This window comes from Nocardia sienata NBRC 100364 (assembly GCF_001613205.1).
Lineage (GTDB): Bacteria > Actinomycetota > Actinomycetes > Mycobacteriales > Mycobacteriaceae > Nocardia > Nocardia sienata.
Genome location: NZ_BDBX01000054.1, coordinates 1 through 57671 on the forward strand (window position 1 = coordinate 1; position 57671 = coordinate 57671).

A 57671-nucleotide genomic window follows, 5' to 3' on the forward strand; every position below is an offset into this window, starting at 1 on the left:
CGAAGCGGTCGGCGGAGGCGGCCGAGGGCAGCCGGTCGGGCGGGTAGACCGGGCCGGCGACCGGCACGGTGTCCGGTTCGGGCAGGCGGATGACCCGGTCGGCATGGGCGAGGGTCGACTCACGATGGGCCAGGATGATGGTGGTGCGGGCGCCCTGATCGGGCAGTGCGCCGAAGATGGCGGCCTCGGTCACCGCGTCGACCGCGGAGGTGGCGTCGTCGAGCACCAGGATGCGCGGGCGGGCCAGCAAGGCCCGGGCCAGGGCGATGCGCTGCCGCTGACCGCCGGAGAGGGTGAGCCCGCGTTCTCCGACGACCGTGTCGTAGCCGTCCGGCAGCTGTTCGATGAACTCGTCGGCGGCGGCCTGCCGGGCGGCGGCCCGGATCTCGTCGGGCGTGGCGTCTGGCCTGGCGAGGGCGATATTGGCGGCCACGCTGGAACTGAACAGGAACGGGTCGTCGAAGACCACACCCACCGCGGCCCGCAGTTGCGTGGCGGACACCTCGGCGATATCCACCGGCTGCGCGCTACCGGTGCCCAGCAGCAGGATCCGGCCGGCATCGGGTGCGTAGAACCGGGGCAGCAACAGCGAGAGCGTGGTCTTGCCCGACCCCGCCGGACCGATGATCGCCACCGTCTCGCCCGGCCGGACCCGCAGGTTCAGGTCGCGCAGGACCGGTTGCGCGGGGTCGAAGCCGAAGCTCACCCCGTCGAGTTCGATACCCAGCGGGCCGTCGGGCACGGGGACCGGCTGCGGCGGATCGGCCACCGCCGGGCCGGCGTCGATCACCTGGTACACCCGTTCGGCCGCAGCCCGGGTGAGCTGGGCCAGGATGATCACCGACGCCATGGTGCGGGCGGTGGTGGTCATGGTGGTGACGTAGGCGCTGAACGCCAGGAAGGTGCCGAGACCGATCTGCCCGCGCAACGCGAGCCAGCCGCCGACGGCGATCACCACCACCAGGCCCGCCTGCGGAATCGCCGCGAGGGTGGGGGAGAAGCGGGCGTTGATCCGGGCCGCGCGCATCCGTTCGGCGAACAAGCGGCGGCCGTGCTGTTCGAGCACATCCACCATGCGGGCTTCCTGGCCGAACCCCTTCACCACCCGGACCCCGGTGACCGTCTCCTCGACATGCTGGGCGAGTTCGGCGGCCCGCTGCTGGGCCGACCAGGTCGCGGCGTGCAGCCGGGGCCGCATCCGGTACACCACCGCGATCACCAGCGGCACCATCAGCAGCGCCACCGCCGCCAGCGGCGGGGACAGCCACAGCATCACCGCGGCGGCGAGCACGAACTGCAGAAACGACATTCCCGAGAGCGGAGCCATCGCCAGCAGCGACTGCACCAGCTGGAGGTCGGTGATCGAACGGGAGACCACCTGGCCGGTGCGCAGCGCGTCCTGACCCGCGCCGTCGAGCCGCTGCAACGATCCGAGCAGCTGCACCCGCAGCCCGTGCTGGACGTCCAGTGACAATTTGCCGGCCAACATCCGCCGGCCGAAGGACGCGGCGAACCGGCCCGCCGCCAGCAGGGCCAGCAGGCCGGCGACGATACCGATCACCCGGGTGGCACCGCCGGTGGCCGAATCCACGGCCCATTTGGTGAGCAGCGGTGCGATGATCTCCGCCGTCGCGCCGGCCACCAATGCCACAGCGATACCGGCCAGCGTGCCGCGATAGCGCCGGCACTCCGACCACAGCCTACGAAGCCATCCCGGCCGCGCGCCGCTACTCATGAGCCCCCTTCACCTCGACCTGTCATCGACCATAACGACGCCGGGTGACAAGGGGTTGTTCCCGGCGGTCCGCCGGGAGGGGCTCAGCGGATCACAGTTCGGCCCGGCGCAGCGCCCACCAGCCGGCCGCGCCGACGCCGACGGACCACAACAGCAGCACCACGATCGCGGCCGGGGCGGGGGCCAGCAGATCGCTGTCGGTGAAGGAGCCGACCAGGACGGTGCTCAGCGTCGCTGAGCCGGGCAGCAGAGTCGCCGCGCCCGGCAGACCGATTCCGGCGGTCACCACCCAGAGCAGCGGCTCGGCGAGCAGGATCCAGACCAGCACCGCGCCGACCGCCGGCCCCGGCGAGCGCAGCAGCAGCCCGAGCCCGGTACCGATGACCGCCCAGCACGCCGCGGCGAGCAGACCGCCACCGAGTACCGCGAACAACGCGGCCGTGACCTCGAAGTCGCCGCGGCCGAACAGCAGCAGGCAGACCATCGCCACGACCTCGACCGCCAGTGCTGCCACCACCGCGGCGGCGGCGGTCACCAGGTATTTCGCCCCGGCCAGCCGGTCCCGGTCGGGTGTGAACAGCGCGGTGGTCACCAGCGTGTTGTGCTGATGTTCGCCCGCCGCGCCCGCGGCCCCGAAAACGCCCGCGGCCACGATTACCGCGAACAGCGCCAGATACAACCCGATGGTCGCCGCCCCGGTGACCGGTTCGCCGTCCGGGTCACGCGGCCCGGCCATGAGCGCGGTCACCGAAGCGGCCACGACGGTCAGGGCGACCAGGCTCCCGGCCAGCACCCGGGTGTAGCGCAGTGTCACCGCCTTGCGGTACTCGGACAGGACCGGCGGTATCAGTTCCGCGGGTACGACGTCGATCATCGGGCAACCCCGTACGGCAGAGAGGTGGGCGGTGGCATACCGGGTCCGACCGGCTGCGGCGCGGCCGCGTGGGTCAGGGAGGCGAGTACCCGGTCGGGATGGATCCGATCGGCGACTATACGGTCCAGCCGCACATCGGCGGCGCGGGCGGCGGCCACGATATCGTCCTCCGTCGCGTCCGCCACCGCCAGCTGATCGTCGGGCCGGATCACCGCGTCGGTGAAACCACGGGCGGCCAGGGCGGTGGCGACGGCGATGGACGAGGAGGAGGCCACCACCAGGCGGTCCGGGTTACGGCGCCGCAGCCGGGCCGGGCTGCCCTGATAGACCACCGACCCGCCGCTGAGCACCACCAGATGGTCCGCGATCGGCAGCGCCGTCACCAGGCTGGGCGTGGTGAACAGTACGGTGCCACCGCGCCGTGTGTGATCGCGCAGGAAGCCCTGCAACCAGGACAGTTCGCTCAGCTGCATACCGGCGGCGGGATCATCGAGCACCAGCAATCGGGGATCGGGCAGCAGGGCCGTCGCCAGCGCCGCGCGGGTCTGCTCACCGGGGCTCAGATCCTCGGCGACGGCGCGGGCCCGCTCGGTGAGGCCGGTGATCTCCAGAACGGCGCGCACCCGGCGGTCCGGGCAACCGGCCGCGGCGGCGTAGACCCGCAGATGGTCGCGGACCGTGCGGCGCGGATGCAGACCGCGCGGTGCGAGGACGGCGCCCACCGTCGAACTGCCGCGGCCACCGGCCACCGTGGCCGACCCGGCCGTCGGCGGGAGCAGACCCAGCAGGATCCCGGCCACCGTCGACTTCCCGGAACCGGGCGGACCCACCAGTGCCGCGCAGGTACCCGCGGCGACATCGAAGGAGATGTCCTGGGCGCCGATACCGAAATCCTCGTACCGCTTGGTCAGACCCCGGACGGTGATCGCCGGGCGCGCCGAGGGCGTCACCGCGGCCCGGCCGGTGGCTGGGTCCCACGCCGGCGCACACCGACCTCATCGCGCGCCGGCTCGCTCACAGCGCCCTGTGGCAGCGATTTCTCCGGCTGCTCCAGCCCGGGCGGCACCTTGGCGTCGATCACCATCTCGTCGGGGAAGTACGCCGGCGCCGGGCCGAATGCCTTGCGCGCGTTTTTTACAGTCGCCTTGCCCAGCGCCCGGTTACCGACGCCGCCGATCACCGCGCCGATCCCGGCGGGCACCACCTTGCCCGCCATCAGCGCGGCACGCTTGGTGATGAAGCGGACGATGAACCGCTTGAGCAGCGAATCGTTCATCCCGGACAGACCCGGGATCTTGTCGGCGAACACGGTGCCCCAGTTCTTGGCCGAGGTACCGACGCTCTTCTGCACGATCTCCATCCCGCTGTCACCGAGTACCACCGCGAGCACCAGCGCCCGCCGCTGCTCGGTGTGCTCCGGCCGCACTCCGTGCACCGAGGCCACCGCCAGCGTGAACAACGCCGACGCCTCCATGAAGAACGTGGTCTCCGCGCTCACCGCCGCCAGCGCGGCGATGGTCCCCACCCCGGGGATCGCGGCCGACGCCCCGACCGCGCTACCGCTACCGGTCACCGCCAGCAGATACTGGCGTTCCAGTCGCTCCACGAGCTGCGCGGGCGACTCGTCGGGATGTGCGCGCCGCAAGCGCGCGACATACTTGGCGACGGCGGGTGCTTGTAGCCGGGAACCGTGGTCCAGCGCCTCGACCACGGCCTTTTCCAATGCCCCGTTACGCACGGCGTCATCCCTCCTCTTCGGCCTCTGTGCACTGTAGGGCACGGAGGCCGTACGTTCGCTCTGACTGGTAACGGACTACCCGTCTCACGGGTTCCAATTCGCGAGATGCGGCACCGAGGGGTTACGTCGGCATTCGATGTCCGGGGCCGATGCTGAGCCGTGCGTGGTGTGGACCTCGGGTCCGGGGTGCCGATCAGCGGGCGCCGTGCTCCTCCGGGACCACTTCGGCCGGGACCGGGGGTGGTGGGGGCGTGCCGTCGCCGAAGGGGCGGCCGCCGAGGGATTCGCGACCGTGGGGGGTGAGCCAGTTGGCGAGGTTCGGGCCCTTGGGGACGATCCGGGTCGGGTTGATGTCGGTGTGGACCTTGTAGTAGTGGTCCTTGATCTGCGTGAAGTCGATGGTGTCGCCGAAACCGGGAGTTTGGAACAGGTCTCGGGCGTAGGCCCACAGGACCGGCATCTCGCTGAGTTTGCTGCGGTTGCACTTGAAGTGGCCGTGGTAGACGGGGTCGAACCGGGCCAGGGTGGTGAACAGCCGGATATCGGCTTCGGTGATGGTGTCGCCGACCAGATAGCGCTGCCCGGTCAGCCGGTCCGACAGCCAGTCCAGGGCGGTGAAGAGCCGGTCGTAGGCGGCGTCGTAGGCGTCCTGGGCGCCGGCGAATCCGCAGCGGTACACGCCGTTGTTCACTTCGCGGAACACGCGTGCGTTGACCTCGTCGATCTCGGCGCGCAGCGCTTCCGGGTAGAGCTGTGGCGCACCTTCGCGGTGGTACTCGGTCCATTCGAGGGAGAAGTCGAGGGTGATCTGCGCGTAGTCGTTGGTGACGACCTGGCCGGTCGGTACGTCGACGATCGCCGGCACTGTGATGCCGCGCGGATAGTCGGGGAAGCGGGCCAGGTAGGCGTCGCGCAGGCGCGGGATCTGCAGCACCGGGTCCACCCCGCCCGGATCCAGATCGAAGGTCCAGCTGAGTTTGTCGTGGGTGGGTCCGCACAGACCCAGCGAGATAGCCGATTCCAGGCCCAGCAGGCGGCGCGCGATCAGGGTGCGGTTGGCCCACGGGCAGGCGCGGGCGGCGACCAGCCGGTACCGGCCCGGTTCGACCGGGTAGCCGTCGCGGCCGTCGGCGGTGATCCGAGTGGTGATGTAGTTGGTGTCGCGCTTGAATTCGCCCGGTTCGACGTAGGTGCCCTGTCCGGTTTCCGAGTCGGTCATGGCACCAGTCTCGCAGGGCCGGCCAATAAGCTGACGGTATGAGCGGGTCGGGCCCGGAGGCGGTAGCGGAGCGTAACCATGTAGGGCCCTCGCTCATGCCCGATGGACACGGCGTGAGCGGGTCGGACCCGGAGGCGGTAGCGGAGCGTAACCACGGAGGGCCCTCGCTCATACCCGATAATCACGGTATGAGCGCTACCGAACCCACCCGGCTGGAACGCACGGTCACCACCGGCGGTGCCGAAGTCGCCACGTTGACGCTGGCGAGCCCACCGCTGAACCTGTTCGACCGAGCCATGTTCGACGCCCTGGTCGCCGATCTCGCCGAGCTGTCGGCGCGGCCGCCCCGCGCATTGCTGATCCGGGCCGAGGGCAAAGTGGTCTCGGGCGGGGTGGATGTGCACACCTTCGACGGTCTCACCGCCGCGCAGGGGGCACAGTTGTGGCAGGACCTGTTCGCGCGGATCAGCCACCCGATCGAGGCGCTGCCGTGCCCGGTGCTCTTCGCCGCGCACGGGCTCACCCTCACCGCGGCATTCGAGATCGCGCTGGCCTGCGATCTGATCCTGGCCGCGCCGAAGGCGAAGTTCGGGCTGGTGGAGATCGTGGTCGGGCTGACACCGTCGATGGGCGGTCCGCAGCGGCTGGCCGAACGGGCCGGGTCGGGCCGGGCCCGCGAACTGGTGATGACCGGCGATCTGTACGACGCGCAGACCATGCGCGAATGGGGTGTGGTGAACCAGATCCACGAGGATCTCGATATCGCGGCGGTCGCGCTGGCCCACCGGCTGGCGGAGGGGCCCACTCGCGCACACGCCGCCACGAAGCGGATCGTCGAAGCGTGGCGGTCGGGTGGGGTGGCGCACGCGGATTCGGTGACACCGCAGGTCTCCGGTGACCTGTTCGACACCGAGGACCTCCCGCGAGCGGTGCGCAGCTTCCTGGAGCAGGGGCCCGGGAAGGCGACCTACCGGGGGCGCTGACGCAGCGGATGACGATCTCGTCATCGATCCGGGCGATTCCCCGACTCTGCACCGAATTTGTGATCTGCATCATATAGTCACAGGGTCAGACTGTTCGACTCTGCGGAGGTCCGATGCAAAGCGGTACGACCACGATCATCGGGCCCGTGGCCGGTCCGTCCGACTCGGCGCAGCGGTCCGGTCCGCGGCCGGAGCCGGTGGAGTTCCACATCGTCGACGCCGGCGCTGCGGCGCCGCTGTCGCGGGGCGCGGACGGCATCCTGCGGTACGGCAACCTCAGTCCCGCCCTCACCGAACTCCTCGATCTGCAGGTGCACGCATTCTCGAACCGGGAGGCCGTGGTCGAGGTCGGCGGCGGCCGGCTCACCTATCGGGAACTGTGGCATTCGGCCTCCCGGGTGGCCGGTGGGCTGCAGGAACACGGGATCGGCTACGGGGACCGGGTCGCGGTGCACATGCCACCCGGGGTGCGCTGGGTGCAGGCGTTTCTCGGGGCGCTGCTCAGCGGGGCGGTACCGGTTCTGGTCCAGTACGGGCTGTCGCGCGAGGCGGCCGACAAGGTCATCGTCGACAGTGATGCCGATTTCGTGCTCGGTGCCCCCGACCGGGGATGCGGCGCCACCCGTAGCGACAGCCGCTGGGCGCCCGGCCTGCCCGATGGCGCCGCGTTCATCGACGACGGTGCGGCGCTCGGCGATCTGGCGCTGCTCTGCTATACCAGCGGGGCCGGGGCGGGTGCGGCGCCGACCGGGGTGGAACTGACCAACGAGAATCTGCTCTCCGCGATCCGCTCGATGGTCGCCGCCCTCGATCTGCCCACCGATGGGATGCGCAACCTCGTGCTACAGCCGCTGGCCCACGCCAGCGGCTGTGTCGATCAGCTGCTGCCCACCTTCGCTGTCGGCGGGACCGTGGTCTTGGCGCAGGGCGCGGATGCGGTGGCGGCGGCGATCGCCGAGGAAGGCGTGGATACGCTCGCCGCCAGTACCCGTATTCTCGGCGGCCTGCTGCCGGAGCTGGCCGCGGGCCGGGCCGACGGGCTGTGCACCGAGCGGGTGATCCGGATCAGTACGGCCGGTCATCGGGCCGATGCCGGGGAGTGCGGGTCGGCGACCGCCCGTGATCTCGGTGCGATCTTCCCTTCGGCCCGGCAGTGGTCTGTGTGGGGTGCGACCGAGACCAGCGGGATCGGGCTCGCGCTGGGTCCGACCGCCGGCCCGTCCTCCGACGCCGACGGTAGCGTGCTCGGGTTCCCTTTCGGCGGTACCGAGCTGGCGCTGTGCGGACCGGAGGCCGCGTCGGGGCGCGGCGAGTTGCTGTGCCGCGGGCCCAATGTGACCAGGCGCTACTGGAACGATCCGCAGCGCACGGCCGACCGCTTCACCGGCAGTTGGTTCCATACCGGCGACCACGTGTGCATCGGTGCCGACGGTCTGGTTCGGCGCAGCGCCTGAGCGTCAGGCGACGAGTCGTTCCCGCAGCCGCTCCCGCAGGTCGGGCGTGAGCCCCACGGCGCGCAGATACGCATCGAAATCACCGTGCAGTTCGATACCGGATTCGAGGCCCGCGCGCAGGTACTCCTCCCGTACCTCGAGCACGGCCTGCGGCAGGTCCGCGCCGAACTCGTCCTTCAGCGAGGTACGCAGTTCGGCGACCGCCTGGTTGCTCAGCAGGTAGTCGCCGAGGATCTCGGACTCGGTGACCCCGACCGCGCGCAGCAGTGTGGCGATGGTCCAGCCGGTGCGGTCCTTACCGGCGGCGCAGTGCACCAGGACGGCCCCGCGGTCGGCGACGATCGCCTCCGCCAGGGCCACGATGGCAGCGTGCGCCTCGGGCCGGGCGGGGAAGTTGCGATACACGTCCATCATGTAGGCGAGTGCGGCGCCGGGCGCGTCCTGCCGGCCGGCGCCCGCCTCATGCGGGGGCGCGGTGACCGTTCCGTCGTCGAAGGGGGTGATGTTCAGCCGGATCTCCGGGGGCAGGTGGTCGGCGCCGGCGCGTTCGATCTCCAGGTGGCCGCGCAGATCGTGGACCGCCCCCACACCCAGTTCCCGCAGGGTGGCGTGGCCGTCGTCGTCGAGCCGGCTGAGCTGGGCCGAACGGAGCAGGACTCCGGATCGTGTCGTCCCGCCGCCGTGTAGCCGCAATCCGCCGAGATCTCGAAAGTTGAATGTGCCGCTGATCCGGAGATGCCCGGCGAGGGGAGAGCTTGTCACCGCATCAGGCTAACTGCCGTCCGGCCGTGCGCGTTGTGTGATGCCGCACAGCTGTCGAAGATCACCGGGGCCCGGTCGTAGACTGACCGATAGTCTCTGTCATGAGGCGCTGTGGCGGTACGGTACGTCTTCCGGGGGTCGGTCCTGGGTGGGCCGGGCGTGCGCGTGCCGGGTTTCCGGGGTATGCGGCAACGGTCCCGAAGGGGCCGTAAAAACAGTCTTCGAGTATGGGTTTCCCGTCAGAACTGTTCTCAAACCCCGAAAACCTTCTAATATCGAGAAGACGGATTGGATAGGCTGCAACTTCCCGACCTATGCCTACCGATCCGGCCGGCCACTTCGGTCTGGAGTTTTCGGTCCGGAGTGTGTGAGTTGTTTGCCGAGGGAGCTTGCGTTGGGCGTACGTGGAGAAATAGCGGAGGTCCGGATCCGGTCGGCTGTGCGTGAAGCGGTCGATCGTGCAGACGCGGTAATGGATATCAGCGGATTACGGGCGTTGCGGGTGTTGCTGCACGCCGGGGCGAGCGCCTACTGGCAACTGATCAAAGCGAGGCCGGTGCAGCAGATCCACGCCTACTCCAAGACTGTGGAGATCCTGTGCCGGCACTGGGACTCCACCGCGGACTACGTGCCCGATCCGGTGGTTTCCGAGCGGCAGCGTGCCCAGCAGCGTGAAGTGATCGACTGGCTGGAGCTGTGTGCCGCGCGTTCGGGCACCCGCTGGATCGAACCGGTCGAATCGGTTGCCTCCTATGCGATGACGGTGGTCCAGGGCTCGGTACTGCGGTGGCTGGCCGATTGTGACGACGAGGTCGTCCTGGTCGCCTTCGACGACCTGGTCTCCAATCTGGTCACCCGGGCGATCGACGCCGGAAACTCCTCCCAATAAAGCTGGACGTTCGACCAGTACAGTGGTTGAGTGGTCCGGGTGAGCGCGACCTCGCCGACTGCCCCTCTGCACGCCGCCACCGCGGATCTCGATCCGCCCCTGGCCGCAGTGGACCTGACCGCCCTGCGCGCCAATGCCGCCGACCTGGTGCGCCGGGCCGCGGGCCGGCCCATCCGGGTGGCCAGTAAATCGGTGCGCTGCCGCGCGGTGCTCGAGGAAGTACTCGGTACCGGTCTGACCGCCGCGGGCGGCTTCGCCGGGCTCATGTCGTATTCGCTGACCGAGGCGATCTGGCTGGTCCGGCAGGGCGCGCGCGATGTACTGCTCGGGTACCCCAGTACCGACCGCGCGGCCCTGGCCGAACTGGGCGGCGATCCGATCCTGCTCGAGGCGATCACGCTGATGGTCGACGATGTGGCGCAGCTGGACCTCGCCCGTGCCGCGGTGGGCAGCGCGACCGTACACCCCCGCGTCTGCTTGGATGTGGACGCTTCACTCCGGATCGGTCCCGTACATCTCGGGGTCCGCCGCTCGCCGATCCGGACCCCGGAACAGGCCGCCGAACTGGCCGAGACGGCCATCGGCCGCGGGTTCCGGGTGGTCGGCCTGATGACCTACGAGGCGCAGATCGCCGGACTACCGGACACCTCGCTGCCGGTGCGCCTGGTGAAGAAGGCTTCCGCCCAGGAGATCGGCCGGCGCCGCGGCGCGGTACTGGACGCCGTGCGGGCGGTGACCGGTCCGCTCGAGATCGTCAACAGCGGCGGTACGGGTTCGATCGAATTGTCCGCCGCCGCACCGGGTGTCACCGAGATCACCGCGGGCTCGGGTCTGTACGCCCCGACACTGTTCGACGGTTATCGGTCGTTTCGGCCAAGGCCCGCAATGTATTTCGCGTTGCCGGTATTGCGCCGGCCCGCATCCGGAATGGTCACGGTATTTGCCGGAGGATATATCGCTTCCGGGCCGACGGGGGCAACTCGCGTACCTGAACCGGTGTGGCCGAAGGGATTACGGCTGCTCGGTACGGAAGGGGCGGGCGAGGTGCAGACGCCACTGGCCGGAGCCGCGGATACATCGATCGGGGACCGGGTGTGGTTCCGGCACGCAAAGGCCGGTGAGCTGTGTGAACGGTTCGACCGGTTGTATCTGGTGGACGGTGACGGCTCGCGCGTGGCGGTACCGACTTATCGTGGCGAGGGTAAATGTTTCGGATGAGCGCCGGCCGAATCCGATGCGGTGGGGACGCATCGATTCGGCGGTAATTCCCGCGGGTTCGAGTAATTCCGGGAAACTGCGCCGACTGTCCCAGCAGGCCGAAACGGCCCTAGAAAATCCAGCGATTATCCAGTCGTACGAATCGGGAAATATTCGCCAATTCGTCCAGGGTCTCCGGGAGGAATTCGGTGAGCAGTGGGGAGCGTACTATCACCGCCCGCCGGCGTGCCCGGCCCACCGCGTCGTGTACCAGTGCGGGCGACAACAACGCACCGACGGGAACCGGAGAATCTTCGGGACTCGAGGCCGCCAGGGAGAGCAGGACCACCGCGGCCTCCCGTCCGCGGAGCAGATCCGGGGTGCCCACCAGCACCTCCTCGAACCGCGCCCCGGCCAGCAGATTCCGGATCCGGCCCACCTGGGCGCGGTACGGGGACACCACGACGATGTCGTGGGGTTGCAGGAGCCGGGGCCCGGTGCCGTCGTCCCATCGTTGTCCCAGCAGATCTCGGATCTGGTGCAGGACCTCGCGGGCTTCGGCGTCGGAGGCCGTGCTGTTGCCGTGGTGATTCACCGCCACCGTAACGATTCCGGGTTCGACGGCATCGGCGAACGGCTCGGCGGGCGGCGGATACGCCCGCAGCCGGCCGTCGAAATAGAGAGGTGACAGTGCCTCGCTCAGCCGCGGATGCAGACGCCGGGTCCGGCCCAGGAAGTATCCGTGGGTGTCGGGCAGCGTCACGTGACCCGAACCCGGCCACATGAGGGCCGGTGTGTGCACCGGTTCCGGATGCGGCCCCGGATCGGGGTCGTACCGGGCGGCCGGATCACCGGTGAGCAACAGGTTGCGGGCACTCACCGAGACCGCGGCCGTGGTCGCCAGCGGGAAGGCGTTCGCGTCGGCGATCACCAGAAGATCCAACGCATCACGCGGGATGCGCAGGGGATCGGTGAAGTCGGCGGGCGTACCCCCTACGACGCAGCCGCGGATCGCATTCGCCAGGAAGCGGGGGTAGCGTTCGGCTTCGAGGATCAGCCATTCGGGAGCCACCGCCACCGACTCGTTCTTGGCGACCAGTTCGGGCAGCACACCCGCGCGCACCACCGCATCGAGCAGGTTCTCGACCGGCGCGGCGGTCGGCGCGACGACACCTATCCGCCAATTGTCCTCGGTGACCAGCGCGGCGAGCACATCGGCCAGGATGGCGGTCCGGCCGGTCCCGGTGGGTGCCTGCACGGCGAGATACGAGCGGTCCAGGTCGCGCAGCGCCGCGGTGATCGCGGTCCGCGGATCGTCTCCGGCGGGCGGTAGTTGCGGCCCACCGGATTCCACTGCCGTGGCGCCGAGGCGGGGCGGGCGGCGGGTCAGCAGGTCGAACAGCGGGGTGGCGGGGACCGCGGGCAGTGAGACGAGCAGGTGCCGGCCGATATCCTCCATCGCGTCCGCCGCTGTGACAGGCGGCTCCGGCAATGCCGGTGCCAGCGCGATCGGGAGTTCGTCGTGCGGTTCGGTCCCGGACGCCAATGTCTCCTCGAGGCGCACGATATCGGCGGAATCGGTGTCCACCGCACAGCCGAGGACGGTGGCGGTCCCGCAGCCGCGGACGGCCCGCGGCGCACGCCCCGCGGCTTCGTAGATCACACAGACCGTGGTGCCCGGCGCGAGGCCCGGACCCACGAGCCGGCCGGTGAGACGGAGAAAGCGGCGCACCGTATCGCCGGGACCGATATGCCATTTCGTATCGACCGCGGCGGAATCGGCCACCATGACCCCGGGTTCGGCGGCCCAGTCGGCGGGCGGATGGGTCAACCGGTCGATATGCGCCCACCAAGCGGTCTGCTGCTCCCGGCGGGGATAGCCGAGCAGCGCGGCGGTCAGCGCGGCTATCCGGTGGGGCTGCGCCGGGTTCCGCGGATCCGCGTCCGGGCGCCGGGCGGCGAATTCGGCCAGCGCGGCCTCGGTGGACGAGGGTTGCGCAGAGGGCGTTTCGCGCAGCAGACGATCCAGCGTCTGGACGGGCCCGGCCGGTGACCCGGCCGGCCGTTCGCCTACATGCTCGTGTAGCCGGTCCGCCAGTCGCAGAACGGTACGGGCCCCGGACTTCTCCGAGGTGCCGTCGAGCACCGCCGCGACCGCGGGCAGCGCGTAGCTCTGGGATCCGGCGACGAAAGCGCCCCGGAATATCGGATACAGGTCCACCAGGGTGCCCGCCCGCAGCAGTACATCGACGGTTTCCTCACCGAAGCCGAGCCGGGCACCGGTGTGGAACAGGAAGGTCCGGGCGGCGGCGGTGTAGTGATAGATGTGCAGTTCGGGATCGGCCAGTAGCGGTTCGGTGAGTGCGGCGAGAATATCGGTGAAGGCACGGCGACCGGCGGCGCGCACTTCGCGCCGCCGGTCGGGGCTCGGCGTGCCGTGGGGGGATTCGAGCGGGATCTCGCGAGTCAGGCGGACGCGATCGCGGGCGGCGACCTCGATTCGTAATCGGCCGGGGGCGACTTCGTCCACATGGAGTGCGAGGTCGCCGGGAGTGGCGGCCGGCAGCATATCCAGGGCGGAAGGTTCAGCGGTGACGTACTCGCCGCGGCCGGAATGCTCCTGGCGCAGTTGCACGACGGCCTGGGTGCGCAACCGGGTCAGCAGGCGCGGGGGTATTTCCGGTGCAGCGACGGTGCGGGTGGTGAGCCGGTCGACGGTGGTGACACCGGCCGCGCGCAGGGCCGCCCGCGTGGGCAGATCCATCCCGGCGACCAGCAGCAGATCCCGGGCCTCGGCGCGAGCGGCGCGACAGACCGCGCACCGGTGGCAGGCACGGAAGCGCGGATCGGCCCACTGCACCGGCAGCAGTTCGCTGGAATGCTCGGCGGCGATCTCGGTCATCCGTTGCCGCCGGGCCAGGTACACCGGCCGGGTGTCGCTGAGCGCGACGGAGTGGAGACCGGTCTGTGAGTGGACCGACAGCTGCGGGTCGACCCGGACCGACCGCTGCTCGAACAGTACGGCGGCGACGGTGAGCCGCAGTGCCACGGCGACCGGTCCGGCGCCGGCGGTATCGACACCGTGCAGCCGGATACCGTCGGCGGTGCGGGTCAGCAGGTCGGTGGTTGCGAACACCTCCCCGTCGAAGATCAGCGGGTTGCGCACCGCCGGTGCGCCCGCGCCGACGGCGGCCAGGGTCTCGGTATGCGCGGTGGACAGCGCGGCGAGCGAATCGGGGGGCGCTCCCGGACGGGAGATCTCGATCAGCGTGCTCGCGTACCGCTGCCGGATATCGCCGAGTATCCGGTCGAACGCCGTGACGTCGTGGACGTCACCGATGTGCTCCGCCGACGCGCACTCGCTGTCGTCACCGGGGAGCGGATCTACGGTCCCCAGTTCGGCGTCGAGTGCCCGCAGCAGTGCGAATTCGCAGCGGGCGGCGCGCACCAGATCCGTGGCGCTGTACACCACCCGATCACCGATGACGAACAACTACGGCCCTCCTGCGCCCAGTGCCACACCGGCCGGCGTTCGCGCGCGGGCCGGACGGGCCCCACTGTAGCCACCGGGGCCGACCTGGTGGAATGGGCCGTGCTTCAGGAACGCGGTTTCCGGCGATCCTGACGCCTGGGGCTGTCGCGGCGGGGGCCACGGCCGATCGAGCGATGTCCGGGCGGCCCCTGATCGAGCTGCAGCTGGATCAGCACACCGCTGATGCGAGTGCTGCGCAGTGCCTCCAGCGTTTCCGGCGGCAATTGGGCGGGCAGTTCTACGAGGCTGTGATCCGGCCGGATACTGATATGTCCGAAATCGCTGCGCCGCAGACCGCCCTCGTTGGCGATGGCGCCGACGATCGCGCCGGGCACCACCCGGTGCCGTTTACCCACGCTGATGCGGTAGGTCGCCAGCTCCGCGCCGGTCGCGCGATGCCGGGACGGACCGCGGCGCTCCTCGAAACCATCCTCCTCGAACCGGCGTGGCGCCCGTTCGCGGCGCGGCCGCTCCACCGGCTCCGGTTCGGGTTCGAGGAAGAAACTCTCACCGTCCTGCGCCGCCACCGCCAGCGCGGCCGCGATATCGGCCAGCGGGGTGTTGTGCTCCTGCTCGTAGTCCTCGATCAGTTTGCGGAACAGGGCGAGGTTGTCCGAGCTGAGGTTCTCGGTGATGGCGTCGCCGAACTTCGCGACCCGCTGGGCGTTCACATCGTCGACGCTGGGCAGCTGCATCTCGGTCAGCGGATGCCGGGTGGCGCGTTCGATGGATTTGAGCAGATGGCGTTCGCGCGGGGCCACGAACAGCAGGGCCTCGCCGCTGCGGCCCGCGCGACCGGTGCGGCCGATGCGGTGCACGTAGGACTCGGTGTCGTGCGGGATGTCGTAGTTCACGACATGCGAGATCCGGTCCACGTCGAGTCCGCGGGCGGCGACATCGGTGGCGACCAGGATGTCGAGGGTGCCCGCCTTCAGCTGGCCGATGGTCCGTTCCCGCTGGGCCTGGGCGATATCGCCGTTGATGGCCGCGGCGGAGAACCCACGGGCGCGCAGTTTCTCGGCCAGTTCCTCGGTGGCCTGTTTGGTGCGCACGAAAATGATCATGGCCTCGAAGGACTCCACCTCGAGGATGCGGGTGAGCGCGTCGAGTTTGCGCTGATGCGATACCAGCACCCAGCGCTGGGCGATATTGGTGGCGGTACTGGTCTTGGCCTTGACCGTGATCTCGACCGGCTCACGCAGGTACTGCTTGGAGATCTTGCGGATGGCCGCGGGCATGGTCGCGGAGAACAGCGCCACCTGCTTGTCGGCCGGGGTGTCGGCGAGGATGCGTTCCACGTCCTCCTGGAACCCCATCTTCAGCATCTCGTCGGCCTCGTCGAGCACCAGATAGCGCAGCTTCGACAGGTCCAGGGTGCCCTTCTCCAGGTGATCGATCACCCGGCCCGGCGTCCCCACCACGACCTGGGCGCCGCGCCGGAGACCGGACAGCTGGACCCCGTAGCTCTGGCCGCCGTAGATCGGCAGCACATGGGTGCCCGGCATATGCGTGGCGTAGCGGCCGAACGCCTCGGCGACCTGGATCGCCAGTTCCCGGGTGGGCGCGAGCACCAGCGCGGCCGGCTGTTTGCCGGTGGGATGCTCCTGCAGCAGGCCCATCAGGATGGGGATGGCGAAGGCCGCCGTCTTACCGGTACCGGTCTGCGCCAGACCGACCACATCGGTGCCCTCCAGCAGCGGCGGGATGGTCGCGGCCTGGATGGGGGAGGGCGATTCGTAGCCGACGTCGGCGATGGCCGAAAGGATGCGGTCATCGATGCCGAGATCTGCGAAGGACGGTCCGGCGGTTTCGGGTTCGGTCTCGCCTTGGTTGCCGCCGACGCTGTCTTCGCCCTCATTAATGCTCATTGACCAGAAGTTTACTGGTACGGCCTGGTAGTCCGGCCCACCGGCCCATACGGTGTCAGCATGAACGCCGCCCCCACCGAGCTCTCCGACCCCCCGCCCGACGGCGCGACGGTTCTCGCGGTCGTGCAGTTCGCACCGCATACCGATATCGATGCCAACCTCGGCGCCCTCACCGCGCGGGTGCGGGCCGCGGCCGAGCAGGGCGCCCGGATCGTGGTGGCTCCCGAGTACTCGATGTTCGCGCTCGGCCGGCTCGACGAGCGGGCCGTGGCCGCCGCGCAACCGCTGGACGGCCCGTATGTCACCGCATTGGCCGCACTGGCCGCCGAGACGGGGGTGTACCTGGTCGCCGGGGTGGTGGAGACGGCCCCGCCCGGTGACGAAAGGATCTACAACACCCTGGTCGTGCTCGCTCCGGACGGGTCGCTGCGGACGCGCTACCGCAAGGTGCACCTCTACGACGCGTTCGGTCAGCGCGAATCGGAGGTGGTGGCGCCCGGGCCGGTGGACGAACCGGCACTGTTCACCGCCGACGGTCTCACCTTCGGTCTGCAGACCTGTTTCGATCTCCGGTTCCCGGAGGGATTCCGGCGGCTGGCCGTGGCCGGTGCGCAGGTCCTGCTGCTGCCCGCGCAGTGGATTCCCGGACCGGGCAAGGTCGACCAGTGGACCACGCTGCTGCGTGCCCGGGCCATCGAGAACACGGTGTATGTGGCCGGGGCCGACCAGTGCGGACCGCGTGGCGCCGGCGCCTCGATGATCGTCGACCCCACGGGCCGGGTGCTGGCCGAGCTGGCCGACGCGCCCGGTATCGCCGTCGCGGAGCTGGAGTCCGGCCTGGTGGACCGGGTCCGGCGGACCAATCCGAGCCTTGCGCTGCGCAGATTCGTGGTAGCCGCGCCGGAAGCGAGTAGCGTCGAAAGGTAATGCTCTACGCCGACCGTCTCACCGCCGGGCGCGCACTGGGAAGCGAACTGACGCACCTGCGTGCGGAGCACCCACTGGTGCTCGGACTGCCCCGGGGCGGGGTTCCGGTGGCGGCGGCGGTCCGCGATATCGTCGGCGGCGACCTCGACATCCTGCTGGTCCGCAAACTCGGGGTGCCCTGGCAGCCGGAACTCGCGGCGGGTGCGATCGGCGAAGAGGGCGCGTGGGTGCTCAATGCCGATGTACTGCGACAGACCGGATTGGATCGGGCCCGGCTGGAGGCGATCGAGGCGGATGAGCGCGCCGAACTGGACCGCCGCCGCGTCCTGTGGCGCGGTGACATCCCGCCGATCCCGCTGCGGGACCGGACCGTGGTGATCGTCGACGACGGGGTCGCCACCGGGGCGACCATGGTGGTGGCCTGCCGGGTGGCCCGGGCCAGGCAGCCGCGGCGGATCGTGGTCGCGGTGCCGGTGTCGGCGCCGGAGGCGCTCGACCGGATCCGTGCCGAAGCCGACGAGGTGGTGTGCCCGCAGGCGCCGGCCGCGCTGGCCGGGGTGGGCGGGGCCTACCGCGATTTCCATCAGCTCGACGACGCCGAGGTGACCGATCTGCTCCGGCCGGACGCCCGGTGAGTGGTACCGGGCGTCCGGAGCCGGAAGTGGTGCGCCGGGTTACAGCTCCGGCTGGGCGTAGCCGGCGACCTGTGCGGTCAGCACCCGCAGATGCTCCAGCGAGCTACCGAGCGTGCGCTCGATGGCGGTGAGCCGGGCCACGTAGTGGCTCACCGGGTATTCGGACGTGACCCCGATCCCGCCGTGCATCTGCACCGATTCCTGGCCGATATGCTTCGCCGACCGGCTGACCTGCAGCCGCGCCCGGGACGCGATGACCGGGTCCGCGGCACCGTCGACCAGCGATGCGGTGAGGTAGTAGCTCATACTGCGGGCCAGTTCGAGCGAGACGTACATGTTCGCGGCGCGCTGGGTGAGGGTCTGGAACTTCGACAGCGTGACACCGAACTGTTTACGGGTCTTCAGATAGTCGGTGGTCAGCCGTAGCGACTCCTCCATCGCCCCGATCGATTCCGCGCACAACCCGGCCTGGGCCCGGGCGAGCACCTCGTCCACGGCGCTCGTGGCGTCGCCACCGGTGCCGAGCAGTTCGGCCGGTGCGCCGTCGAAAACGATCTGGGCACCGCGCAGGCCGTCCACCGTCGCGTAGGAGGTACGGGCCACTCCGGCGGCGTCGGCGGTGACCAGGAACAGGCCCAGGCCGCCGTCGGGCAGGGTCGCGCTGACCACCAGCTTGTCGGCGCAGTCGCCGTGCGGTACCGGGTTCTTGGTACCGCGCAGCGTGTAACCCTCGCCCTCGGCGGTGGCCGCGGTGGCGATCGCGTGGTCGGGCCAGCGGGTGCCGGGTTCACCGTGTGCGAAGGCGAGCAGTTTCGACCCGGCGGCGACCTCGGGCAGGATGCGCTGGCGCTGGTCGGGCGTGCCCACCGCGCTGATCAGCCCGCCCGGGACCAGGACCGCGTCGAGCAGCGGTTCCGGCGCCAGCCGCCGCCCGATCTCCTCGAGCACCAGCATGGTCTCCACCGGCCCGGCCTCCATGCCGCCGTCCTTCTCGGCGAAGCTGAGCCCGAGCACGCCCAGTTCGGCGAGCTGATTCCAGACCTGACGGCTCCAGCCGAGGTCGGTACCGATGACCTGCAGCCGGGATTCCGGGTTGTAATTGCGATTCAGCAGGTCACGCACCGTGTCGCGGAGCAGGGCCTGTTCATCGGTGAGATCGAAATCCATTACCTGACCTCACAATCCGAGGATCGAGGAGGCGATGATGGTGCGCTGCACCTCGCTGGAACCTCCGTAGATGGTTGTCTTGCGGTAGTTGAGATAGCTCGGACCCGAGCGCTGCGCCCATTCCGGCGAGGCGATATCCGCGGCGTGTACCGGCAGCGCGTCGGGGCCGGCGATATCGAGCAGCAGCTCGGTGGCGGCCTGCTGCAATTCCGAACCGCGCATCTTCAGCACCGACGACGCGGGGTTGGGTTTGCCCTCGGTCGAGTTCGACACCACCCGCAACTGGGTGAGTTCCAGAGCGAGCAGCTCGTTCTCCAGTTCGGCGATACGCGCCGCGAACAGCGGGTCTTCCAGCAGGGTCCCGGATCCCGACCTGGTGGCGGCCGCGTATTCCTTGGCCACGCCGATCCGCACCTTGGTACGGGCGACGGCGGTGATCCCGGTGCGCTCGTTGCCGAGCAGGAACTTGGCGTAGGTCCAGCCCATGTTCTCCTCGCCGACCAGCTGGTCGGCCGGGACTCGCACGTTCTCGAAGAAGACCTCGTTGACCTCGTAGCCGCCGTCGATGAGTTTGATCGGCCGGATGGTGACACCGGGCGATTTCACGTCGAAGAGCAGGAAGGAGATCCCGGCCTGTTTCTTCGGAGCGTTCGGGTCGGTGCGGACCAGGCAGAAGATCCAGTCGGCCCACTGGGCGAGGGTGGTCCAGATCTTCTGGCCGTTGACGATGTAGGAGTCACCGTCGCGTACGGCGGTGGTGCGCAGCGAGGCCAGGTCCGAACCGGCGTCGGGTTCGGAGAAGCCCTGGCACCACCAGATATCGAGGTTGGCGGTGGCCGGGAGGAAACGCTTCTTGAGTTCCTCGGAACCGAACTGCGCGATGACCGGGCCGACCATGGTGGCGTTGAAGGTCAGCGGGTCCGGCACGCTGGCGAGCTGCATCTCGTCCTGCCACAGGTGCCGCTGCATCGGGGTCCAATCCTTGCCACCCCATTCGACCGGCCAGTTCGGGACGGCCAGGCCGTGCTCGTTGAGGATCCGGTGGGATGTCACGACGTCCTCGCGGGACAGTTCGTGACCGTATTTCACGCGTTTCCGGATCTCGGCCGGGATCGCGGTGGTGTAGATCTTCCGCAGCTCGTCACGGAAGGCGACCTCGTCGGGAGACAGAGTTAATTTCATACACATCTCCAAATATGTCTCGATTGTCCCGCATAGAATTTACACCCCTCCCCGATCCTGCCGTGTCGAGTGCATCACATGTGCCGCCGAGCGCAGGGCCGATCCCGGGGGACGAGAGCGGAGTGTGACCGGGCGGCGACCTGACGTGCCTGGTACTTTGCTGCGGTGGGCGGGGTTCGCCGGCCGGATCCGGCACCGTCGCCCTGATCGGATGTAGGGAGTCAGCAGTGCACAACAAAATTGTCGCGCGCGCCGCGGCCACGGCGGCCGCCCTCGGTATCAGCGCAGCGCTCGCCGTCACCCCGGCGGCCGCGGCACCCGTGCCCACCCCGGCCGAAGCGGCGATGCAGGCGCTCACCGAGCAGACCGCCGACAAACCGGAAACCCACGCCGGTGTGGACGCACTCGACCGCTATGCCGACTACGTCGCGGCCAACCACATCAGCACCATCGGCCTGTACACCCCCTTCGTCTACGCGGCACCCACCTTCGGCTGCGGCAGCAACGGCCCGATCACGACCATCGTCGCGGCCGGCACCGCCAACGGACCCAGCGCCAATATCGGCGGCACCCCCGGCACCCTGACCTTCCACGCCACCCCCGGGCATCCCGGTATCCCGCAGGCCTCCGGCCTCGTGGTCGCCTGGATCAATATCAACAACGGGCGCAGCGGCCTGGACATGCTCGACGATCTGACCGAGTTCGGCACCCCGTCGCTGTCCCGGACCGTGGACAGCGGCCCGGGCACCGTCCTCGCGTCCATGTGGGGCACCATCGACTACCCGGGCGCGCTCTGTGTGATGACGCCCACGGTCGGCATGTTCCCGGTGCCCGAGGCGCCCGCCCCGGCCCCCGCGCCGGCGCCGCAGTCCGCGCCCGCGGAACCGGGCGCCCCGGCCCCTGCGCCTGCGCCGGAACAGGCGCCCGCGCCCGCCCCGGCCTGATCCGCCGGGACAGCGGATAGCGGTCCGCGACAGCCCGGACGAGACGACCGCGGCCGCCGATCGTGGCACCCCACCGACCGGCCGTTCTTTGTCACAATCCGACCATGGGTTTCTTCGACGGCATGCGCGGCCGCCTGCACTATCGGAACCGGCCGGTCGAGGAGGCCGCGGCGGGCCTGGTGTTGCTGCCGGGTACCGGCCAGCACAGCGGGCACTACCACGAGTTCGCCCGGCGGCTGAACACCGCGGGTATCACCGTCTGGACGCTGGACCCGCCGGGGCAGGGGCTCAGCGAAGGAGATCCCGGTGCCCGGCCGGTGCTGTCCGAACTGGTCGCGGACGCGGCCGCGTTCGTCACCCTGGTGCGCAAGCAGGCTCCGGAACTTCCGATCACCCTCATGGGGCATTCGCTCGGGGCGATCATCGCTCTCGCCGCGCTGGGCGCCACCCCGCCCGGCCTGGACCCCGCCGTCGCGGCGAACCCGGCGATACCGGCCGACCTGCCGGCCGGGCTGGTGCTGTGCGGTACTCCGGCGCGTGCCCTCGACGATCGCGCCGAGGCCGCCGGGCCGCGGCTGCCACCGGTCCTGGCCGTCCACGGGGTGGACGACCGCCGGGCGCCGATCGACCCGGTCCGGGCGTGGGCGCGCCGGCGCGGGACGGTGGAACTGCGCGAATATGCCGATGCCGGACACGATCTGCTGCACGAGCGCGTGCGCGCCCGGGTGACGGCGGATATCGTGCAGTGGACGCAGGAGATCGTCGCGGGGCCGGTGCGACGACCGTGAAACCCGCTGTGTGACAGCGGAGCAGGAAGGGGGACACGATGCAGCCGAATGCGATCAGCACGCTCGATTCCGCCGTCGAAGACGGGCAATTGTGGATCGACGGCGTCCTGGTGGCCGAGGGTGCGCCCGAACAGTGCGCCCTGCGCTACGAACAACTCGCCGACCAGGTGGACGCGCAGATCGACACGCTGTCGGCGGCGGTGTCGCTGCCCGGCTTCGGGGGCTTCGACTCGGGTGCGGCACTGCGCTGCGGATTCGAGGGCAAGGCCAGCGACGCGATCGCGGCCCTGCGCCGGTACTCCGCCGGCGCCCGGCAGCTCGCACACACCTTCCGGGTCGCCGCGGCGGCCTACCGGGAAGCCGATACCGGTACCGCCGCGGCGCTCGGGACCGCCGCCGAGCCGACGGGAGTCGCCGGTGCGTGAACTGCCCCGTGCCGGGGCGCGCGGTGTGCACTACCGCGTGGACCCCGAGTACGCCCCCACTGTAGAAGTATTCGACAACCTCACCCACCGGCAGATCCACGCCGGGGTGGCCGCCATGGACCCGTCGGTGCTGCAGACCGGTGGTCAGGCCTGGCAGGGCGCGGCTACCGGCCTCACCGACGCGGTGGCGCAGGCGCATACCGAGATCCGCGGCGCCATCGCCGACGGCTGGCGGGGTTCGGCGGCCGGTCTGGCCGCGGCCGCGGTCCGGGATTTCGAGGCCGCCGGGCGGCATCTCGCCGATGTGCTGGCCACCGTGGGGCAGCGGCTCGGCCGGGCGGGCGACGCCGCGGAAACACTGCGCGCCGCGGTCCCCGAACCCTCCGGCGCCGAACCGGATCTCACGGCGGCCCTGCTGGATCCGCATGCGGCCACCGACAATATCGCCGTCCAGCGCAGGACCGACGACGATCGCGCCGAGGTGGTCCGGGTGATGGACAGCGTCTACACCGGTGCCTTCATCCCGACCGGTGCGCAGGTCCCGGCGTTTCCGGACCTCCCGGACACGCTATCCGGTGCCGAGGCGCCCGACGGGGCGGCCCGGGCCGCGCACGCGGTCCCGAGCACGGAAGCCGTGCCGGGACAGCGGCCTTCCTCTGCACCAGCGGGGGCAACCGTGGCGGACCGGCAGCCGGCCCCCGCTCGGTCCGGAGCAGCGGCCCCGGTGGAGCCGGGTTCACCGGTGATCGCGGCCGCCGGCGCCCGGTCCGATACCCCGGATCTCGCTGCAGCCGGTTCCGCTCCCGAGAGCACGACCGCAGCGGCCGCCCAGCAGATCGCCGCCCCCGCCACCACTCCCGTGACAGCGCCGGTCGCTGCCGGTACCGCGTCGGCGAGCCCCACCGCGGCGACGGGTGTCCCACTGTTCGCCGCCGCGGTCCGCCCGGCGGGTTCGACCGGAGACCAGGAACGTTCCCGGGACGAACAGCAGCGGTCCGCGGGTGGTGAGGCCGTCACCGGGATGGGCGCGGGGGCGATAGGCGGTCTGATGGGCGGTGCCATGGCGGCCGATACGGTCCGGTCCGGCACCCCGGTGGCGCCGCGCACCGAGCGGACCCCGCCGGCCGAGGACGACCTCCACTTCGCCGACGAGGAGCTCACCTATCTGGAACCGGGCGAACCGGCCGGGCAGTTGATCGGCGCCCTGGATCCCACCACACCACCGGTACTGGGTGAGTGGACGGAAGAGGAGTGAACTGGATCCTCACCCCGGACCAGTTCGCGCTGGCATGGGAACGGACCGTCGGCGACCGTATCCCCTATCCGCTGGCGGTGCGCCTTTCGGCTCGCGATTCCGTCGAGCGCACAGCCCAGTTGCCCGCCCTGCGGCAGTGGTGTGACGGCACCCTCGACGCCGATCTGGAAGCGGCGCTACGGGTACTGGCCGGTCCCGAGGTGAGCGTGGAGACATTCGGACAGGACGGTGACCGGACCCCGACCGTGCGAATACTCGGCGCGTCGGCGGGCCGGATCGGGGTGGTGGTCACCCAGCGTCCGGGCGCGAGTCCGGATCGGGGTGGTGAACTGCGGATCACCGCCGGTACGGCCACCTCACTGCCGGTTCGGGTGATCGCGGCACTGCCGGCCGTGGCCGCTGGTACCGGAGCGCGGCTGCGCGCGGTGCGCAGCGAGGTCGTCGAGGACGGCCGGGACAGGGTCACCGTCCCCGTGTCCGGGCCCACCACGGCCACCCGGATCCGTAAGCGGCTCAAACTGCCCCGCGACGGTATCGGCCAGATCGTGGTGTCGGTGCACCATCGCACCGGGCCGTCCCCGTTCGGAGTGCTGTGCTGGGTCGATATCACCGACGACGGTCGCTACGCGGTCCACACCGGTAAGGATGTCGAAATAGTTCCGGTGGGCGCCGAAGGTTTCACCAATGCCCTACGGCCCATGGTCGCCGCCGCCCAGCGGTCGGTCGCCTACGCCGAACGCTGAATATCGAGGGGGGTAGTGGTCGAGAGCAAGCAGCGTGAACCGCACTCGCAGTGGTGAGATACGGACGCCGGCTCCGGCGCTCGTGGTCGTTCGGTGTGTCAGTTGACGGGTGCGACAGTGACGGTCGGGGTGGGAAGGGAAAGCGTTTCGGGGGAATCCGGGGTGGCCGGCTCGGTGGTCGTGGGTACCGCGACCCGGGGCACGACGGGGACCTGCGTGGGTGTCGACTCCGCGGGAACGCTGTCCGCCGTACCCGTTTCCGGGAGCCCCTGCTCGTCCACCGCGGCCGGAGGTTCGGCGGACGGCGGGGCCGGGGGGTCGCTGGGCGGTGCGGCCGGGGGTTCGGCGGGCGGCGGGTTCTCGGCCTCGGGCGGAACCGGAGCGATCACCACGGTCGTGTTCGAAGGCGGTGCGGGCAGCGGGGATTCGGTGTGGGCCGGTTCCACCGGCGGGCCGGGCACCGAGGCGGTGGTCCAGCCGGGTTCGGTCGGAGCGGTGGGGTCGGGAGTGGCGGACAGGGTGACCCGGCGAGTGGTCTCGCCCGCAGTGGGTGCGCCGCCGGGACCGGTGGATGCGGTGACCGAGATCTGGTACTCGGGCGGAAGGGTGCGCCGGGGCGGCGGCTCCGGGGCCATCCGCCACGACGGGGACGGCGGTATCAGCACTTTCGCGACACCGGCGGAGGGCTCGCCGGTGAACCCCGCCGGTTCCGCGGCCTGCGGGCCGGAGCGGATCGGGGGCGGCGGCACATAGGTGTCCTCTTGGCCGATTCCGCACGCGCCGATGAGCACCAGCCCGAGGGAAACCGCCCCGGCGGCCGCCAGGGGTCCGGCGACCTTCGTTTTGCTCTCCATCGGTGACGCTCCTGTGATATGTCAGTGGCCCAACCTTAATTCAGCGCGCCGAGGAGAACTAGACCCCCATCTGCCGACCCGCTGGTTACCGCGTGTAGAACGGCCGAGGAAGGGTACGGTTCAGGTATCGAATTGATATCAGCCGCGTGTCGCGGGCTTGTGTCGCGTAACAATCTTCGGGTTGTGGTCGTAGCGTATGTTGCTGAAGTGACGCATGAGGCGCCGGAGTTCTCGGTGACCGTGCACTGAAGTGGTAGGCGCGTAACGATTTCCGGATCGGCGCCATCGAGGAGTAGATGATGGGAGACCAGACCACCACCGACCTGCCGGGCGCGGCGGAGGAGTCCGCCGCGGCGCCGGCTCCGGAGCCGGCGGCGGATCCTGTATCGGGTGGCGCGGGTGCGACAGTGGGCAGAGTGCTGGGCTGGCTTGTCTTCGCCGGTGGGCTGGGTGCGGCGGCTTTCGGTATCGGGACCCTGCAGGTGATCATCACCGTGATCGGCCTCATCCTGGCGTGCACCGCGGGGCTGACCCTGCTCAAGCTGCGTGCCGACGGGCCCGGTCCCGAACCCGAGGCTCGTATCGCCGGCTGAGCCGGCCGGCGTGGTCCGGGTACGCGTCCGGTCGCGGCCGATCCGAACGGGCGAACGGGCTTGTGCGCCTCGGGCTGCGCACTGAGTGGGACACGTGTCCGATCACTTTTTCGGATAAGTGATCGGCAAGCTGGGCGGTCGCTCTCGGCCTGCTGTCCGGTTGATCAATTGTTTGCCCGACTTCGGCTTCCTCGGTACTTTGGGCTCGGGTCGGGTCCGTTCGGAAGAAGAGAAGAACATGATCGAAGCCGGGTCCGCGGTCTTGAATCTGGTGAATGTCGTTACGTCCATCGCCGCCAACGTGACCTATCTGCTGCAGGCCTGGGGAGTTCTCTGAGCATTTGCCGACAGTGTGGCGGTGCGCCCGGCGGGTGCTCCGCCACACTGCGTTCCGGCCGCTCGTTCGTTGCCGATCACCCCCCGGTGATGGCCCGCCCGGCGCGGCGGGCACTGCCCGTGACGCGCGCGGGCGGATAACGTATGCGCTGTCGCGCATTGCCGCATTACCGCCCGAGAGGAGACGCTGTGCCCCAGCAGGTTCGAGGTGTCATCGCCCGCAGTTCCGGAGCCCCGGTCGAATTGGTCCCGATCGTGATACCCGACCCCGGCCCCCGGGATGTGGTGGTGAAGATCCAGGCGTGCGGGGTCTGCCACACCGATCTCACCTACCGCGAGGGCGGGATCAACGACGAATTCCCGTTTCTGCTCGGCCACGAGGCCGCGGGTGTGGTGGAAACGGTGGGTTCGGCGGTTACCCATGTGGAACCGGGTGATTTCGTCGTCCTGAACTGGCGGGCGGTCTGCGGCCAGTGCCGCGCCTGTAAGCGCGGCCGGCCCTGGTACTGCTTCGACACCTTCAACGCCAGTGAGCCCATGACGCTCGAGGACGGCACCGAACTCACCCCGGCACTCGGGATCGGAGCCTTCGCCGACAAGACCCTCGTCCACGAAGGGCAGTGCACCAAGGTCGATCCGGCCACCGACCCGGCGGTCGCCGGCCTGCTGGGCTGTGGCGTGATGGCTGGTCTGGGCGCGGCCGTGAACACCGGCAATGTCGGCCGCGGCGATTCGGTGGCGGTGCTGGGCTGCGGTGGGGTCGGCGACGCGGCGATCGCGGGCGCCCGGCTGGCCGGGGCGGGCACCATCATCGCGGTGGATACCGACGCCCGGAAACTCGACTGGGCGCGCGAACTGGGCGCGACCCACACCATCGACGCGTCCGCCACCGACGCGGTCGCCGGAATCCAGGACCTCACCGGTGGATTCGGCGCCGATGTGGTGATCGACGCGGTCGGCCGCCCGGAGACCTGGAAGCAGGCGTTCTACGCGCGCGACCTGGCCGGCACCGTGGTGCTGGTCGGAGTGCCGACCCCCGATATGACGCTGGAGATGCCGCTGATCGATTTCTTCAGCCGCGGTGGCGCGCTCAAATCGTCCTGGTACGGGGACTGCCTGCCGGAACGGGATTTCCCGATGCTGATCGACCTGTACCGGCAGGGCCGGTTGCCGTTGGACAAGTTCGTGACCGAGCGTATCGGGCTGGACGCGGTGGAGGAGGCCTTCCACACCATGCACGGAGGTCAGGTCCTGCGCTCGGTGGTGGTCCTGTGACGGCCCGGGTCGAACGGATCGTCACCGAGGGGCAGTTCTGCCTCGACGGCGGCTGCTGGGACGTCGCGAACAATATCTGGCTCGTCGGCGACGACAACGAAGTACTGATCATCGACGCAGCGCACGACGCGCAGCCGATTCTCGGCGCCGTGGCCGGGCGCCGGGTGACCGCCGTCGTGTGCACGCACGCGCACAACGACCACGTCACCGTGGCGCCTACGCTGTCGGCGGCCACCGGTGCGCCGATCTTCCTGCATCCCGAGGACGATATGCTCTGGCAGCAGACCCATCCCGGCGTGGAGTACCGGCCGCTGGCCGACGGCGAGGTGTTCGGGGTCGGTGGCGCGGAATTGCGGGTCCTGCACACGCCGGGACATTCACCGGGGTCGTGCTGTCTGTACTTCGCCGAGGGCGGCGAGGTATTCAGTGGCGATACGTTGTTCGAGGGCGGACCCGGCGCGACCGGCCGGTCCTATTCCGACTATCCGACCATCCTCGCCTCCATCAACGAACGATTGTTCGCATTGCCGGAGCAGACCGTGGTACACACCGGGCACGGCCCCGACACCACCCTCGGCGCCGAGCGGGCCCACGTGCCCGCGCAGGCCTGAGCGGTACGCGCAGCCGTCGAGAGGCGGCATCCGGCCGGGTGTCGCCGTTCGTGTTCGTGGCTCTCGCGGACCGGCGGCGGTGCGCGCCCGGAGAACACCGACCAGCTGTTGCGCCGATATCTATCCCAGAGCGCTGACCTGCGTCGATCCGGCCAAGCCGACCTCGACGCCAGCGCCTGTGAATGCAACCACCGTCCCCGCGGGATCCACGGATACCGCAGCTCTGCCGAGGTCGACGCCGAACATCTGAACAGCGGTGATGCACCGCCCCTTTGAGACCGCCATCAGTAAATGAACAGGAGCGATCGGGGTGGTGCTCGCTGCAGTGGCGGCACACAGTTTCGACACCATGCTGGCGATGATCGCCAACCGCCGGCTGGACCCAGGAGCCCTGATCACCCGACGCGTCCCGCTCGAGCACGCCGGCGGAGTGCTTGCCGGCATGCGCGACTTCGGCACCGCCGGACTGGTCGTGATCGACCAGTTCGCAACAATGTAAGCCACGTGAAAGGAGAGACGTATGGCCGGGAGACCGCGGGAGTTCGACCGCGACATCGCGCTCACCCGAGCGCAAGCCCTGTTCTGGGAACGGGGTTACGAAGGCGTCTCTCTCGCCGACCTCGTAGCCGCGACCGGGCTGGCCTCCGCCAGCCTGTATGCGGCGTTCGGCTCCAAAGAGCAGCTGTTCCGCGAGGCCGTCATGCTCTAGGAACGAGAGGAGGGTGGCTTCGCCGACCGCGCACTGGCATCGGAACCGGACGTGAGGCGTGCTCTCGAGCGCATGTTCCATGAGGCGATCGACGTCTATACCCGGCCGTCGCCTCGCGGCTGCCTGGTCGTCACCGCGGCGACCAACTGCACCGAGAAGCACCACACGATTCAGACGTGGCTCGCTGAACACCGGCGCTCACGCACAGAGTCGATCATCGGACGAGTCGGACAAGCCGTTCGCGAACGCCAACTCGGCGCGAACACCGACGTCGAGGCCCTCGGACAGGCTCTGTCGATCTTTCTCAACGGTCTCCCGGTCCAGTCCAGAGACGGGGTGCCACCAGAGCAGCTCCATGCGAGCGTCGCTGTCATGCTCTCGGCCGCGCTTCCCGATGCGACGCCCTGCCGGTGAACTCGACGATTGGATCGTCGCCTCCACCGATCCGGTCGAGTCGGTGATCGCCGGCACCGTTGCGGTGTGGCGGGCGGTGACCGTCGGCCCGTCGGCGGCGGCATCACGGGAATCGATCGCGACCGGCGCCCTATCCGGGCGGGACCGCCCCGGAGCTGTCAGGGCGTACGGGGCTCCAGCACGAACACCGGGATACGGCGTTCGGTCCACGACTGGTAGTTCTCGAAATCCGCGTACAGTTCGAGCAGTTTCGGCCACAGCCGGTCGCGTTCGGCGTCGTCGGCGAGGCGGGCCCGCACCGGGATCCGGTCCTTGCCGATCTGCACCGTGGTATCCGGCTGCGCGACGAGGTTGTAGTACCACTGCGGGTTCTTCGGCAACCCGCCCTGCGACGCGACCACGATGATGTTCGCGTCGTCGCGCAGGAACAGCAGCGGCACCGTGAACTGCTTACCGGATTTGCGGCCGGTGTGTTCCAGCAGCAGTGTGGGCACCGGTTTGCGGAAGCCCGCCCCGACCCGCCAGGTGCCACCGATCCGGCCGCCGGTTTTCCGGTAGGCCCAGGTGTTGACCTTGGACATGTACTTGATGACAGTCGGCACGAAGGACGAGTCGAGCTGTTTGGGGCGGTTGTTCACTTCTCGAAGCTCCGATGCTCAGCGCAGGATCAACAGCGCGGATTTCTCGATGAGGTCGGCGATATCGGCGTAGGAGGCATATCCCATACCGGCCCGGACGAGCGCGCCCGCGTAGACCAGTTCCAGCGAGACGACCACCTCCGGGTCCGGGTCGGGACCCAATGCGCGCTCGATCCGCGTGCGGATCTCCAGGCCGATGCGGGCGCGCAGATGGGCCACATCGGGATCACGGCCGAGCATGGCGCTGGTGACCGCGCCGGAGACCTCCTGGTCGTCGGCGACCAGCATGGCGATGGCACGCAGTTCGGCCACCACCCGGACCGTGGGATCGGGATCCTCGCTGACCGGTGAAGGCGCCGCCACCAGCCGCCGCCAGAAGATCTCGGCTACCAGGTGTTCCTTCGACGAGAAGTAGGTGTACGCGGTGGCGGTGCCGACCCCGGCCGCGGCGGCGACCATCCGGATGGTCATGCCCGCGAACCCCTCGCGCGTCAGTACCTCCACCGCGGCCTTCGTCAGTTTGTCGACTGTATCGGCCTGTTTCGCGGACAGGCGCCGGCGAGTCGCTTCGACGACGAGGGGTTCACCTTCGGACATGTGTCTGAATGTACCGTTTCAGTTCTTCGCGGCCGCAATCCCGGCCCGGCGGCCGTAGAAACTGCCGTCACCCAGCGAGGTCCCGCTGGCGTATCCGCCCGCGCAGACACCGGAGGTGCAGCGACCGGCGGCGAACAGTCCGGGAATGGGTTCGCCGTTCACGTGCAGGACCCGGGAATCGAGATCGGTACGCAGACCGCCCAGGGTGAATCCCGCGGTGAACCCACGCATATCGAACGCGGCGAACGGCCCTTCCAGGGGCTTGGTCCACTCCGTCTTCTTGCCCAGCAGCGGGTCCTGACCGTTCGCGGCGTGCTTGTTGTACAGCTCGACCGTGGTCTGCAGGGCCAGTTCGGGCAGGCCGATATCGGATTCGAGTTCGGCGATCGTCTCCGCCGCCCAGGTCGGCGGCTGGCGGAAGAACGGGGTGGAGGTCTCGGTGGTCAGCGATTCCTCGTAGGCGGCCTCTCCGATGATCAGGAACGCCTGGTTCTCCTGGTGGAACAGGGTCATCTGCCCGATCCGGCCGGGGTAGGTGTCCTCGGGGACGTACCGCTGGCCGCGGCCGTTCACCAGGATGCCGCGCGCCATCATCTGCGGATCTCCGAAGAACGCCACCTCGGTGGCGTCCATATGGGCCAGATCGGCGCCGAGCGCCTGCGCGATCCGGATGGCGATCCCGTCGTGTTCCTCGATGGCGGCGCCCGGACGGCCGATGAGCCGCGGCGCGAAACCCTCGATCATCTGGTCGTGATAGGCGAAGCTGCCGGTGGCCAGGACGACCCCGCGTTCGGCCCGGATGGTCAGCTCCTTGCCGTACTGCTTGGCGACCACACCGACCACCCGGTCGCCGTCGACCACCAGACGCTGGATCCGGGTGTCGTATTCGGCGGTGACGCCGAGCTTCTCGGCGGTTTCGGCCAGCGGTTTCATCAGCATGTAGCCGCCGCCCTTGGAACCGGTCCGCTTGTTGCTCATCTGCGGGACGTGGCCGCGCGGAGCCGGGTCGGCGACGGTGTTGAACGGGGCGGCGTTCTCCCCGCCGGAGTACATCAGTCCCTCGTCGTGCGGGGGTTCCCAGCCGGGTTCGCCCCAGAATTCCTCTTTGAAGGGCACACCGTTGGCGACCAGCCATTCGTAGTGCTCGACGCTGCCGCGGCAGTAGTCGGCGATCTTCGCGCGGTCCACCCCCGGACCCAGCGCGGCGACCATGAACTTCTCCATGTTCTCCGGACTGTCCGCGAACCCGAGTGCCTTCTGCAACGGCGTGCCGCCACCGAGGTAGATGAAACCGCCGGCCAGCGCCGCCGCACCGCCCCAGCCGCTGGTGCGTTCCAGGATCAGCACGTTCGACCCGGCCCGCGCCGCCTCGATCGCGGCGCAGACACCGGCGATCCCGTAGCCGGCCACAACCACATCGGCGGTGCGGTCCCACTCGGTGACCTCGGCGGCGGGTAACGGTCGGAGAGATGTGGGGTCGGCCATTATTCGGATTCCTTACTGTCGTTCTGCGCGCCGGCTGCCGGGGTCCCCGGGGCGGCCGGCTGTGCGGCGATGGTGGCACGTCCCGACGCGGGGGTGGGGTGGCCGTCCCGCTCAGCGGTGGGGGCGTCTTGCGGCGCGGCGGTGACTCCGTACCGCGCGGCGGCGATCTCGCCGCGCCCGACGCCCAGTCCTTCGCCGAGGCGGGTCAGTGCCAGCGCGGCCAGGGGCAGCTCGGCGTCGACCCGGCCGCCCAGGTCGAGCGCGAGGGACAGATCCTTCTCCCCGAGTTCCCGGACATGGGTGAGGATCGGCAACCAGAAATCGTCCGCCGCGATGGGGGCGGTGGTATCGCGCAGCATGATCGAACCCGCACCGCCGGTCACCGCGTCGGAGTGGCGGACCACCTTGCCCAGTGCGGTGATATCGAGCCCGGCGGCCTCGGCCAGCCGCTGGGCCTCGGTGGCGGCGGTGAACGAGATGAAGTGCAGCAGGTTGCGGGCCAGTTTCATGCGGGTGCCGGCCCCGACCTCACCGGCGTGCACCACCAGATCGGCGAAGCAGCCGAAGGGTTCGCGCACGGCCGCGACCGCGTCGGCGCCGCCGCCGATCATCACGGCCAGCCGGCCGCTGTTCGCGCCCGCGGCCCCGCCGCTGATCGGGGCGTCCACCAGATGCACGCCGCGTTCGGCGCAGAGCCGGGCGAATTCCACCGCGGACTCGTCGCCGATGGTGGAGTGCACGGCCACCACGGTGCCCGGCGCGGCGGTACTCAATACCCCGTTCTCTCCGGTGAGTACGGCGCGGACCTGCCGGTCGTTCACCACCGCGATACTGATGACCCCGCATTTCGCGGCCAGTTCGGCCGCGGTGGCGGCGGCCTCGGCGCCCGCGGCGGTGAACGGTTCCACTGCCTCGGGCCGGGTATCGCAGACGGTGAGACCGCCGGACCAGTCCAGCAGTTTCCTCGCCATCGGCGCGCCCATATCGCCCAGGCCGATGAAACCGACCCGGGTGCTGGCGGCGGAGTCCGCGCTCACTACCGGATCACCTGGCCGCCGTCGACGCAGAAGATCTGCCCGGTGACCCAGGAGGCGTCGTCGGAGAGCAGGTAGAGCAGGGCGCCGGCCATATCGTCGGGCGTACCCATCCGCTTGAGCGGCAGCCGGTTCACCATATCCTTGACCATGCTCGCGGGGGTGGTGGTCTTGGTGGCCTCGGTATCGGTGGGCCCCGGGGCGATCGCGTTGACCCGGATATTCGATCCGCCGAGTTCGGTGGCCAGCTGCTGGGTGAGACCGTTGATCCCGACCTTCGCCAGGCCGTAGAAGCCGGAGTACACCCAGGCCGCGGTGGAGGATTGGTTGACGATCGAACCGCCGCCACCTGCCGCCATGTTCTCCCAGACCGCGCGGGTCATCACCAGCGCGCCGTCCAGGTTCACCGACATGAACTTCTTGTAGTAGTCCCACGGCACGGTGAGCAGCAGATCGAGCTTCATCCCGCCGTAGATGGCGGCGTTGTTCACCAGATGGTCTATCCTGCCGTACTTCTCGACGGTGAAATCGGCCAGTGCCTTCGCCGAATCGGGATCGGACACGTCGACGGTGTGGAACGCCGCGGTACCGCCGTCGGCCACGATCTTCTCGGCGACGGCGGTGCCGCCCTCTTCGTTGAGATCCGCGACGACGACCGACGCGCCCTCGGCGGCCAGCGCCTGCGCGTAGACCTCGCCGATACCGCGGGCGGCGCCGGTGACGATGGCGGTCCTACCGGTGAAACGAGCCATGGGATGAGCTCCTCGTTGATCGGGAAAGCTTGATCGGAAATGGTTTCCGCTGCTGTGGGGCGGTCCGCGCGCCTACTGCGCGGTGGCGACGAGTTTGGTCTCCAGGTACTCCTCGAACCCGGCGACGCCCATCTCGCGGCCGATACCGGACTGTTTGTAGCCACCGAAGGGCGCGTCGGCGCTGTACCACATACCGCCGTTGACGCCGAGCGTGCCGGTGCGCACCCGGTCGGTGACCCGGCGGATCCGCTCGGGGTCCTTACCCCACACCGCGCCGGACAGGCCGTAGGGGGAGTCGTTGGCGATCCGGACGGCGTCGTCGTCGCCGTCGTACGGGAGCACCACCAGGACCGGGCCGAAGATCTCCTCCTGGGCGGCTTTGGCGCTGTTGTCCAGGTCGGCGATGACGGTGGGTTCGACATAGAAGCCCCGGTCGTGTTCGGCCGGGCGGCCGCCGCCGGCCACGATCCGGCCACCGTCGGCGCGGGCGCTGTCGATATAGCCGAGTACCCGGGTGCGCTGGCGGTCGGAGATCACCGGACCGCAGACGGTTCCAGGGTTCGTCGGATCGCCGGGGCGGATACCGCGCATGGTGTTCGCGGCGGCCTCGAGCGCCTCCTCGTATTTGTGCCGCGGCACCAGCAGGCGCGTGGACAGGGCACAGCCCTGTCCGGCGTGGACACACAGCGAGAACCCGGCATAGCCCACCGCGGTGGCGAGGTCGGCGTCGTCGAGCACGATGAACGCCGACTTTCCGCCGAGTTCGAGGAAGGTCTTCTTGAGATTGGCCGCGGCCGCGGCCATCACGGCGCGACCGGTGTTGGTGGAGCCGGTGAAACTGATCAGGTCGACCCGCGGATCACCGGAGAGTTGGGCGCCCAGGCCGTGATCGGCGGAGGTGACGATATTGACCACCCCGGGCGGTATCTCGGTCTCCTCGGTGATGATCGAGGCCAGCGCCGCCGCACACCACGGGGTGTCCGGGGCGGGTTTGAGGACGACGGTGTTGCCGGCGGCCAGCGCCGGGCCCAATTTCGCGAAGTTGATCTGGTGCGGGAAGTTCCACGGGGTGATCGCGCCGACCACGCCGACCGCTTCGCGGCGCAGCGCCCGGTGGGTGCTGATACCCATCGGCGCGGCCACGCCGAGTTCGGTTTCCCATTCGTAGTTCGCGGCCAGTCGCGTGGCGAAACTCAGGTCCTCCACGGGGCCCTCGAGCTGGGGTCCGCTGGTGAACATGATCGGCGCGCCCACCTCGGCGACGGTGATCTCGCGCAGTTCCTCCGCGTGCGCCTTCAGACCGGCCTGCAACTGCTCCAGGCAGCGGACCCGGAACGCGTGGTCACGGGACCAGTCGGTCTCGTCGAAGGCGGTGCGGGCGGCGGCGATCGCGGCATTCATATCGGCGGCGTCCGCGTCGGCCGCGGTGCCGATGACCTCTTCGGTCGCCGGGTTCACATTCTCGAACACGCCGTTGCCGCCGGGCACGAGGCTGCCGCCGATCAGCAGTCGGGAACTGTCGCCGGGCAGAAGACTGTTCATGAAAGACCCCAATACTGTCTGGACAGGTGTTTGGAATATAGTCCGGACTCTTTCTCTAGTGCAAGAACTGGTTCTATCGTTCACGCTCGGTGCCGATCGTGCACGGAACTCGGCCGGAGTGGGTGTGATAGTCCGGGGCGATATCGGCGTTCGGCCCGACTCGATGCTTCCGAACAGCTAATTCTCGTACGATCATTGTCGCGGGGACGCGCCGCTGGTACCGTCCAGACACATGTCCAGCTATGTGTCTCTCCCCGGCGGCCGATCGGTCGAGCCCGGCGAGAACTCGTTATCGAAACAGAGGTGGGTCCGATGACGGCCGCATCGTTGGAGCCGGTGACCTTCGATCCCTACGACTACGTCTTCCACGAGGACCCGTACCCGGTCTACGCCCGGCTGCGCGCGGAGGCGCCGCTCTACTACAACGCGGAACTCGATTTCTACGCGCTGTCGCGGCACGCGGATGTCACCGCGGGATTCCGCAATGCCGCCGCGCTGTCGAATGCCAACGGCGTCTCGCTCGACCCCGCGGCCTGGGGGCCGCACGCGCACAAGACCATGTCGTTCCTCGCCATGGACGATCCCCGGCATATGCGGATGCGCAAGCTGGTGTTCAAAGGTTTCACCCCCAAACGGGTGGCCGATATGGAGACCCGCATCCGGGAACTGACGCTGGAATACCTCGAACCGGCGCTCGAGCGCGGCGAATTCGACTGGATCCAGGACTTCGCGGGCAAACTGCCGATGGACGTCATCTCCGAGTTGATGGGGGTACCGGCCGCCGACCGCGACGAGATCCGCCATATGGCCGATATGGTCATGCACCGCGAAGACGGGGTGACCGATGTCCCGGATTCGGCGATCGAGGCCTCGCTGAACCTGGTGGTCTACTACTCGGAGATGGTCGCGCAACGCCGGGAGAAACCCACCGACGACCTCACCTCCGCGCTGCTCGGGGCCGAGATCGACGGCGACCGGCTCACCGACGACGAGATCATCGGCTTCATGTTCCTGATGGTGGTGGCCGGGAACGAGACCACCACCAAACTGCTGGGCAACGCCCTGTACTGGGCCGGCCGCAACCCGGCGGAATACGCCAAGGTCACCGCCGATCCGGAGCGGGTGCCGGACTGGGTCGAGGAGACCCTGCGCTACGACACCTCCAGTCAGATCGTCGCGCGGACCGCCACCGAGGATCTGGAGTACCACGGCCGGGTCATCCCGGCGGGGTCGAAGGTGCTGCTGCTGATCGGTTCGGCCAACCGGGACGGCGAGGTCTTCGACAATGCCGACAGCTACGACCTGGACCGCGCCGAGAAGGGCAATCTGGCCAGCTTCGGCGCCGGTGTGCACTTCTGCCTCGGCGCCCATCTGGCCCGCCTGGAAGCAACGGTCGCGCTGCGCGAATTCGCCGCGCGGGTGAAGTCCTACCGAGTGCGTGAGGACGAATTCGTCCGCGTGCACTCGTCCAATGTGCGGGGCTTCGCCAAGCTCCCGATTTCCGTGGAGGTGCGGTAGATGCCCCGGTTCGATCCTCATCCCGACAAGCGGCCGACCATCGTGGCCGGCGCCTCGTCGGGTATCGGCGCCGCCACCGCCGTGGAATTGGCCGCGCAGGGCCATCCGGTGGCGCTCGGCGCGCGCCGGGTGGAGATCCTGGAAGAACTGGCCGGGAAGATCCGGGCCGACGGCGGCACCGCGTTCGCCCACCGCCTGGATGTGACCGACCAGGCCTCGGTGGACGAATTCGTCGCCGCGGCCGAGGCGGCCGTCGGGCCCACCGAGATCCTGGTCTCCGGGGCCGGCGATATCGAATTCGGCCTCATCCAGGACATGGACCCCGCCGATTTCGCGCATCAGGTGCAGATCCATCTGATCGGCGCGCACCGCATGGCCCATGCGGTGCTGCAGGGCATGCTGGCCCGCCGGCGCGGCGATGTGGTGCTCATCAGCTCCGACTGCGCGCCGCTGCCGCGGCCGTGGAACGGGGCCTACAGCGCCGCCAAGGCCGGCGTCGAGGCGATGGTGCGGCAGCTGCGGATGGAACTCGAGGGCACCGGGGTCCGGGCCTCGCTGGTCCGGCCCGGTCCGACCGTGACCGGGATGGGCATGAACGCCTCGCCCGAGGTGGTGGGACCGCTGCTGGAGTCCTGGCAGGCATGGGGGCTGGCGCGGCATCCGTACATGCTGCGGGCCTCCGATCTGGCCCGGGCGGTGTCGGCGGTCGTCGGGACCCCGCGGGGTGCCCATCTCGTGCTGGTCGAGGTGCAACCGGAAGCGCCGCTGCGACCGCTCCCGGAAGAAGGAAAGGGCTCCTGATGTCGACGGCACTGCCCCCGGGTTTCGATTTCACCGACCCCGCACTGTGGGCCGATCGCAGTCCGGTCGAGGAATTCGCGCTCCTGCGCCGGACCGCACCGGTGTGGTGGAACGCCCAATCCGACGAGACGTCGGGCGGTTTCAACGACGGCGGCTACTGGGTGGTCAGCACGCTGGAGGACGTCAAGGAGCTGTCCCGCAACCCGGAGCTGTACTCCTCGCAGCAGAAGGGGTCCATCGTCCGGCTGCCCGGCGATATCACCCCCGACCAGATGCAGCTCACCGAGGCGCTGCTGGTGAACATGGACCCGCCGAAGCATTCCAAGGTGCGCCGGATCATCTCCAAGGGTTTCACCCCGCGGGCGGTGGAGGGATTGCGCGCGGCGCTCACCGAGCGCGCGCACCGCATCGTGCACGAGGCGAAGAAGACCGGCGGCGGCGATTTCGTCACCCAGGTCGCCTGCGAACTGCCCCTGCAGGCGATCGCCGAACTGCTCGGGGTCCCGCAGGCGGACCGGCGCAAGGTGTTCGACTGGTCGAACCAGATGCTCAACTACGACGATCCCGAATACGGCGACCCGACCGTGGCCTCGGCGGAGATCCTCGGCTACGCCTGGAACATGGCCGAACAGCGGCGGTCGTGTCCGGCCGACGATATCGTCACCCAGTTGGTCAACGCCGATGTCGACGGGGAGGGGCTGGCCTCCGACGAGTTCGGTTTCTTCGTCATCCTGCTCGCGGTGGCCGGTAACGAGACCACCCGCAATGCCATCACCCACGGCATGAAGGCGTTCGTGGACAATCCGGAACAGTGGGCGCTGTACCGGGAGCAGCGGCCGCGGACCGCGCCGGACGAGATCGTGCGCTGGGCCACCCCGGTGACCGCGTTCCAACGCACCGCCACCGCCGACCATGTCCTGGGTGGACAGGAGATCAAGAAGGGGCAGCGCCTCGGATTGTTCTACAGTTCCGCCAATTTCGACGAAGCGGGGTTCGACGAACCGTTCACCTTCGATATCCTGCGCGATCCGAATCCGCATGTCGGGTTCGGCGGTACCGGCACCCATTATTGTGTGGGCGCCAATCTGGCCCGGCTGGAAATCGACCTGATGTTCAACGCGATCGCCGACGCCATGCCCGACCTGGAATCCGTTTCCGATCCGGTACGGTTGCGATCGGGGTGGATAAACGGAATCAAGAGTTGGCAGGTGCGGTACGAATGAACGTTCGGGATATCCCGGTGAACACGCTGTCGGGTTCGGCGTCCACGCTCGGTGAGCTGGTCGGCGACCGGGTGGTGCTGCTGGTCAACGTCGCGTCGAAATGTGGTCTCACGCCGCAGTACACCGGGCTGGTCGAACTGCAGAAGAACTACGGTGACCGCGGTTTCAGTGTGGTCGGTGTGCCGTGCAATCAGTTCATGGGGCAGGAGCCGGGCAGCGCCGAGGAGATCCAGCAGTTCTGTTCCACCACCTACGGTGTGGACTTTCCCCTGTTGGAGAAGGTCGAGGTGAACGGCGACGGCCGGCATCGGCTGTACCGGGAGATCATCGAAACCCCCGACGTCGAGGGTGTGGCCGGTGATGTGCAGTGGAACTTCGAGAAGTTCCTGATCGACCGGGACGGGAGTGTGCTGGGGCGTTTCCGGCCCACTACCACACCGGATGCGGACACGCTGATCTCGGCGATCGAGAAAGCGCTGTAACCGTAGCCGTAACGGCTTATGATCGAGGCCCGCTCACCCAGTGGTGAGCGGGCCTTTTTCACTTTCTACCTGCGAGAACAGCGTGATACGGCGCAATCCGGACGTGATCGGTGAAAACCGCCCGCCCGGATTGAATCGGCCATAACATGGACAACTGTCTGGACATAAATCCGGTTCAGTTCGGTACGCCGGGGTGCCGAACGGCTCGAGGCAGGTGAGTGGTGGTACCGATACACAATCGGTCCGATCGGCCGACAACGACACTGCACAAGGTCTGGGCTGTCGTGCGGTACAAGTTCGCGGCGCTGGGGATGGTGCTGGTCATCGCCGCGGCAGTGGTCTTCTCGCTGGTCATGTTCTTCGGCGGGTTCGCACCGAAGGAACCGGTGGCGGTCGTGGTACCGCGCAGCGGACTGGTGATGGATCCCGACGCCAAGGTGAAATTCCGGGGCGCGGAGGTCGGCCGGGTCGGAAAGATCGAATCCCGTGACGGGGAGGTCCGCCTCGAACTCGACATGAACCCGGACCTGATGCGCCTGGTCCCTGGCAACGCCGGGGTCGATATTCGCTCCACCACGGTCTTCGGCGCCAAATACGTGAACTTCGTGGAACCGGCCCAGCCCGCCGGCCGCCTGCGACCGGGCCAGGTCCTGCGCGGCGAATCGGTGACCGTCGAATTCAATACGCTGTTCGAACGGCTCACCGAAGTCCTGAACATGGTCGAACCGACGAAACTGAACGCCACGCTCACCGCGCTCGGTACCGCGCTGCAGGGGCGCGGCGAGCGACTCGGTGATCTGCTGGTGAACGCGGACCGGCTGTTACGCGAGATCAATCCGAGCATCCCCGCGCTCCAGCACGATTTCCAGGCCACCGCCGCGGTGACGAACCTCTACGCCGATACCGCGCCGGACCTGCTGCGCACGGTGGACAATGCCACCACCCTGAGTCACACGCTCACCGACAACGAGCAGAGCTTCGACGCCTTGCTGCTGGATACGATCGGCCTGTCCGATACCACCGGCGCGGTCCTGACCGAGAACGAACAGAACCTGGCCACCGCGCTGGACCTGCTCCGGCCCACCACCGAACTGCTCGACGCCTACAAACCTTCCCTGGACTGCGTCATCCGCGGTCTGGCCAAAGCGATGCCGCTGGCCGACGACCTGATGGGCGGCCGCAACCCGGGCGCCTCGTTCAACGCCAGCTTCATGTATGGGGCCGAGGCCTACCAGTACCCGAACGATCTGCCCAAGGTGAACGCCACCGGCGGGCCGCGCTGCGCGGGCGTCCTGGACCGGGTGCCGGGCAGCCACGCCGACTACGTGGTGACCGACACCTCGGAGGTCAATCCGTTCATCCCGTCCACCCGGATCTATCAGAACCATCCGACCGTGTTCGAGTTCCTCTTCGCCGGTATGCCCGGTATGCGCTGAGTCGGCCGTTCTGCGGTGCGGGTTCGCCGACAGGGAAGTAGCTGCTGCGCTCCGACTCACAGCCCTGGGCCGATCCGGACGCGCAGGCGTACGCCACCCAGCGGACTGGAGTGCAGTTCCGCTGTGCCGGAATGGAGTTCGGCTTGTTGCTGGACCAGGGCCAGGCCCAGGCCGGAGCCGGGGGATCCGTGACCCTTGACGAAGCGGTCGAAGGCGGTCGGGAGAAGCGTTGGAGGGATGCCGGTGCCATCGTCATCGATGGTGATCTCGATAGCGTCGGAGCCGCCGCGGGCCGAGACCGTGATGGTGTGCGCGTGACCGTGCTGTACGGCGTTGGCGACCGCGTTGGTGACGATGAGCATGAGCCCGCCGGGTAGACCGGTCACCGTCCTCCGCGGACACTCGGTGAGATCGATGTCGACCTCGGGGTATCGGCGGCGTGCGTCCTGTACCGCGCGGTCGAGGGTTTCGCAGAGGTCGAAGGGTTCGAAGACGTCGGATTCGGTGAGTTCGCCGACGGCGAGTTGTTCCAGATCGGTCAAGGTGTTCTCGATCTGGCGCTCGGCGAGCAAGACATCGGCGAGTATTTCGCGCTGCTGTTCGGCGGGTAATTCCTTGGTGGCCAGAACTTGCAGGTCGGTGCGCATCGCGGTGAGCGGTGTGCGCAGCTCGTGCGCGCAGACCGCGGCGAAGTCCCGGGCGCCGGCGAGTGCCCGATTGGTGGCACCGTGTGCGGCCTCGAGTCGCGCGAGCATGCGAGTGATGGCATCGGAGAGTTCTTCCGCCTCACGGGCGCCGCGGCCGCTGAGCGGCGGTAAATGCTCGAGGGTGTCGATGTCGTGGGTCGCGGTCGCCAATCTGCGCAGTGGCCGTGCGGCGTAACCGGCGAGGAACCAGCCGAGCACCGCCGCGAGCAGCACACCCGCGATTCCGATCCCGATACCGATGAGCTGGCCGCGGCGGATAGCCGAAGCCGCCGGTGCGCGATCGGGTTCCAGCCGCACCACCAGTCTGGACCCTCCCGCGACGACGGTGCGGATTACACCGGGCTGTCCGGGTGGCGGGAGATCCGGTGGCGGGAAGGGGAGGGCCGAGTCCGGTGGCGGGAGGGGGTGGTCGAGGTCCGGTGGCGGGGCGGACCGAGTCCGAATCACCAGGGGCGGCGCCGCGTCCCCCGGCGGTGCGAGCGCCACGCCCATGGTCGAGACTATTCTGTCGAACTGCCGCGAACCCGTGGCGTCGAGCAGCGCGGTATAGGCAATGCCGAGAGTGAGCGCGACAAGCGCCGCGACAACCCCTGAAACCAGCGCCACGCGAGCACGCAACGACAGTGACCCGGTGCCTTTCGTCGGCCTCACCGGCCGACCCCGCAGACTTGTCCGCGCTGGGTTCGATCGTGCTGATGCCGACATTCGTTCACGCTTCCTCCCGCAGTACGAATCCGACCCCGCGCACGGTGTGGATCACCCGCGGCACACCGTGCATTTCCAGCTTCCGCCGCAGGTAGGAGACGAACACATCCACTACGTTGGTGTCGGTGCTGAAGTCGTAGCCCCACACCGCGGAGAGGATCTGCTCGCGGCTGAGTACGACGCCGACGTTCGCTGCCAAGTGGGCGAGCACCTCGAACTCCCGTTTGGTCAGCTCTACCTGCCGGCCACTCGCGTACACCCGATGTCCGGACCGGTCGATCCGCACCTGCCCGACCTGGCGCCGGTCATCACCGGGTAGCCGGATCTGTATGGGCCGACGGCGCAGTAGCGCGTGTAGGCGGGCGACGAGCTCACCGAGGTCGAAGGGCTTGGTCAGGTAATCGTCGGCGCCACGCTCCAGAGCGGCGATGCGATCGCTGACCGCGGTGCGGGCGCTCAACACGCAGATAGGGATGTCGTTGCCCATGGCGCGCAATGACGTAACCACGCCCGTCCCGTCGAGGTTTGGCATATTCACATCGAGCACCATGGCGTCCGGCTCGGCGCTGCGCACCAGAGCGAGGGCTTGGGCACCGTCGCTCGCGCTGACCACCTCGAAGTGTGAAAGTTCGAGCCCGCGCCGCAGCGACGCGAGAACTCGGGCCTCGTCGTCCACAACCAGGATGCGTTGTCCGGTCACCGAGGCACACTCTTTCTTGCACGCTTGTGGGTGGGGCCTGTGGTAGGAACCAGGTGTAAGCCGGGGTCTGATTCGGTCCGTAGGGAGGTCCCCGGGAACGCGACGAGCACAGCCGCGCTGCCTGTTTTCACCCATGGGGCGGACACAATGGGCGTCATGGCACCACCATAGAGCCGGCCTCGGTCAGCTGCCGTCGCTGAAAAGACGTCCGCGACCGGGGTGACCGGTATCTGCAATGGATCTCGGACCCCGATGCACCGCTCCGATGTCCGGCGGAACACGCACGCCGCGAGTCAACAGGTATCCGAGATCGTCAACAGGGCAAACGCAGCTTGTGGCACCGCCTGGACCCGGCCGCTCCGGATCTCGTTCCCGGCGCTCCGCACCGGAGATATCTAACGATTTCCTAATCATTGCTCAAGAAATCCTGAAGACGTGCTTCGTACTGTCGATTTTCACCCGGGTGAACCGGAAAGCCGTCTCGGCGCGAAGGAGGGAACCATGACGCCACGCCTCGGACCCGCTAGTTGCGCCTCACCGTGCTCATCGGAACGACGCTCGATGCGGCAGGGTCGTCGGTGGCGGCCGCCGCTGCCGCCCGGTTCGACACCTGCGCGTATGTCCGCAGGTCGAAAGGTATTTCCCGACAGCCGAACTCGAACGTAGCACGCCCGACGGCGTCCGCCTGCCGGTGCGGATCGCCGCCACATGACGACTTCGGCGGCCGCGGTCGGATGTCGGAATTCTCCAACATCGTTTCTCCGACCCATGTGCACCGCACCCGAAGACGCTGGACATCACAGCAGGAGAACCGCCGGTATGACCGAACCACTGGACATCGATCTCGACCTGTTGCGGGAGTTGGCGATCCGCCATGAGGAGGAGGCCGACAAGATCCGCGCCCGGGTAGCGCCGCCCACCGAGTGGCTCGACAGCTATCTCGCCTTATACGGCAACATTGCACTGCCGGTCTATGAGGCGCTGCTCCGCTACGTCGACGCCCGGCAGGCCGACGGCAACGCACTCGCCGATACTCATCAACTCACCGCCGACAATCTGCGCACCGCGGCATGGAAGATGGAGTTGGTCGATCAGCAGCGCGGGCGCAGTATCGAACAGGCGGTTTCCGGCGGGGGACAATCTCATTCACCGGCCCTCGCTGGGCACTTTGTTTCACCGACCCCCGCAGAGCACTCGAATTCACCGAGCCTCGCAGACGATACCGGCACAGCCGCGGACTCCTCGGGCCACCCGAGCTCCACCACCACGACGAACGGTCCGGCCGCGGACCCACGGTCGATCGACACCCTTGACCGATCGGCGACGGCGGCAACCAACACTGCCGGCCCTGCCATGGCCGGTCCCGGCCCCGGTTTCGGCGGTCGCGGCGGCAGGCGCGAAACACCGTGGTCGCGAGCAAAGAACACCTCGGACGACACCGACCTCGATCTCGCCAGGAAGCAGCTGAGCACAATAATCAACACCGCGCCGGACATCCCCGGGCTGGATTGGGCGGTTGCGGTGATGCGTGCGGGCGACCTGGTGCAAACGTTCGTGACATCGAACCAAGGCCGCGGTTGGCTACCCGCGGGGGCACAGTTCCCGAGCACAATGGCCACGCCGTGGGCGCCGAGAATAGCCAACACCCTGGACGGTGTGGAAACCGCCTGGGAGGGTGCTGCCGATCCGGCGCGGATTCTGGTCGGATTCGGATCGGTGTGGGGAGCGAGGCACACATCGCGGATGACGGCCCTCGTCACCACCGGCACGGTGGATATGAGCCTCCACGGCGCGGTCCCCGACGCCGCGGTCGAAGGCGACATCACCCCTGGGCTGTATCCGATCGACACCACCGCACGCCTCGTCGACCGCCTCGGCATCTACAGCTCGGACGGCCTGGACCCGGCGATCGACACTGTGCCGGACACTATGATCAGGGCCTGCGTCGCCGGACTCGCCTCCGACGCCCATGCCCGGCTCGGGCGACGGAACCGGGACGACGAACTTCACAAACTCCGTGAACGTCTGCTGACCCGGCTCGACCGGGGGCAGACGGTTCCCTCGGCGTGGTGGACCGAGCTCCGCCACTCCGTTGCAACCGGGCCCCGGCAACACCGTGGCACAGCCGTGTTCAGCGGTACCGAACCGCTACCCGGCCGGGCACCAGAAGCCACACGGACACTCGCGCTCGAGCTTCGGGCCGTCGAACTCCTCCTACTACTCGACGGCAAGCCGTCCCGCCAACTTCTCCGGGATGCCGCCTACAGCTACGCCCAGGTCGTCAACCACCCACTGTTCGCGGCCGACTCGTCCGCCGCCACACCCGCGGGGCCGGTCACGATCACAACCCCGATCACGGTCGCGCAACCCCCCGCGGTGAACTTGTCGAGCCCCGCAACCCGGCCCCACCATGTCGTCCCTTCGGCCGGGTGAGCCGAGGAGCCGGCCATCGTCTCGGTGCTCCCACGGCCTGAAAAACCGAAACGGGTCTCATCTCCCGACCCACTATTGCTCGGTCGTACGAATGCGAACTGACTCCGCGTCGACACGAACTCAGGAATGAACATGGTGAATCAAAATCGGTTTCACGTGCGCTTGCCGCGCCCGGATGGCTCGGCAGATCTCCTGCACATCGTGAAAGAAGCCGAAACGATGCTGCAAAAAGCGGTCGACAGCATGGGGCCCGGTGATTCCGGAGACAGGCCCAGCGTCCATCTGATCGGTCCCGGGAATGACTCCGGGGATTCGGCAGGGCGGGTCGATCGGGTCCACGTGATCCGTCCCGGGGCCGGCACCGGTGGTCCGGCGGGGCCGGTCGATCGGGTCCACGTGATCCGTCCCCGGACCGACACCGGTGATCCGGCAGGGCAGGACGGCTGGTTCGATTCGGCCTTACCCGGGGGTGAGGATATCGGCAGCGGTGCCATCGCCCGCGAATACGGGGGGCACCGCAAAAAGGTCGTCCACTGGCGGAAAGACATCGAAAGCGGTGATCAGATCGCCGGATCTGCCGTTGATGATGCCTCCATGATCGGGCCTCGCGCATTGGGCACCCTCCGGGACACGGTCACAACTCTGCAGGATCAACTGTCGGTTCCGGGCAAATTGACCAAGAATCAAGAAGTGATCATGCGCGGTCACATCGACTCCGCGCTGGGGAACGCTCAGCACGTAGTGCTCCGGGCCCGCCAGGATTCCGAAGACAACGCCCTTCGAATCGACCAGAACCTGCCGAAGAGAGTCGAACGGTACGAAACGCAGGATGGACGCGTCATTCTGAAAGCCGGCGATGCCCCGCCGCTCGGGGGGCCCGAGTTCTTCCGAGTGGAAGATGACAGCGCGGCAATCGGCGACGAGGCCGGTCGAAGACAACACTTCCTCACGACGCCTGGCGACCCCACGGGGCGCGCCGCTGTCGGCCTACCCGGCCAGATGACCTCCGAGGTCCTCTCGCCCAGCGTCGGCATGCCGATACAGAGCCCGGTATTCGGTAGCCAGGAGTCCGGGGAGAGCGGTGGTGGCCTCGGTGCGATGTCCACCTTGAGGCCCCTGATACAGGCCATATCGTCCCTCACCCAAAAATCCGAGGAAGGCGATTAGGGACAGCGCTCCTGTCAGGAGCCGTTCTCGGGCTGTCCCGGCCCGGGACGGACACACATCACGCCGCCGCAGGGCTTGTCACTGAGGCCCGCGGGGTTGGGATGGACCGTCGGCCGCCGGTGCGCGGGGGCGCGGAGTTCGTGACGGTTGCGGTCCCGTGGGCCGCGGGCAGTACGACGTCGTTTCACCGCGCGACCCCCGTAGCGCCGCCGCGAGGGCGGTGCGTGGAGGTCCGGACCCGGTCCGCGACACCGGCCCCGGAATCGGCCGGGAAGGCCCCGGTAGCGCCCGGTGCCGCGTAGGGCGAACCTGTCGGTGGCCAGTAGTTCATGGTCCCCAGTCTGGCGGATGCCCCCGTGGCCGGTCGCACCCGGGTTTGCCCCGTGGACCTCGGCGCTCGCCGCGGCCGCGGGGCCTACCGGCTCATGAGGCCAGCGCGCGCGGCGACTCGACCACCGAATAGTGACCGGCGTCACCGGTGATGACCGTGCTCGGTCGGCCGTCGACACCCACCGGGATATCCCCGGCGAGCGTGATCCGGGTCAACCGGCGGGGCTGTCTGTCGTAATCGTTGACCGCGTAGTGCTGGGTGGCGCGGTTGTCCCAGATCGCGACATCACCGAGTTGCCAATCCCAGCGCACCGTGTTCTCCAGCCGGATCACCCGATCCTGGAAGAGCCGGAACAGCGTCTGCGACTCCGTGGTCGAGAAACCGACGAAGTTCCGCACGAAATGGCCGAGCAGCAGTGCGCGCTCGCCGCTTTCCGGATGGACCCGGACGACCGGGTGCTCGGTCTCGTAGAGCGAGGACTCGAACTCGGCGCGGTGCTCCTTGGTCTTCTCGTCCGGATGCTCCCCGTGGCGGCCCACGTAGTCGTAGACATTGGTGTGCACCGCCCGCAGGTTCTCCGCCAGCAGCCGCAGCGGCTCGGGCAGCGAATCGTAGGCGGCCACGGTGGAGGCCCAGGTGGTGGAGCCGCCGTACGGCGGCAGGGTGACCGCCCGCAGGATCGATGCCTTCGGGATGCGGTCCACGAAGGTCACATCGGTGTGCCAGCTGTTGGCGCTGCCGTACTCGGAATCGATGGCCAGGGTCTTCTCGCCGTGCGAGGTGACCGTCGGATGCGGGGTGGTCGGGCTGCCGAGCAGTTCGGCGAACTCGTACTGGCCGTCCTCGGTGAGCTGGTCCTGGCCGCGGAAGAAGATCACCTTGTGTTCCACCAGCGCCTTGCGGATGGTTTCGACGGCCGCCGGACCGAGGTCACCGCCCAGCCGCACCCCGTCGATACGCGCTCCGATCCTGGACCCGAGCTTGACCACGGTGGGGAGGGTGGCGGGGGTGGTGTTTTCGGATGTCATGGGCACCTCACGGATCGAGAGCGGAATCGTTCGCCTCTCGAGCACACCACCGGACCCCGGTACCGAACAGGATTGTGGTCGCGCTGATCACAAGGGTGCTGTCACCTGTGCGCGGGCTACCGTCGTGATCTCGTTGCGTTTCGTCCGGCCGGGCGGAACGCGCCGCTAGCGCAAATGCTCGCGCAGATAGGCCAAGTCGTCGACGATGCCCTCGGCGGGGGTCTCCAGGATCACCGGCGCGTCGGCGGTCCGGCACACCTCGGTGAGCAGATCCGGATCGATGGTGCCCTCGGCGAAATTGGCATGCCGATCGGCACCGGAATCGAATGCGTCGCGGGAGGAATTGAGGTGCACCAGATCGATCCGGCCCGTGATTCCCCGGATCCGCTCCACCACGCCGACCAGATCCTCCCCGCCCGCCCAGGCGTGACAGGTATCGAGGCAGAAACCGGCCCCGTAATCGCCCACCGCCTCCCACAGCCGCGCGATATTGTCGAAATGCCGGGCCATGGCGTGGTTACCACCGGCGGTGTTCTCGATCAGGATCGGCACCGCGAAGCCGCCCTTGTCCTGCTGGCGCTCGAACAGTTTGCGCCAGTTGTCGAAACCGGCCTCCATCTCGCCGTCGTTGCGCACATGCCCGCCGTGCACAACCAGCCCGAACGCGCCGAGATCGGCCGCCGCCCGGGCCTGCTGGGCCACCGCGTTACGCGACGGCATCCGCAGCCGGTTGTTGGTGCTGGCCACATTGATCTGATAGGAGGAATGGACCACCACATCGATGGGGCTGGCCAGGATCTGCTCGGTCGCCGGATGCGGCGTGGGTTTGTCCCAGCTCTGCGGATCCACCACGAACAATTGGACGACATCGGCGCCGAGTCGCTCGCCGTACCCGATCGGGTCGCTGTCCGTGCGGACATGTGCTCCAATGCGCATGGCGCCAGACTATCGCCCCGAACCGACAACCGGCTCTCGTGTTGCGCCCGGGCGGTGCGGGAAGATACACCGGAAGACACGCGTACGACCCGACGAGGGGGAATCGGCCATGCTCGAGCCCGGTGACGATTTCGCGGGCTATGCCATCCGGCGGCGGCTGGGCGTCGGCGGTATGGGTATGGTGTTCCTCGCCCGGCACCCGCGGCTCCCGCGGCTGGTCGCGCTGAAACTGCTCAACCCGGACCTGTACTCCGACAGGGAGATACGCCTGCGTTTCGAACGGGAATCCGAACTCGCGGGCCGGCTCGAGCATCCCAATATCGTCACCGTTTACGACCGCGGCGCCGAGGGCAGACAGCTCTGGATCTCGATGCAGTACGTGCCGGGTTCGGATGCCTCACTGGTGGATCTGCACGTCCTCGATCCACGGCGAGCGGTGCAGATCGTCGCCGATACCGGGATCGCCCTGGACTTCGCCCATGCCAACGGGGTGCTGCACCGAGATGTGAAACCGGGCAACATCCTGCTCGCGAAACCGCCCATCGGGCAGCCGGAACGGGTCCTGCTCACCGATTTCGGTATCGCGGGAGTGCGCGACGCCGAAACCACCATCGCCGCGGCGGACACCATCACCGCGACCCTGGCCTACGCCGCCCCCGAACAGCTGACCGGTGCGAAACTCGATCACCGCGGCGACCAGTACTCGCTGGCCTGCACGCTGTTCTGGCTGCTCACCGGGTCGGGCCCGTATCGCGGAAACAATCCGGCCGAACTCATCCAGGCACATCTGACCGCGCCGGTGCCCCGGCTCACCCGGATCCGGCCCGGGCTGCCGCCGGGGCTCGACGAAGTTCTCGCGCGGGCGCTGGCCAAAAATCCCGCCGACCGGTTCCTCAGCTGTACCGAATTCGCGACGGCCGCCGCGCGGGCACTGCGCCCGCCGGCACCGCGTGGGGGACCGCCGGGAGTCAGATTGCGGCCCGCGCAGCGATACCCGGCGCCGGCCGGACCCGCTCCGGCGTACGGATCGGGGGAGTTCCGGCAGTCCGGCACCCGGGGCGGGCCGGGTTATCCCTCCACCGAACACCGCCGCCCCGGTCCACCGGCGCCGCGGTATCCGTCCACCGGGCACCCGCATCCAGGGGCGGCCCCGCCCTACCGGTCCGCCGAAAACCGGCATCCCGGCCCGGGCGGACAGCTTCCGGGCCCCGGTGACCACCGGCCCCCGGCCACGGCCGGGCCACAGCCGGGTTCGGCCGAGTTCCGGCAGCCGGGCCCCGACACCCGGCACGCGCCCGGGGCCGTGTCCCCGGCGGACGACCGGGCCACCCGCCCCGACCGGGTGCACCGTTCGAGCCCGGCCGAATCGGCGATGATCGATCTGCCCGGCCTGCGCAACCGTCCCGGGGTGACCCCGCCGGTGGCCCGGCCCCACCGGCCGCCCCGGGACCCCGGTGCTACGACCTAGCGCCGCAATCCCGGATATCCGTGGTGAGCCGCCCCGGCACCGGGGCCGCGCGGCGCGCCGGTAGCGCGGTGTCGAGGTAGCAGCCGTGTTGCGGCTGCGTATGCGGACCGGTGAGAGCCCTCGGCCCGGTATCGACTGCTGCTATGGTTTCGATGATTTCGCGTGCCCGGACCGTTGCGGTCCGGACACGCTTTTCGTCTACGCCTGCGTACCGGTGGGTCCCGGTCCCGCAGGCGGGAATTGGAGCAACCATGCTGGCCAACGGCGATGTTTTCGCCGGCTATGTCATCGACCGGCAACTCGGCCGGGGTGGGATGGGCTCGGTCTACCTCGCGAAACATCCGCGGCTGCCGCGGATGACAGCGCTGAAGCTGCTGAACCGCGAAATGTTCTTCGACAAGGAGGTGCGCGCCAGATTCGAACGGGAGGCCGATCTGGTCGCCCGCCTGGACCACCCCAATATTGTCACGGTCTACGACCGCGGTCTCGAAGACGAACAGCTGTGGATCTCGATGCAGTACATCGACGGTATCGACGCCGCCTCGGTGGATCCGCAGAAGTTGCCGCCCGAACGTGCCGTCCAGATCATCGCCGAAACCGCGTCCGCGCTGGACTACGCGCACGGTATGGGCGTGATGCACCGGGACGTGAAACCGGCCAATATCCTGCTGGCCCGCTCGACCGGCGGCCGTGGTGAACGGGTCTACCTGACCGATTTCGGTATCGCGCGCCTGCGCGACGACACCGGTCACCTCACCCAGACCGGTACGTTCACGGCCACTCTGGCCTACGCCTCGCCCGAACAGCTCACCGGCGCCGACCTCGATCACCGCTCGGATCAATATTCGCTGGCCTGTTCGCTGTACTGGTTGCTCACGGGCAGCGGTCCGTTCACCTCCACCAATCCGGCGGGGGTCATCCAGGGGCATCTGCAGTCGCCACCGCCATTGCTGAGCGCAGCCCGGCCGGAACTGCCGCCGTCGCTGGACGCGGTCCTGGCCAAGGCGATGGCGAAGCGTCCCGATGACCGGTTCACCTCGTGCACCGAATTCGCCGAAGCCGCCAAACAGGCGCTCGCCTCGCCGAGTTCCCCGGCGATCCCGCCGGCCGTACCGCCGCCCACCATGGTGAATCCGTCGTATCAATCCGGGCCGTACAACAGCGGGGCGAACCAGTATCCGAGCACCGCGGCGCCTCAGCCCTACGCCGGGGGCGTACCGGCACAGCCCTATGCGAGCAATGTGCAGGGCCAGCCCTACGCCAGTGGTGTCCAGGGCCAGCCCTATGCCGGCGGTGCGCCGGGCCAGCAGTACGCGAGCGGGTTCCAGCAGGGCCCCGCGGACGGGCACCAGCAGCCCTACGGGGGCACTCTGGGGTACACCACACCCGTCGGTCAGCCGTCGTACGGCGGCGGAACACCGGGCGGATACACCCAGCCCACGAACTATCCGCAGCCGATGGCGCAGGTCCAGCAGGCGCCGCGCCCGCCCAAGTCGAACACCGGGCTCGTCGTCGCCATCTGTGTCGGACTCGTGGTGCTGATCGGGGTCGTCATCGGTGCGGTGGCTCTCGCCGGGAGCGGCGGAGGCGGCGGAACCGACACCACGGCCGCCGGCACCAGTACCCAGACCACCGTGGCCCCGGTGCCCGCGACCGCGGACTCCATCAGCAAGGAGTTCCCGCGGCTGGTACCCGCGTCGACAGCCGAGGAGGTCGGGTACCACGACGCGAAATGCTGGGAGACCGATAACAGCTACACACCCAGCCCCGACGACGGCGAACCCGATTTCGGTAAATGGGCCTGGCAGTGGCGCTGCTACGGCGGCAACAACAACGACGATCCGTTCTACCGGATCTATGCCTACGCCTCCGCGGCCGAGGTGGAATCGGTGGTCAAGGGACTGCCCGCGACCTCGGAGAAGTCCACCGACGCCAACGGCGGCCGGACCTACACCAACTACAAATGGGACAGCGACGGCCCGAAGATGGTCACGGTGTTCACCAACCATCCCGAACGAGCCCAGTACCTGATGTACACCGACGGCATCGTCGGCACCATCGACGAGATGCTGACCTGGTGGAAGTCGGCGCCGCTGAACTGAGCGACGCAGCGGAACCGGCGGGCCCCACAGCAGGCGGGGTCCGCCGTTTCGTTTCCCGCCGGCGCAGTGTCATCCCACCCGCGTACCCGGCGATCCCGCAGGTGTACGAGTGGTCAGGGCGATCCCGGATGGCGCGGTTCGCGGCGGCCCGACACACTGGACCCATGACTGCTCACGCTGTCGACGTGGACCCGGCCGAGCCGGGCGCCTCGTCCACCGTCGCCGCCGGCGCCATCGAACTGACCAAGGTCTACGGGTCCGGGGATACGCGGGTCACCGCGCTGGACGCGGTAACGGTCGATTTCGCGCGGGGCGAGTTCACCGCGATCATGGGGCCGTCCGGCTCCGGGAAATCGACCCTCATGCACTGTCTGGCGGGGTTGGACGAGGCGAGTTCGGGCCGGGTGCGGATCGGCGACATCGAGCTCACCGACCTGTCCGACAAACAGATGACCGCCCTGCGCCGGGACCGCGTCGGCTTCGTGTTCCAGGCGTTCAACCTGGTCCCGACGCTGACCGCGCTGGAGAACATCACCCTGCCGCTCGATATCGCCGGCCGGGCCCCCGACTCGGAGTGGCTCACCACGGTCCTGAAGCGGCTCGGTCTCGAGGACCGGCTGGGCCACCGGCCCAGCGAACTCTCCGGCGGGCAGCAACAGCGGGTCGCCTGTGCGCGGGCGCTGGCGGGTAAACCACAGATCATCTTCGGCGACGAACCGACCGGCAACCTGGACTCCCATTCCTCCGGTGAGGTGCTGTCGATCCTGCGGGCGGCGGTGGACGAATTCGGTCAGACGGTCGTCATCGTCACCCATGAGCCCACCGCCGCGGCCTACGCGGACCGCGTGGTCTTCCTGGCCGATGGCCGGATCGTGGACGAGATGCGCGATCCGACCGCCGACTCGGTGCTGGACCGGATGAAAGCTCTGGAGGTCCGGTGACGCACTCCGGTACCTACGCGCGTCCCCGGCCGGCACAGGCGGTCCGGTAGTGGCCGCCCATCCCATGCGCAGGGTGGCGCTGCGCAATCTCGCCGCGCACAAGGTGCGGCTGGTGCTGACGCTGCTGTCGGTGGTCCTGGGGACCGCGTTCATCGCGGGGTCCTTCGTCTTCACCGATACGCTGCAGCGCACCTTCGACGGGATCTTCGCAGGCGAGGCCAAGGGCGTCGATGTGCGGGTGAGCCCGGAGGAGCGGCAGTCCGCGGGCATTCCACAGGACGTGGTCGACCGGATCGCAGGCATGGACGGCGTCCGCACCGTGGCTCCCGGTATCGAGGGGGCGGTGGTGCTGCTCGATCCGTCGGGGAAGAAAGCGGTGCAGACCGGCGGCGCGCCCAGTTCGGGGCAGGCCTATATCCCGCCGCAGCAGGCGGTCGCCGAACCCGATCCGTTCGTCGCCGGCGTACCCCCGGCCGAACCCGGCCAGATAGCGCTCAATACCGGCGCCGCGGAACGGGCCGGTCTGAAGGTCGGGGACCGCACCAAGGTGCTCATCCCCTCCCACGGCGGACCGATCGATGTCACGCTCACCGGCATCTACGCGCCGCCCGCGGATACCGGCGGAGAGATCGCGCTGCAGTTCACCGAGGCCCAGGCCCGGGAACTGTTCACCGACGGGACCCATGTCGCCTACGTGGATATAGCGGCCGAGGGCATACCGGGGGACACCCTGCGCGACCGGCTGTCCATGCTGTACCCGGACTACAAGGTGCAGAACGGCGACCAGGTGCGCGCCGATATGCGAGCGCAGCTCTCCGAGGCGCTGAATTTCCTGAACTACTTCCTGTTGGCCTTCGGCGCCATCGCGCTGATCGTCGGCACCTTCATCATCTACAACACATTCTCGATGCTGGTGGCGCAGCGGTTGCGCGAACTCGCGCTGTTGCGGGCCGTCGGCGCGAGCCGCGGTCAAGTGGGCCGGTCGGTGGTCGGGGAGGCACTGGTCGTCGGCGTGCTCGGCAGTCTGCTCGGCCTGCTGGCCGGTATCGGGCTCGCCTACGGGCTCGCCGGGCTGCTCAACGCATTCGACCTCGGATTGCCGACCGGCCGGATGGCCGTCCTGCCCCGGACCGTGGGGGTCGCCTTCGCGGTCGGCCTCCTGGTGACGGTGGTGAGCGCGTACGCGCCGGCCCGCCGTGCCGCCCGGATCGCCCCGGTCCAGGCCATGCGCGAGGAGTTCGCCTCGACCGGTGACACGCTACGGGTGCGCACGGTGGTCGGCGCGGTACTGGCGGTCGCCGGAATCGCGCTGGTGGTGCTCGGTGCCCGCCACACCGGCGGCGGCGCGGCGGCCGTGGTGGGCGTCGGGGCGCTGAGCCTGATCCTGGCGGTGCTGTTCGCCTCGCCCGCGCTGTCGCGTCCGGTGCTGGCCGGACTGGGCCTGCTCATCCGGCCGTTCGGGTCGATCGGGCGGATGGCGCGCAACAATGCAATCCGCAATCCGCGCCGCACCGCCGCGACCGCTTTCGCGCTGACCCTGGGTCTCATGCTGGTCACCGCCATCGGCATGCTGGGTGAATCGGCGAAGGTCAGCATTTCCCGGCTGGTGGATCAGGGGATCGAGGCCGATTACGTCCTCACCGGACCGCAGATGATGGGGGTGCCGACCGGCGCCGCCGACGCGGTGCGCGCGAAGGTGCCCGAGGCGGCGTATACCGTGGGTCTGCGCGGGCTCGTGCTCGAGATCGGTGACGACGACGAATTCGGCACCTCGCCCGACGGCTCCCTGGACCAGGTCATGAACCTCGACATGCTGAGCGGTTCGGCGACCCTCGGGGACTCCGAGATCCTGCTCGGCGAGGACGAGGCGACCGAGCACGGCGTGACCACCGGTGACCGGCTACCGGTGAAAACCCTCGACGGTAGAGAGATCCCGTTGACGGTTTCCGGTGTCTACGCCGATTCGCGGGTCCTGGGGCCGCTGATGGTGCCGCCCACGGTCTACGAACAGGCGGTTCCGGTCTCCCTGCGGGCCGATGTCGCGGTACTTGTCAAGGCCCGAACGGGGACCGACCTCGCGTCCATGCGCACCGATCTGGAGCGCGCCACCGAGGAATTCGTGATCGTGCAGGTCCTGGACCGCGAGGAGTTCAAGGGCGAGAACGCCAAGCAGATCAACAACCTGCTGGCCATCCTGTACGGCCTGCTCGCGCTGGCGGTGGTGATCGCGGTCCTGGGTATCGTGAACACTTTGGCGCTTTCGGTGGTGGAGCGCCGCCGGGAGATCGGCATGCTGCGCGCGGTGGGCACGCAGCGGGCGCAGGTACGCCGCACGATCTACCTGGAATCCATGTTGATCGCGGTGTTCGGTGCCCTCGTCGGGGCGATCCTGGGTCTGGGGCTGGGCGTCGGATTCCTGCGCACTTTGCGCGATCTAGGGCTGGACCAGATCGCGGTGCCGTGGGATCAGCTGGTGTACATGCTGATCGGCTCCGCGGTCGTGGGAGTGCTGGCCGCGCTGTGGCCGGCGATCCGGGCGGCCCGCACCCCACCGCTGGCGGCGATCGCCGACCTCTGAGTCCGCACTCCGTGGTCCGGCCCGTTCGGGCCGGACCACGGAGCGCGCGCGGTTCAGCGGTTCTCGGTTCCCCAGCGCATGAGATCCCCCCGGTTCAGTGCCTGGGCCAGTAGGTCCGGAAACCGGTCGGGCGTGCAGGCGAAGGCCGGCACGCCGAGTGCCGCCAGCGCCGCGGCGTTCTCGCGATCGTAGGAGGGCGCGCCGTCATCGGAGAGCGCCAGCAGCACCACCACCTGGACACCCGATTCCTTCATGGCGTGCACGCGGCGCAGCATCTCCTCCCGGACCCCGCCCTCGTACAGGTCGGAGATCAGGAAGAACAGGCTGTCGGTGGGGCGGGTGATGAGCGACTGGCAGTAGGCGATGGCCCGGTTGATATAGGTCCCGCCGCCGAGTTGGGTGCCGAACAGCACATCGACCGGGTCGGAGAGTTTTTCGGTGAGGTCCACGACCTCGGTGTCGAAAACCACCAGTGAGGTGCGCAGCGACCGCATCGAAGCCAGAACCGCGCCGAATACCGAGGAGTACACCACGCTGGAGGCCATGGAACCGGATTGATCGATCGCCAGGATCACATCACGATGCACCGCCTGGGCCCGCCGGCCGTAACCCACCAGCCGTTCGGTGATGATGGTGCGCTGCTCGGGAAGGTAGTTGGCGAGGTTCTTGCGGATGGTGCGGTCGAAGTCGATATCGCGCGGTTTGGGCCGGGAAGTGCGGGCGGACCGGTTGAGCGCCCCGCTCACCGCGGCCACGGTACGGGTCGCTATCCGTTGCTCGATCTCCTTGACCACCTTCGACACCACCATCCGGGCGGTGGCCTTGGTGGTCTCCGGGATGACCCGGTTCAGGCTCAGCAGCGTGCCGACCAGATGCACATCGGGTTCGACCGACTCCAGGAGCTCAGGTTCCAGGAGCAGCTGGGTGAGGTTCAGCCGCTCCACCGCGTCCCGCTGCACGACCTCGACCACCGTCGACGGGAAGTAGTTCCGGATATCACCGAGCCACCGGGCGACCCGCGGCGCCGACCCGCCGAGGCCGCCCGCCCGGTCGCCGCGGGAGCCGCCGCTGTCGTAGACCGAGCCGAGGGCTTTGTCGATGGCCTTGTCGTCGGCGGTGCCGAGGCCGCCGAGCGCCGGCTCGGCGGCGGCGCCGAGGACGAGGCGCCAGCGGCGCAGCCGGGCCTCGTCGCTGACATCGTGCGGTGCGGTGATATTCATGCTGGGACTCCGAGGATGTCGGCGACGGTGCGCAGGGCGAGCAGACCGCGGATGGGGTCGGTTTCGGTGGCGCCGGGAGCGGTCGCGGCCGGGCCGCCGTCGCGCACGGCTTCGCCGATCGCGCGGCGCTCCCCGGATTCGAAGGCGCCGAAGGTCCGGCGCAACAGCGGTACGACCTCGACGAACTGCTCCTCGGAGAGACCGGCGAGCCAGCCGTCGATGAGCCGCAGCAGAGCGCGATCGTGGACCAGCACCAGCCCGCGGCCGCCGACGAAACCGTCCACCCAGGCGGCCTTCGCGGCAGCGGTGTTGCCGACCGACAGCGCCGCCGCCAGCCGCCGGGCCGCCTCCTCGGTATCGATCCGGTCGGCGTCGCAGAGCAGGCGCACCGTCCGTCCGACCAACAGGCCGTGCACATCGGACCGGTCGGCCAGCCGGGCCAGTACCGACAGCCACTGTTCGGTGGATTCGGCGTGGTTCCGGGTATGGATTGCGGTGGTGGCGGTATCGAGCTGATCGCGCAGCGCCGTGGCGGTCTCGTCGCCGAGACCGGTGACCGCGGCGGGCAGGCCGGCGCAGATGCGGACCAGCATGCTGTCGGCGACATGGGTCAGCGCCGAGGTATCGGTGCCGCGGACGTCCCCGTACCGGAGCGTGCGCAGCAGACCGGGCAGCGCCGCCAGCAGATGGGTCATATCGTGGTCCACCGCGGCCGCGGAACCGAGGCGGGCGATCAGC

The 57671-nt window shown here is 68.9% G+C and carries 51 protein-coding genes (1 of these 51 running past the window's edge); 28 read left to right on the forward strand and 23 right to left on the reverse strand.

Annotation, left to right across the window (positions count from 1 at the left end):
- The 5 genes from NS4_RS26020 to NS4_RS26040 all read right to left on the reverse strand — a co-directional run.
- The coding region (locus tag NS4_RS26020) for an ABC transporter ATP-binding protein (protein ID WP_157106249.1) at positions 1-1735 on the reverse strand (1735 nt) is incomplete at its 3' end.
- Between the two features lie 91 nt (positions 1736-1826).
- The gene (locus tag NS4_RS26025; protein WP_063062137.1) at positions 1827-2609 is read right to left on the reverse strand and encodes an ABC transporter permease; all 783 of its coding nucleotides are present in this window, start codon (positions 2607-2609) and stop codon (positions 1827-1829) included.
- Positions 2606-3559: an ATP-binding cassette domain-containing protein gene (locus NS4_RS26030; protein ID WP_063062138.1), complete on the reverse strand. Its 954-nt coding sequence runs from the start codon at positions 3557-3559 to the stop codon at positions 2606-2608. The genes NS4_RS26025 and NS4_RS26030 overlap by 4 nt, the downstream gene beginning before the upstream one ends.
- Positions 3556-4332 carry a hypothetical protein gene (locus NS4_RS26035; protein ID WP_245665738.1) on the reverse strand — a complete coding sequence of 259 codons (777 nt, stop codon included), beginning with the start codon at positions 4330-4332 and terminating at the stop codon, positions 3556-3558. The genes NS4_RS26030 and NS4_RS26035 overlap by 4 nt, the downstream gene beginning before the upstream one ends.
- A 208-nt stretch (positions 4333-4540) precedes the next feature.
- The gene (locus NS4_RS26040) at positions 4541-5566 is read right to left on the reverse strand and encodes a glutathione S-transferase family protein (RefSeq protein WP_063062139.1); all 1026 of its coding nucleotides are present in this window, start codon (positions 5564-5566) and stop codon (positions 4541-4543) included.
- Positions 5567-5754: 188 nt separating this feature from the next.
- Between NS4_RS26040 and NS4_RS26045 the strand changes: the two genes are divergently transcribed.
- On the forward strand, positions 5755-6549 hold the full coding sequence (locus NS4_RS26045; protein ID WP_063062140.1) for an enoyl-CoA hydratase/isomerase family protein: 795 nt from the start codon (positions 5755-5757) through the stop codon (positions 6547-6549).
- 113 nt (positions 6550-6662) lie between these two features.
- Positions 6663-8003 carry a class I adenylate-forming enzyme family protein gene (locus NS4_RS26050; protein WP_084487726.1) on the forward strand — a complete coding sequence of 447 codons (1341 nt, stop codon included), beginning with the start codon at positions 6663-6665 and terminating at the stop codon, positions 8001-8003.
- 3 nt (positions 8004-8006) lie between these two features.
- Here NS4_RS26050 and NS4_RS26055 read toward each other — a convergent pair whose 3' ends face one another.
- On the reverse strand, positions 8007-8765 hold the full coding sequence (locus tag NS4_RS26055; protein WP_063062141.1) for a tyrosine-protein phosphatase: 759 nt from the start codon (positions 8763-8765) through the stop codon (positions 8007-8009).
- A gap of 472 nt (positions 8766-9237) precedes the next feature.
- Between NS4_RS26055 and NS4_RS26060 the strand changes: the two genes are divergently transcribed.
- Together NS4_RS26060 and NS4_RS26065 are read left to right on the forward strand one after the other, a co-directional pair.
- Positions 9238-9654: a TetR family transcriptional regulator gene (locus tag NS4_RS26060; RefSeq protein WP_245665728.1), complete on the forward strand. Its 417-nt coding sequence runs from the start codon at positions 9238-9240 to the stop codon at positions 9652-9654.
- Positions 9655-9693: 39 nt separating this feature from the next.
- Positions 9694-10872 carry an amino acid deaminase/aldolase gene (locus NS4_RS26065; protein ID WP_063062178.1) on the forward strand — a complete coding sequence of 393 codons (1179 nt, stop codon included), beginning with the start codon at positions 9694-9696 and terminating at the stop codon, positions 10870-10872.
- Positions 10873-10981: 109 nt separating this feature from the next.
- Here NS4_RS26065 and NS4_RS26070 read toward each other — a convergent pair whose 3' ends face one another.
- Entirely contained in the window at positions 10982-14344 is a 3363-nt protein-coding gene (locus tag NS4_RS26070; protein WP_063062142.1) for an AAA domain-containing protein, read from the reverse strand.
- A 104-nt stretch (positions 14345-14448) separates the two neighbouring features.
- Positions 14449-16251 carry a DEAD/DEAH box helicase gene (locus tag NS4_RS26075; protein ID WP_245665730.1) on the reverse strand — a complete coding sequence of 601 codons (1803 nt, stop codon included), beginning with the start codon at positions 16249-16251 and terminating at the stop codon, positions 14449-14451.
- A gap of 60 nt (positions 16252-16311) precedes the next feature.
- On the opposite strand from NS4_RS26075, the gene NS4_RS26080 reads away from it, so the two are divergent.
- Entirely contained in the window at positions 16312-17178 is an 867-nt protein-coding gene (locus NS4_RS26080) for a carbon-nitrogen hydrolase family protein (protein ID WP_063062143.1), read from the forward strand.
- The gene (locus NS4_RS26085; protein ID WP_063062144.1) at positions 17178-17813 is read left to right on the forward strand and encodes a phosphoribosyltransferase; all 636 of its coding nucleotides are present in this window, start codon (positions 17178-17180) and stop codon (positions 17811-17813) included. Before NS4_RS26080 ends, NS4_RS26085 begins: the two co-directional genes overlap by 1 nt.
- 39 nt (positions 17814-17852) lie before the next feature.
- Here the strand turns inward: NS4_RS26085 and NS4_RS26090 are convergent, their stop codons facing one another.
- Both NS4_RS26090 and NS4_RS26095 read right to left on the reverse strand, forming a co-directional pair.
- Positions 17853-18980 (reverse strand): acyl-CoA dehydrogenase family protein, encoded by a 1128-nt coding sequence (locus NS4_RS26090; RefSeq protein ID WP_063062145.1) that lies wholly within the window; start codon positions 18978-18980, stop codon positions 17853-17855.
- A gap of 9 nt (positions 18981-18989) precedes the next feature.
- Complete coding sequence (locus NS4_RS26095) at positions 18990-20162, reverse strand: acyl-CoA dehydrogenase family protein (protein ID WP_063062146.1); 1173 nt, start codon at positions 20160-20162, stop codon at positions 18990-18992.
- A 227-nt stretch (positions 20163-20389) separates the two neighbouring features.
- Here NS4_RS26095 and NS4_RS32445 point away from each other — a divergent pair, with 227 nt between their 5' ends.
- From NS4_RS32445 to NS4_RS26120, 5 genes are all read left to right on the forward strand, one after another.
- Positions 20390-21106 carry a hypothetical protein gene (locus NS4_RS32445; protein ID WP_063062147.1) on the forward strand — a complete coding sequence of 239 codons (717 nt, stop codon included), beginning with the start codon at positions 20390-20392 and terminating at the stop codon, positions 21104-21106.
- 104 nt (positions 21107-21210) lie between these two features.
- Positions 21211-21894: an alpha/beta hydrolase gene (locus NS4_RS26105; protein ID WP_063062148.1), complete on the forward strand. Its 684-nt coding sequence runs from the start codon at positions 21211-21213 to the stop codon at positions 21892-21894.
- Between the two features lie 38 nt (positions 21895-21932).
- Positions 21933-22319 (forward strand): hypothetical protein, encoded by a 387-nt coding sequence (locus NS4_RS26110; protein WP_063062149.1) that lies wholly within the window; start codon positions 21933-21935, stop codon positions 22317-22319.
- Positions 22312-23574, forward strand: coding sequence for a WXG100 family type VII secretion target (locus tag NS4_RS32450; protein ID WP_063062150.1), 1263 nt, complete (start codon positions 22312-22314; stop codon positions 23572-23574). Before NS4_RS26110 ends, NS4_RS32450 begins: the two co-directional genes overlap by 8 nt.
- Positions 23571-24317: an ESX secretion-associated protein EspG gene (locus NS4_RS26120; RefSeq protein ID WP_063062151.1), complete on the forward strand. Its 747-nt coding sequence runs from the start codon at positions 23571-23573 to the stop codon at positions 24315-24317. Before NS4_RS32450 ends, NS4_RS26120 begins: the two co-directional genes overlap by 4 nt.
- Positions 24318-24415: 98 nt before the next feature.
- Here NS4_RS26120 and NS4_RS26125 read toward each other — a convergent pair whose 3' ends face one another.
- Complete coding sequence (locus NS4_RS26125) at positions 24416-25171, reverse strand: hypothetical protein (protein WP_063062152.1); 756 nt, start codon at positions 25169-25171, stop codon at positions 24416-24418.
- Positions 25172-25470: 299 nt separating this feature from the next.
- Between NS4_RS26125 and NS4_RS33545 the strand changes: the two genes are divergently transcribed.
- From NS4_RS33545 to NS4_RS33000, 6 genes are all read left to right on the forward strand, one after another.
- On the forward strand, positions 25471-25764 hold the full coding sequence (locus tag NS4_RS33545) for a hypothetical protein (RefSeq protein WP_245665732.1): 294 nt from the start codon (positions 25471-25473) through the stop codon (positions 25762-25764).
- Positions 25765-26289: 525 nt separating this feature from the next.
- Positions 26290-27375, forward strand: a complete 1086-nt coding sequence (locus tag NS4_RS26135; RefSeq protein ID WP_063062153.1) for an S-(hydroxymethyl)mycothiol dehydrogenase — start codon at positions 26290-26292, stop codon at positions 27373-27375.
- Positions 27372-27986, forward strand: coding sequence for an MBL fold metallo-hydrolase (locus NS4_RS26140; protein ID WP_063062154.1), 615 nt, complete (start codon positions 27372-27374; stop codon positions 27984-27986). Before NS4_RS26135 ends, NS4_RS26140 begins: the two co-directional genes overlap by 4 nt.
- 310 nt (positions 27987-28296) lie before the next feature.
- Entirely contained in the window at positions 28297-28485 is a 189-nt protein-coding gene (locus tag NS4_RS32455; protein ID WP_157106251.1) for a hypothetical protein, read from the forward strand.
- Positions 28486-28506: 21 nt separating this feature from the next.
- The gene (locus NS4_RS32995) at positions 28507-28695 is read left to right on the forward strand and encodes a helix-turn-helix domain-containing protein (protein WP_218020410.1); all 189 of its coding nucleotides are present in this window, start codon (positions 28507-28509) and stop codon (positions 28693-28695) included.
- Positions 28696-28767: 72 nt separating this feature from the next.
- Entirely contained in the window at positions 28768-29109 is a 342-nt protein-coding gene (locus tag NS4_RS33000; protein ID WP_218020411.1) for a TetR family transcriptional regulator C-terminal domain-containing protein, read from the forward strand.
- A 158-nt stretch (positions 29110-29267) separates the two neighbouring features.
- Here NS4_RS33000 and NS4_RS26150 read toward each other — a convergent pair whose 3' ends face one another.
- The 6 genes from NS4_RS26150 to NS4_RS26175 form a co-directional block, all read right to left on the reverse strand.
- On the reverse strand, positions 29268-29690 hold the full coding sequence (locus tag NS4_RS26150) for a nitroreductase family deazaflavin-dependent oxidoreductase (RefSeq protein ID WP_084487733.1): 423 nt from the start codon (positions 29688-29690) through the stop codon (positions 29268-29270).
- A gap of 75 nt (positions 29691-29765) precedes the next feature.
- Complete coding sequence (locus NS4_RS26155; protein WP_039824411.1) at positions 29766-30344, reverse strand: TetR/AcrR family transcriptional regulator; 579 nt, start codon at positions 30342-30344, stop codon at positions 29766-29768.
- Positions 30345-30362: 18 nt separating this feature from the next.
- Positions 30363-31829, reverse strand: coding sequence for an FAD-dependent oxidoreductase (locus tag NS4_RS26160; RefSeq protein ID WP_063062156.1), 1467 nt, complete (start codon positions 31827-31829; stop codon positions 30363-30365).
- Positions 31829-32866, reverse strand: a complete 1038-nt coding sequence (locus NS4_RS26165; protein WP_281219954.1) for an NAD(P)-dependent oxidoreductase — start codon at positions 32864-32866, stop codon at positions 31829-31831. Before NS4_RS26165 ends, NS4_RS26160 begins: the two co-directional genes overlap by 1 nt.
- Positions 32866-33615: an SDR family oxidoreductase gene (locus NS4_RS26170; protein ID WP_063062157.1), complete on the reverse strand. Its 750-nt coding sequence runs from the start codon at positions 33613-33615 to the stop codon at positions 32866-32868. Before NS4_RS26170 ends, NS4_RS26165 begins: the two co-directional genes overlap by 1 nt.
- Before the next feature lie 72 nt (positions 33616-33687).
- Positions 33688-35157, reverse strand: a complete 1470-nt coding sequence (locus NS4_RS26175; protein ID WP_063062158.1) for an aldehyde dehydrogenase — start codon at positions 35155-35157, stop codon at positions 33688-33690.
- Positions 35158-35469: 312 nt separating this feature from the next.
- On the opposite strand from NS4_RS26175, the gene NS4_RS26180 reads away from it, so the two are divergent.
- The 5 genes from NS4_RS26180 to NS4_RS26200 all read left to right on the forward strand — a co-directional run bounded on the left by NS4_RS26180 (position 35470) and on the right by NS4_RS26200 (position 40617).
- Positions 35470-36675, forward strand: a complete 1206-nt coding sequence (locus NS4_RS26180; protein ID WP_063062159.1) for a cytochrome P450 — start codon at positions 35470-35472, stop codon at positions 36673-36675.
- Positions 36676-37476, forward strand: coding sequence for an SDR family oxidoreductase (locus tag NS4_RS26185; protein ID WP_063062160.1), 801 nt, complete (start codon positions 36676-36678; stop codon positions 37474-37476).
- Entirely contained in the window at positions 37476-38699 is a 1224-nt protein-coding gene (locus tag NS4_RS26190; RefSeq protein ID WP_169811815.1) for a cytochrome P450, read from the forward strand. Before NS4_RS26185 ends, NS4_RS26190 begins: the two co-directional genes overlap by 1 nt.
- A complete protein-coding gene (locus NS4_RS26195) occupies positions 38696-39181 on the forward strand; it encodes a glutathione peroxidase (RefSeq protein WP_063062161.1) in 486 nt (161 codons plus the stop codon). The genes NS4_RS26190 and NS4_RS26195 overlap by 4 nt, the downstream gene beginning before the upstream one ends.
- Positions 39182-39465: 284 nt before the next feature.
- Entirely contained in the window at positions 39466-40617 is a 1152-nt protein-coding gene (locus NS4_RS26200) for an MCE family protein (protein ID WP_084487735.1), read from the forward strand.
- 56 nt (positions 40618-40673) lie between these two features.
- Here the strand turns inward: NS4_RS26200 and NS4_RS26205 are convergent, their stop codons facing one another.
- Together NS4_RS26205 and NS4_RS26210 are read right to left on the reverse strand one after the other, a co-directional pair.
- Complete coding sequence (locus tag NS4_RS26205; protein WP_245665734.1) at positions 40674-41930, reverse strand: sensor histidine kinase; 1257 nt, start codon at positions 41928-41930, stop codon at positions 40674-40676.
- A 103-nt stretch (positions 41931-42033) separates the two neighbouring features.
- Complete coding sequence (locus NS4_RS26210; RefSeq protein ID WP_063062163.1) at positions 42034-42729, reverse strand: response regulator transcription factor; 696 nt, start codon at positions 42727-42729, stop codon at positions 42034-42036.
- A gap of 819 nt (positions 42730-43548) precedes the next feature.
- On the opposite strand from NS4_RS26210, the gene NS4_RS26220 reads away from it, so the two are divergent.
- Both NS4_RS26220 and NS4_RS26225 read left to right on the forward strand, forming a co-directional pair.
- The gene (locus NS4_RS26220; RefSeq protein ID WP_063062165.1) at positions 43549-45162 is read left to right on the forward strand and encodes a type VII secretion target; all 1614 of its coding nucleotides are present in this window, start codon (positions 43549-43551) and stop codon (positions 45160-45162) included.
- Between the two features lie 126 nt (positions 45163-45288).
- Positions 45289-46329, forward strand: coding sequence for a hypothetical protein (locus tag NS4_RS26225; protein ID WP_063062166.1), 1041 nt, complete (start codon positions 45289-45291; stop codon positions 46327-46329).
- A gap of 423 nt (positions 46330-46752) precedes the next feature.
- On the opposite strand, the gene NS4_RS26230 is transcribed toward NS4_RS26225, so the two are convergent.
- Both NS4_RS26230 and NS4_RS26235 read right to left on the reverse strand, forming a co-directional pair.
- The gene (locus tag NS4_RS26230) at positions 46753-47688 is read right to left on the reverse strand and encodes a TauD/TfdA dioxygenase family protein (RefSeq protein ID WP_063062167.1); all 936 of its coding nucleotides are present in this window, start codon (positions 47686-47688) and stop codon (positions 46753-46755) included.
- Between the two features lie 165 nt (positions 47689-47853).
- Positions 47854-48624, reverse strand: a complete 771-nt coding sequence (locus NS4_RS26235; RefSeq protein ID WP_063062168.1) for a deoxyribonuclease IV — start codon at positions 48622-48624, stop codon at positions 47854-47856.
- A gap of 109 nt (positions 48625-48733) precedes the next feature.
- On the opposite strand from NS4_RS26235, the gene NS4_RS26240 reads away from it, so the two are divergent.
- The 4 genes from NS4_RS26240 to NS4_RS26255 all read left to right on the forward strand — a co-directional run bounded on the left by NS4_RS26240 (position 48734) and on the right by NS4_RS26255 (position 55713).
- A complete protein-coding gene (locus tag NS4_RS26240) occupies positions 48734-50092 on the forward strand; it encodes a serine/threonine-protein kinase (RefSeq protein ID WP_063062169.1) in 1359 nt (452 codons plus the stop codon).
- 251 nt (positions 50093-50343) lie between these two features.
- Positions 50344-52194, forward strand: coding sequence for a serine/threonine-protein kinase (locus NS4_RS26245; RefSeq protein ID WP_063062170.1), 1851 nt, complete (start codon positions 50344-50346; stop codon positions 52192-52194).
- A gap of 164 nt (positions 52195-52358) precedes the next feature.
- Positions 52359-53135: an ABC transporter ATP-binding protein gene (locus tag NS4_RS26250; protein WP_063062183.1), complete on the forward strand. Its 777-nt coding sequence runs from the start codon at positions 52359-52361 to the stop codon at positions 53133-53135.
- A 64-nt stretch (positions 53136-53199) separates the two neighbouring features.
- Positions 53200-55713 carry an ABC transporter permease gene (locus NS4_RS26255; protein ID WP_063062171.1) on the forward strand — a complete coding sequence of 838 codons (2514 nt, stop codon included), beginning with the start codon at positions 53200-53202 and terminating at the stop codon, positions 55711-55713.
- A 53-nt stretch (positions 55714-55766) separates the two neighbouring features.
- On the opposite strand, the gene NS4_RS26260 is transcribed toward NS4_RS26255, so the two are convergent.
- Positions 55767-56933, reverse strand: coding sequence for a VWA domain-containing protein (locus tag NS4_RS26260; RefSeq protein ID WP_063062172.1), 1167 nt, complete (start codon positions 56931-56933; stop codon positions 55767-55769).
- On the reverse strand, positions 56930-57671 hold the 3' end of the coding sequence (locus NS4_RS26265; RefSeq protein WP_063062173.1) for a DUF5682 family protein. The gene runs 1679 nt beyond the window's last position; the window shows 742 of its 2421 coding nt (coding positions 1680-2421); its start codon lies beyond the right edge, outside the window; it ends in the stop codon at positions 56930-56932. Before NS4_RS26265 ends, NS4_RS26260 begins: the two co-directional genes overlap by 4 nt.

Bases quoted from the DNA above. Each gene is read 5' to 3' on its own strand.
- NS4_RS26175 (WP_063062158.1), bottom strand. From the start codon at position 35,157: ATGAACAGTCTTCTGCCCGGCGACAGTTCCCGACTGCTGATCGGCGGC.
- NS4_RS26080 (WP_063062143.1), top strand. From the start codon at position 16,312: ATGAACGCCGCCCCCACCGAGCTCTCCGACCCCCCGCCCGACGGCGCG.
- NS4_RS26220 (WP_063062165.1), top strand. From the start codon at position 43,549: ATGACCGAACCACTGGACATCGATCTCGACCTGTTGCGGGAGTTGGCG.
- NS4_RS33000 (WP_218020411.1), top strand. From the start codon at position 28,768: ATGTTCCATGAGGCGATCGACGTCTATACCCGGCCGTCGCCTCGCGGC.
- NS4_RS26225 (WP_063062166.1), top strand. From the start codon at position 45,289: ATGAACATGGTGAATCAAAATCGGTTTCACGTGCGCTTGCCGCGCCCG.
- NS4_RS26195 (WP_063062161.1), top strand. From the start codon at position 38,696: ATGAACGTTCGGGATATCCCGGTGAACACGCTGTCGGGTTCGGCGTCC.
- NS4_RS33545 (WP_245665732.1), top strand. From the start codon at position 25,471: ATGGGAGACCAGACCACCACCGACCTGCCGGGCGCGGCGGAGGAGTCC.
- NS4_RS32995 (WP_218020410.1), top strand. From the start codon at position 28,507: ATGGCCGGGAGACCGCGGGAGTTCGACCGCGACATCGCGCTCACCCGA.
- NS4_RS26025 (WP_063062137.1), bottom strand. From the start codon at position 2,609: ATGATCGACGTCGTACCCGCGGAACTGATACCGCCGGTCCTGTCCGAG.
- NS4_RS26230 (WP_063062167.1), bottom strand. From the start codon at position 47,688: ATGACATCCGAAAACACCACCCCCGCCACCCTCCCCACCGTGGTCAAG.
- NS4_RS26085 (WP_063062144.1), top strand. From the start codon at position 17,178: ATGCTCTACGCCGACCGTCTCACCGCCGGGCGCGCACTGGGAAGCGAA.
- NS4_RS26050 (WP_084487726.1), top strand. From the start codon at position 6,663: ATGCAAAGCGGTACGACCACGATCATCGGGCCCGTGGCCGGTCCGTCC.
- NS4_RS26110 (WP_063062149.1), top strand. From the start codon at position 21,933: ATGCAGCCGAATGCGATCAGCACGCTCGATTCCGCCGTCGAAGACGGG.
- NS4_RS26245 (WP_063062170.1), top strand. From the start codon at position 50,344: ATGCTGGCCAACGGCGATGTTTTCGCCGGCTATGTCATCGACCGGCAA.
- NS4_RS26060 (WP_245665728.1), top strand. From the start codon at position 9,238: ATGGATATCAGCGGATTACGGGCGTTGCGGGTGTTGCTGCACGCCGGG.
- NS4_RS26235 (WP_063062168.1), bottom strand. From the start codon at position 48,624: ATGCGCATTGGAGCACATGTCCGCACGGACAGCGACCCGATCGGGTAC.
- NS4_RS26250 (WP_063062183.1), top strand. From the start codon at position 52,359: ATGACTGCTCACGCTGTCGACGTGGACCCGGCCGAGCCGGGCGCCTCG.
- NS4_RS26170 (WP_063062157.1), bottom strand. From the start codon at position 33,615: ATGGCTCGTTTCACCGGTAGGACCGCCATCGTCACCGGCGCCGCCCGC.
- NS4_RS26240 (WP_063062169.1), top strand. From the start codon at position 48,734: ATGCTCGAGCCCGGTGACGATTTCGCGGGCTATGCCATCCGGCGGCGG.
- NS4_RS26075 (WP_245665730.1), bottom strand. From the start codon at position 16,251: ATGAGCATTAATGAGGGCGAAGACAGCGTCGGCGGCAACCAAGGCGAG.
- NS4_RS26090 (WP_063062145.1), bottom strand. From the start codon at position 18,980: ATGGATTTCGATCTCACCGATGAACAGGCCCTGCTCCGCGACACGGTG.
- NS4_RS26185 (WP_063062160.1), top strand. From the start codon at position 36,676: ATGCCCCGGTTCGATCCTCATCCCGACAAGCGGCCGACCATCGTGGCC.
- NS4_RS26150 (WP_084487733.1), bottom strand. From the start codon at position 29,690: ATGTCCAAGGTCAACACCTGGGCCTACCGGAAAACCGGCGGCCGGATC.
- NS4_RS26155 (WP_039824411.1), bottom strand. From the start codon at position 30,344: ATGTCCGAAGGTGAACCCCTCGTCGTCGAAGCGACTCGCCGGCGCCTG.
- NS4_RS26180 (WP_063062159.1), top strand. From the start codon at position 35,470: ATGACGGCCGCATCGTTGGAGCCGGTGACCTTCGATCCCTACGACTAC.
- NS4_RS26190 (WP_169811815.1), top strand. From the start codon at position 37,476: ATGTCGACGGCACTGCCCCCGGGTTTCGATTTCACCGACCCCGCACTG.
- NS4_RS26095 (WP_063062146.1), bottom strand. From the start codon at position 20,162: ATGAAATTAACTCTGTCTCCCGACGAGGTCGCCTTCCGTGACGAGCTG.
- NS4_RS26160 (WP_063062156.1), bottom strand. From the start codon at position 31,829: ATGGCCGACCCCACATCTCTCCGACCGTTACCCGCCGCCGAGGTCACC.
- NS4_RS26125 (WP_063062152.1), bottom strand. From the start codon at position 25,171: ATGGAGAGCAAAACGAAGGTCGCCGGACCCCTGGCGGCCGCCGGGGCG.
- NS4_RS26105 (WP_063062148.1), top strand. From the start codon at position 21,211: ATGGGTTTCTTCGACGGCATGCGCGGCCGCCTGCACTATCGGAACCGG.
- NS4_RS26255 (WP_063062171.1), top strand. From the start codon at position 53,200: ATGCGCAGGGTGGCGCTGCGCAATCTCGCCGCGCACAAGGTGCGGCTG.
- NS4_RS26260 (WP_063062172.1), bottom strand. From the start codon at position 56,933: ATGAATATCACCGCACCGCACGATGTCAGCGACGAGGCCCGGCTGCGC.
- NS4_RS26045 (WP_063062140.1), top strand. From the start codon at position 5,755: ATGAGCGCTACCGAACCCACCCGGCTGGAACGCACGGTCACCACCGGC.
- NS4_RS26040 (WP_063062139.1), bottom strand. From the start codon at position 5,566: ATGACCGACTCGGAAACCGGACAGGGCACCTACGTCGAACCGGGCGAA.